This is a genomic window from Streptomyces sp. NPDC053076, assembly GCF_044546845.1.
Taxonomy (GTDB): Bacteria; Actinomycetota; Actinomycetes; order Streptomycetales; family Streptomycetaceae; genus Streptomyces.
In genome coordinates this window covers 1-57671 of sequence record NZ_JBITZL010000001.1, presented here as the reverse complement: position 1 = coordinate 57671, position 57671 = coordinate 1, and the positions used below count along the sequence as shown (strand labels likewise).

The 57671-nt window shown below is 70.5% G+C and carries 38 protein-coding genes and 1 pseudogene (1 of these 39 running past the window's edge); 18 read left to right on the top strand and 21 right to left on the bottom strand.

Going from position 1 to position 57671, the window contains the following annotated elements; genetic code table 11:
• The 3 genes from ACIGYR_RS00195 to ACIGYR_RS00185 all read left to right on the top strand — a co-directional run.
• Nucleotides 1-814, top strand: the 3' portion of a protein-coding gene (locus ACIGYR_RS00195; protein WP_399605651.1) for a ribonuclease D. 476 nt of this gene lie to the left of the window's left edge; the window shows 814 of its 1290 coding nt (coding positions 477-1290); its start codon lies off the left edge, out of view; its stop codon occupies nt 812-814.
• Between the two features lie 391 nt (nt 815-1205).
• Nucleotides 1206-2423 (top strand): thiolase family protein, encoded by a 1218-nt coding sequence (locus tag ACIGYR_RS00190; RefSeq protein WP_391841123.1) that lies wholly within the window; start codon nt 1206-1208, stop codon nt 2421-2423.
• Nucleotides 2420-4549 (top strand): 3-hydroxyacyl-CoA dehydrogenase NAD-binding domain-containing protein, encoded by a 2130-nt coding sequence (locus ACIGYR_RS00185; protein ID WP_391841121.1) that lies wholly within the window; start codon nt 2420-2422, stop codon nt 4547-4549. The genes ACIGYR_RS00190 and ACIGYR_RS00185 overlap by 4 nt, the downstream gene beginning before the upstream one ends.
• Before the next feature lie 81 nt (nt 4550-4630).
• On the opposite strand, the gene ACIGYR_RS00180 is transcribed toward ACIGYR_RS00185, so the two are convergent.
• On the bottom strand, nt 4631-5647 hold the full coding sequence (locus ACIGYR_RS00180) for a hypothetical protein (protein ID WP_399605656.1): 1017 nt from the start codon (nt 5645-5647) through the stop codon (nt 4631-4633).
• Nucleotides 5648-5720: 73 nt separating this feature from the next.
• On the opposite strand from ACIGYR_RS00180, the gene ACIGYR_RS00175 reads away from it, so the two are divergent.
• Entirely contained in the window at nt 5721-6113 is a 393-nt protein-coding gene (locus ACIGYR_RS00175; RefSeq protein ID WP_399605659.1) for an NTP pyrophosphohydrolase, read from the top strand.
• Nucleotides 6114-6123: 10 nt separating this feature from the next.
• On the opposite strand, the gene ACIGYR_RS00170 is transcribed toward ACIGYR_RS00175, so the two are convergent.
• The 10 genes from ACIGYR_RS00170 to ngcE form a co-directional block, all read right to left on the bottom strand.
• Complete coding sequence (locus ACIGYR_RS00170) at nt 6124-7575, bottom strand: ArnT family glycosyltransferase (protein WP_399605662.1); 1452 nt, start codon at nt 7573-7575, stop codon at nt 6124-6126.
• A gap of 71 nt (nt 7576-7646) precedes the next feature.
• The gene (locus tag ACIGYR_RS00165; protein ID WP_399605666.1) at nt 7647-9170 is read right to left on the bottom strand and encodes an amino acid permease; all 1524 of its coding nucleotides are present in this window, start codon (nt 9168-9170) and stop codon (nt 7647-7649) included.
• Between the two features lie 148 nt (nt 9171-9318).
• A complete protein-coding gene (gene dxs / locus ACIGYR_RS00160) occupies nt 9319-11316 on the bottom strand; it encodes a 1-deoxy-D-xylulose-5-phosphate synthase (RefSeq protein WP_391841111.1) in 1998 nt (665 codons plus the stop codon).
• Nucleotides 11317-11521: 205 nt separating this feature from the next.
• Nucleotides 11522-12832, bottom strand: a complete 1311-nt coding sequence (locus ACIGYR_RS00155) for a sugar ABC transporter permease (RefSeq protein ID WP_391841109.1) — start codon at nt 12830-12832, stop codon at nt 11522-11524.
• A complete protein-coding gene (locus tag ACIGYR_RS00150; protein ID WP_391841107.1) occupies nt 12829-13620 on the bottom strand; it encodes an ATP-binding cassette domain-containing protein in 792 nt (263 codons plus the stop codon). Before ACIGYR_RS00150 ends, ACIGYR_RS00155 begins: the two co-directional genes overlap by 4 nt.
• Nucleotides 13621-13807: 187 nt before the next feature.
• Nucleotides 13808-14914, bottom strand: coding sequence for a substrate-binding domain-containing protein (locus ACIGYR_RS00145; RefSeq protein ID WP_399605746.1), 1107 nt, complete (start codon nt 14912-14914; stop codon nt 13808-13810).
• Between the two features lie 133 nt (nt 14915-15047).
• Complete coding sequence (locus tag ACIGYR_RS00140) at nt 15048-16247, bottom strand: ROK family transcriptional regulator (protein WP_391841105.1); 1200 nt, start codon at nt 16245-16247, stop codon at nt 15048-15050.
• 203 nt (nt 16248-16450) lie between these two features.
• Nucleotides 16451-17374, bottom strand: coding sequence for a carbohydrate ABC transporter permease (locus ACIGYR_RS00135; protein ID WP_391841103.1), 924 nt, complete (start codon nt 17372-17374; stop codon nt 16451-16453).
• Between the two features lie 4 nt (nt 17375-17378).
• Nucleotides 17379-18305, bottom strand: a complete 927-nt coding sequence (locus ACIGYR_RS00130; RefSeq protein ID WP_391841101.1) for a carbohydrate ABC transporter permease — start codon at nt 18303-18305, stop codon at nt 17379-17381.
• A 29-nt stretch (nt 18306-18334) separates the two neighbouring features.
• Nucleotides 18335-19780, bottom strand: coding sequence for an N-acetylglucosamine/diacetylchitobiose ABC transporter substrate-binding protein (gene ngcE / locus ACIGYR_RS00125; protein ID WP_391841099.1), 1446 nt, complete (start codon nt 19778-19780; stop codon nt 18335-18337).
• Nucleotides 19781-20132: 352 nt separating this feature from the next.
• Here ngcE and ACIGYR_RS00120 point away from each other — a divergent pair, with 352 nt between their 5' ends.
• Nucleotides 20133-23936: a GH92 family glycosyl hydrolase gene (locus ACIGYR_RS00120; protein ID WP_399605672.1), complete on the top strand. Its 3804-nt coding sequence runs from the start codon at nt 20133-20135 to the stop codon at nt 23934-23936.
• 93 nt (nt 23937-24029) lie between these two features.
• On the opposite strand, the gene ACIGYR_RS00115 is transcribed toward ACIGYR_RS00120, so the two are convergent.
• Nucleotides 24030-27299 (bottom strand): GH92 family glycosyl hydrolase, encoded by a 3270-nt coding sequence (locus tag ACIGYR_RS00115; RefSeq protein ID WP_399605675.1) that lies wholly within the window; start codon nt 27297-27299, stop codon nt 24030-24032.
• A gap of 475 nt (nt 27300-27774) precedes the next feature.
• Here ACIGYR_RS00115 and ACIGYR_RS00110 point away from each other — a divergent pair, with 475 nt between their 5' ends.
• The gene (locus ACIGYR_RS00110; protein ID WP_399605678.1) at nt 27775-30519 is read left to right on the top strand and encodes a SpoIIE family protein phosphatase; all 2745 of its coding nucleotides are present in this window, start codon (nt 27775-27777) and stop codon (nt 30517-30519) included.
• Between the two features lie 478 nt (nt 30520-30997).
• Here the strand turns inward: ACIGYR_RS00110 and acnA are convergent, their stop codons facing one another.
• On the bottom strand, nt 30998-33715 hold the full coding sequence (gene acnA, locus ACIGYR_RS00105) for an aconitate hydratase AcnA (protein ID WP_399605681.1): 2718 nt from the start codon (nt 33713-33715) through the stop codon (nt 30998-31000).
• A gap of 221 nt (nt 33716-33936) precedes the next feature.
• Nucleotides 33937-34638 carry a hypothetical protein gene (locus ACIGYR_RS00100; RefSeq protein WP_399605684.1) on the bottom strand — a complete coding sequence of 234 codons (702 nt, stop codon included), beginning with the start codon at nt 34636-34638 and terminating at the stop codon, nt 33937-33939.
• A gap of 229 nt (nt 34639-34867) precedes the next feature.
• On the opposite strand from ACIGYR_RS00100, the gene ACIGYR_RS00095 reads away from it, so the two are divergent.
• Nucleotides 34868-36397, top strand: a complete 1530-nt coding sequence (locus tag ACIGYR_RS00095; protein ID WP_391841089.1) for a helix-turn-helix domain-containing protein — start codon at nt 34868-34870, stop codon at nt 36395-36397.
• Between the two features lie 275 nt (nt 36398-36672).
• Here ACIGYR_RS00095 and ACIGYR_RS00090 read toward each other — a convergent pair whose 3' ends face one another.
• The 6 genes from ACIGYR_RS00090 to ACIGYR_RS00065 are packed head-to-tail and all read right to left on the bottom strand — an operon-like array spanning nt 36673 to nt 42638.
• Nucleotides 36673-37806, bottom strand: coding sequence for a 2Fe-2S iron-sulfur cluster-binding protein (locus ACIGYR_RS00090; protein ID WP_399605686.1), 1134 nt, complete (start codon nt 37804-37806; stop codon nt 36673-36675).
• A 23-nt stretch (nt 37807-37829) separates the two neighbouring features.
• Entirely contained in the window at nt 37830-38327 is a 498-nt protein-coding gene (gene paaD, locus ACIGYR_RS00085) for a 1,2-phenylacetyl-CoA epoxidase subunit PaaD (protein ID WP_399605688.1), read from the bottom strand.
• Entirely contained in the window at nt 38324-39103 is a 780-nt protein-coding gene (gene paaC / locus ACIGYR_RS00080) for a 1,2-phenylacetyl-CoA epoxidase subunit PaaC (protein ID WP_399605691.1), read from the bottom strand. Before paaC ends, paaD begins: the two co-directional genes overlap by 4 nt.
• On the bottom strand, nt 39093-39395 hold the full coding sequence (gene paaB / locus ACIGYR_RS00075) for a 1,2-phenylacetyl-CoA epoxidase subunit PaaB (RefSeq protein ID WP_391841081.1): 303 nt from the start codon (nt 39393-39395) through the stop codon (nt 39093-39095). Before paaB ends, paaC begins: the two co-directional genes overlap by 11 nt.
• On the bottom strand, nt 39392-40384 hold the full coding sequence (gene paaA / locus ACIGYR_RS00070) for a 1,2-phenylacetyl-CoA epoxidase subunit PaaA (protein WP_391842126.1): 993 nt from the start codon (nt 40382-40384) through the stop codon (nt 39392-39394). Before paaA ends, paaB begins: the two co-directional genes overlap by 4 nt.
• A 43-nt stretch (nt 40385-40427) precedes the next feature.
• A complete protein-coding gene (locus ACIGYR_RS00065; RefSeq protein ID WP_399605695.1) occupies nt 40428-42638 on the bottom strand; it encodes an MMPL family transporter in 2211 nt (736 codons plus the stop codon).
• 374 nt (nt 42639-43012) lie between these two features.
• Between ACIGYR_RS00065 and ACIGYR_RS00060 the strand changes: the two genes are divergently transcribed.
• The 9 genes from ACIGYR_RS00060 to ACIGYR_RS00020 all read left to right on the top strand — a co-directional run bounded on the left by ACIGYR_RS00060 (nt 43013) and on the right by ACIGYR_RS00020 (nt 54046).
• A complete protein-coding gene (locus ACIGYR_RS00060) occupies nt 43013-44074 on the top strand; it encodes a hypothetical protein (RefSeq protein ID WP_399605697.1) in 1062 nt (353 codons plus the stop codon).
• The gene (locus ACIGYR_RS00055) at nt 44071-44319 is read left to right on the top strand and encodes an acyl carrier protein (RefSeq protein WP_391841076.1); all 249 of its coding nucleotides are present in this window, start codon (nt 44071-44073) and stop codon (nt 44317-44319) included. Before ACIGYR_RS00060 ends, ACIGYR_RS00055 begins: the two co-directional genes overlap by 4 nt.
• Nucleotides 44319-45794 carry a class I adenylate-forming enzyme family protein gene (locus ACIGYR_RS00050; RefSeq protein WP_399605700.1) on the top strand — a complete coding sequence of 492 codons (1476 nt, stop codon included), beginning with the start codon at nt 44319-44321 and terminating at the stop codon, nt 45792-45794. Before ACIGYR_RS00055 ends, ACIGYR_RS00050 begins: the two co-directional genes overlap by 1 nt.
• 97 nt (nt 45795-45891) lie before the next feature.
• The gene (locus ACIGYR_RS00045; RefSeq protein ID WP_399605702.1) at nt 45892-47088 is read left to right on the top strand and encodes an alpha/beta fold hydrolase; all 1197 of its coding nucleotides are present in this window, start codon (nt 45892-45894) and stop codon (nt 47086-47088) included.
• Entirely contained in the window at nt 47085-48263 is a 1179-nt protein-coding gene (locus ACIGYR_RS00040) for an SDR family oxidoreductase (protein ID WP_399605705.1), read from the top strand. The genes ACIGYR_RS00045 and ACIGYR_RS00040 overlap by 4 nt, the downstream gene beginning before the upstream one ends.
• 65 nt (nt 48264-48328) lie before the next feature.
• Nucleotides 48329-49930, top strand: coding sequence for an AMP-binding protein (locus ACIGYR_RS00035; RefSeq protein ID WP_399605709.1), 1602 nt, complete (start codon nt 48329-48331; stop codon nt 49928-49930).
• Nucleotides 49927-52170: an anthranilate synthase component I gene (locus ACIGYR_RS00030; protein ID WP_399605711.1), complete on the top strand. Its 2244-nt coding sequence runs from the start codon at nt 49927-49929 to the stop codon at nt 52168-52170. The genes ACIGYR_RS00035 and ACIGYR_RS00030 overlap by 4 nt, the downstream gene beginning before the upstream one ends.
• Before the next feature lie 41 nt (nt 52171-52211).
• Nucleotides 52212-53360, top strand: a complete 1149-nt coding sequence (locus ACIGYR_RS00025) for a hypothetical protein (RefSeq protein ID WP_399605714.1) — start codon at nt 52212-52214, stop codon at nt 53358-53360.
• A complete protein-coding gene (locus tag ACIGYR_RS00020) occupies nt 53354-54046 on the top strand; it encodes a 4'-phosphopantetheinyl transferase superfamily protein (protein WP_391841062.1) in 693 nt (230 codons plus the stop codon). The genes ACIGYR_RS00025 and ACIGYR_RS00020 overlap by 7 nt, the downstream gene beginning before the upstream one ends.
• 68 nt (nt 54047-54114) lie before the next feature.
• Here ACIGYR_RS00020 and ACIGYR_RS00015 read toward each other — a convergent pair whose 3' ends face one another.
• Complete coding sequence (locus ACIGYR_RS00015; RefSeq protein ID WP_391842124.1) at nt 54115-54564, bottom strand: RNA polymerase sigma factor; 450 nt, start codon at nt 54562-54564, stop codon at nt 54115-54117.
• A gap of 783 nt (nt 54565-55347) precedes the next feature.
• Between ACIGYR_RS00015 and ACIGYR_RS00010 the strand changes: the two genes are divergently transcribed.
• Nucleotides 55348-56394 (top strand): LuxR C-terminal-related transcriptional regulator, encoded by a 1047-nt coding sequence (locus tag ACIGYR_RS00010; RefSeq protein ID WP_399605717.1) that lies wholly within the window; start codon nt 55348-55350, stop codon nt 56392-56394.
• Nucleotides 56395-56484: 90 nt separating this feature from the next.
• A pseudogene (locus ACIGYR_RS00005) lies at nt 56485-57671 on the top strand (Fe-S oxidoreductase); the annotation flags it as partial.

Sequence of the window (57671 nt, the reverse complement as noted above, 5' to 3'; positions counted from 1 at the left end):
GGTGGAGGGCGTCCTCGGCTACGTCCTGGAGAAGGGCCACTCCGCCGTCGACTGGTCGACCCGGCCGCTGCCCGAGCCCTGGCTGCGGTATGCCGCGCTCGACGTCGAGCTCCTCGTCGACCTGCGGGACGCCCTGGAGAAGGAGCTGGACCGGCAGGGCAAGCTGGAGTGGGCGCTCCAGGAGTTCGACGCGATCGCGACGGCGCCGCCGGCCGAGCCGCGCAAGGACCCCTGGCGCCGTACGTCCGGGATGCACAAGGTGCGCCGGCGCCGGCAGCTCGCCGTCGTGCGCGAGCTGTGGCAGACACGGGACCGGATCGCCCAGCGCCGGGATGTGTCGCCGGGGAAGGTGCTGAGCGACGCGGCCATCGTGGAGGCCGCGCTCGCCCTGCCGGGCAACGTGCACGCCCTCGCCGCGCTGAACGGGTTCGGGCACCGGACGGGGCGTCGGCAGCTGGAACAGTGGCAGGCGGCGGTGGACCGGGCCAGGGCCCTGCCGGAGGCCGGGCTGCCGCAGCCGGGACAGCCCGTGACCGGGCCGCCGCCGCCGCGCGCGTGGGCCGACAAGGATCCTGCCGCCGCGGCCCGGTTGTCCGCGGCCCGGGCGGGGGTGTCGGCTCTCGCCGAGCGGCTCGGCATGCCCCAGGAGAACGTGATCTCCCCGGACACCGTCCGGCGGATCTGCTGGGAGCCGCCGAAGGTCGTCGACACCGACTCCGTGGGCGGTGCGCTGGCCGGGTACGGCGCGCGTGGGTGGCAGGTCGACCTGGTGACACCGGTGCTCGTCGACGCGCTGGTGGTCAAGGGTTCCTGACCGCCGTAGGTGCTGATCGCCCATGGCGCCCGCGGGCGGCCTCCGGCCGCTCGCGCGTTCGCCGCGCCCTGGCGAGGCGCCTCACCTGTGGCGCTCCGGATGATGCCGCAGGCGGCGCGGGGGCCGCGGAAGCGGAACAGGGCCGACGAGATCACGCCAAGATCCTGTACGGCACGGGCAACGGAGTGCCGCCGGGGCCGGCCGGTGCGGACACCGAAAGGACGAGGGGCGGGGTCGGGGGTCCCGCCGTGTCCCCAGGGCCGGGCGATGTGACGTTCACCGCTCCAGCCGACGGGGCTGGGCAGTTACGTTACTCATAAGTAGCATGGGTCCTGAGCGCGCGCTCAGCGCATCGCAGCAGTGCCACCCCGCACCCTGGAGGAGAGCCATCGTGCCTCGTACCGTCAGGGACGTCGTCTTCGTCGACGGCGTCCGCACCCCGTTCGGCAAGGCGGGCCCGAAGGGCATCTACCACGAGACCCGCGCCGACGACCTCGTCGTGAAGGCGATCCGGGAGCTGCTGCGCCGCAACCCCGGTCTGGACCCGAAGAAGATCGACGAGGTCGCCATCGCCGCGACCACGCAGATCGGTGACCAGGGCCTGACCCTCGGCCGCACGGCCGGCATCCTCGCCGGTCTGCCGCAGTCCGTCCCGGGCTACTCCATCGACCGCATGTGCGCCGGTGCCCTGACCGCCGTGACGGCCACCGCGGGCTCGATCGCCTTCGGCGCCTACGACGCCGTCATCGCCGGTGGCGTCGAGCACATGGGCCGTCACCCGATGGGCGAGGGCGTCGACCCCAACCCGCGGTTCGTCTCCGAGAAGCTGGTCGACGAGTCCGCCCTGTTCATGGGCATGACCGCGGAGAACCTGCACGACCGCTACCCGCAGATCACCAAGCAGCGCGCCGACGAGTACGCGGTGCGCTCGCAGGAGAAGGCCGCCAAGGCGTACGCCAACGGCAAGATCCAGCAGGACCTGGTGCCGATCTCGGTGCGGCGCACCAACGCCGAGGCCGGCGAGACCGGCTGGGGCCTGGTCACGGCCGACGAGCCGATGCGCCCGGGTACCACCCTGGAGAACCTGTCGGGCCTGAAGACGCCGTTCCGCGTGCACGGCCGGGTCACCGCGGGCAACGCGGCCGGTCTGAACGACGGCGCCACCGCGTCGATCATCGCCAGCGAGGACTTCGCCCGCGAGAACAACCTGCCGGTCAAGATGCGCCTGGTGTCCTACGCCTTCGCCGGCGTCGAGCCGGAGGTCATGGGCTACGGTCCGATCCCGGCCACGGAGAAGGCCCTCGCCCAGGCGGGTCTGTCCATCTCGGACATCGGCCTGTTCGAGATCAACGAAGCCTTCGCCGTCCAGGTCCTGGCCTTCCTCGAGCACTACGGCATCGCGGACGACGACGAGCGCGTCAACCAGTACGGTGGCGCCATCGCCTTCGGTCACCCGCTGGCCTCCTCCGGCGTCCGTCTGATGACGCAGCTGGCCCGCCAGTTCGAGGAGCAGCCCGAGGTCCGCTACGGCCTCACCACCATGTGCGTCGGCTTCGGCATGGGCGCGACGGTCATCTGGGAGAACCCGCACTTCGGAGGCGACAAGTGAGCACCACCGCTGAACTCCTGAAGGGCGCGGCCGAGCTGTTCCCGGACGAGGTCGTCACGCAGGCGCACGTGCGCCACTTCGACCTGCCGTTCGGTGCCGGGCGCTTCGCCCTGGTCACCCTGGACAACGGCCTGGACCACACCAAGCCGACCACCTTCGGACCGCAGTCGCTGGCGAACCTGAACGCCGCCGTCGACCAGGTCGAGAAGGAGGCGGCCGAGGGCACGATCGTCGGCGCCGGTGTCACCGGCAAGCCGTTCATCTTCGCGGTCGGCGCCGACCTCAAGGGCGTCGAGCTGCTGACGAGGCACGAGGACGCGCTCGCCATCGGCAAGGGCGGCCACGAGGTCTTCAAGCGCCTCGCGGGCCTCGCGGTCCCGACCTTCGCCTACTACAACGGCGCCGCGATGGGCGGCGGCGTCGAGGTCGGCCTGCACTGCACCTACCGGACCGTCTCCAAGGCGATCCCGGCGTTCTCGCTGCCCGAGGTCTTCCTCGGCCTGGTCCCCGGCTGGGGCGGCTGCACCCTGCTGCCGAACCTGATCGGCGCGGAGAAGGCCGTCTCGGTCATCATCGAGAACTCGCTGAACCAGAACAAGCAGCTCAAGGGCCAGCAGGTCTTCGACCTGGGCATCGCCGACGCCATCTTCGAGGGCGCCGACTTCCTGGAGCAGTCACTGATCTGGACCGCCCAGGTACTCAAGGGCGAGATCACCGTCGAGCGCCCGGCGATCGACCGCGGCGAGGGCTGGGACCAGGCCGTCGCCAAGGGCCGGTTCATCGCGGACTCCAAGGTGCACGGCGCGGCCCCGGCCGCCTACCGCGCCCTGGACATCATCGCCGCCGCGAAGAACGCCGACCTCCAGCAGGGTTACGACGCCGAGGACCAGGCCCTCGCCGACCTGATCATGGGCGGCGAACTGCGCTCCGGCATCTACGCGTTCAACCTCGTCCAGAAGCGCGGCAAGCGTCCCGCCGGCGCCCCGGACAAGAACCTGGCCCGCCCGGTCACCAAGGTCGGTGTCGTCGGCGCCGGTCTGATGGCCAGCCAGCTCGCGCTGCTGTTCCTGCGCCGCCTCGAGGTGCCCGTCGTCCTGACGGACATCGACCAGGAGCGCGTCGACAAGGGTGTGGGCTACGTCCACGCCGAGATCGACAAACTGCTCGGCAAGGGCCGCGTCAACCAGGACAAGGCCAACCGCCTCAAGGCGCTGGTGACCGGTGTCCTGGACAAGGCGGAGGGCTTCTCGGACGCGGACTTCGTCATCGAGGCCGTGTTCGAGGAGATCGGCGTCAAGCAGCAGGTGTTCGCGGAGGTCGAGGCGGTCGCCCCGGCGCACGCGATCCTCGCCACCAACACCTCGTCCCTGTCGGTGTCGGAGATGGCGTCGAAGCTCAAGCACCCCGAGCGGGTCGTCGGCTTCCACTTCTTCAACCCGGTCGCCGTCCTGCCGCTGCTGGAGATCGTCCGCGGCGAGAAGACCGACGACGCGTCCCTCGCGACCGCGTTCGCCGTCGCCAAGAAGCTGAAGAAGACCGCGGTCCTCACCAAGGACGCCCCGGCGTTCGTCGTGAACCGCATCCTGACCCGCTTCATGGGCGAGATCCAGAACGTCATCGACGAGGGCACCCCGGTCGAGGTCGCCGAGAAGGCGATCGAGCCGCTCGGTCTGCCGATGTCCCCGCTGGTCCTCCTGGAGCTGGTGGGCCCGGCGATCGGCCTGCACGTCTCGGAGACCCTCAACCGGGCCTTCCCGGACCGCTTCACGGTCTCCCCGAACCTCAAGGCGGTCGTCGAGGCGGGCAAGCGCGGCTTCTACGTCTACGACAGCGGCAAGCCGGAGCTGGACCCCGAGGTCGCGGCTCTGCTCAAGCAGGGCGACTCCGTGCTCACCGAGGAGCAGGTGCGGGCGCGGGTGCTGGACGCGGTGGCGCAGGAGATCGGGCTCATGCTCGACGAGGGCGTCGTCGCCGAGGCCCAGGACATCGACCTGTGCCTCATCACGGGCGCCGGCTGGCCCTTCCACCTGGGCGGCATCACGCCGTACCTGGACCGCGAGGGCGTCTCGGAGCGCGTGAACGGCAAGAAGTTCCTGGCCCCGGGCGTGGCGAGCGTCCCGGCGTAAGGCACCGCGCAGGACCGTACGATGCCCGGCACACCCTGGGGTGTGCCGGGCATCGGCGTTGCCGCCGGGCCCGTCGTCGGCTCAGAGCTCCCGCCACGCCTCCAGCGCCAGCCCCGGCTCGTCCTTGCGCCGGGTCAGCTGGAGTCGCCCGGTCGACGGGGACAACGTTGCCGCCACCACGCGGCCCGTCTCGTCCGTCGCCAGGGACACCAGTGCGTCCAGCGGCAGTTCGGGGCCCGACTCGGTCCACCAGGCCCCCGCCGACTCCTGCTCGGTCGGGTACGCGGCGAACGCCACCCGGCGGCTCGCCGACCGCTGGACCAGCAGCGTGCAGTCGTGGCCGTCCAGTTCGCAGCGGATCGCGGACACCGGGCCGGGTCCCGCGGCGGGCAGCACGGTGACCGGCTTGCCGCCCGGGCGCCAGGCGCACAGGTCGCCGGAGGTGTCGGTGTAGAAGACGGTCGTGCTGTCCGGGGAGGTGGCCAGGGCGCGCAGGGTGCCCGGGCGGACCGGGGCCTGGAGGGCCTCCTGGAGCACGGGCTGGGCGCCCGGCTTCTCCTGACGCCAGTACAGCAGGCCCTGCGGAACGGCCGCGTACAGCTCGACCCTGCCGGACTCCCCGGTGACCGCGGCCAGTCCGTCCCGCACCTCGCGGCCCTTCAGGTCCCGCCAGGGGTCCCAGCCGCCCTTCTCCTTCTGCATGACCATGCTCACCCCGCCGCCCCTGTTCGGGACGAAGACATGGGCGCGGCCCTGTGCGTCCACCGCGACGGCGGGCGTGCCGGTGCGGTCGCCCTTCTTGTTCGGGTGGCCGATCGGATGCCAGTCCAGGGCCGCCAGGTGCGGGCGGAAGTGCGTGGAGTGCACCAGCCCGGCCTCGCCCTTGACGGTGGGCCGCCAGGAGATCAGGTGGGCATAGCCGTCGGCGCCCTGCCCGGAAGCCAGGACGGGGTGCAGTCGCTGCTCGCCGCCCACCTTGCGGGGTGCGGACCAGGGGCCTTGGGGGCCGCGCTCAGCCCGGCACAGGACGGCGTCGCCCGACAGCTGGTAGACACTGAGCCGGCCGTCTCGGCCGCGAAGGAGCCAGTCGCCGTTCACCGGTTCACTTTAAGCCGCTCGGCACCTGCCGCGGGGCCCGGCCCCCGGTCCTGGGCCGTGGGACCCTGGCCGCATGAGCGACCCCGTGCCCGCCGCGCCCTCCCCCGCCCCGCCGCTCGTCATCGTGGACGGCGCGAACGTCGTCGGCTCGCGGCCCGACGGCTGGTGGCGGGACCGCAGGGGGGCGGCCGAGCGGCTGCGGGACCGGCTGGCGGGCGAGGGCCTGCCCGGGCGTGCGGGACCGGTGGAGATCGTGCTCGTGGTCGAGGGCGCGGCCCGTGGCGTGGCGTCGGTGCCGGGCGTGCGGGTGGAGCCGGCCCCGGGCAGCGGGGACGACCGGATCGTGGAGCTGGCCGCCGAGCACGCCGGCCGGACCCGCCTGGTGGTGACCGCCGACCGCGAGCTGCGGCGCCGGGTCACGGCGCTGGGCGCGGAGGTGACCGGGCCGCGCACGGTCTGGGGCTGAGCCGCGGCCGCTACGGCCCCGGCACCCGTGCGTACAGCACCGCGCCGTCCACCCGGTCCACCTCCTCGTAGCCCGCCGTGAGCAGGCGGCGCAGCGTCGGGAGGCGGTCGGGGGCGTACGGCTCGCCCCGGGAGTCGTCGACGACCAGGACGGGGGCGTGCGCGGACATCTCCCGGCGGAAGACCGGCCAGGCGCCCGCGACGGCGTACTTCTCCCCGACCTGCGGGCCGTCCCGGCCGCCGCTGTAGTTGGTGAGCAGGCCCGCGGTCAGGTACCGGGTGGCGGGGGTGCGGCCGGCCAGCCAGTAGGTCTCCGGGTGTATGCCCCACACGAGGACCCGGTCGGCGGGTGCCGTGCGCTGCGCGAGGGCCGCCGCCAGCCGCTCGGTGTGGGTGAGTTCCGGGCGCGGGGCGAGCAGGCCCCAGCCGACGAAGAGGGCGCAGGAGCAGACCGAGGTGAGGACCGCGGCGGTGTGCCGTTCCCCGGGCAGGACGTGCAGCGCGGCGGTGGCCAGCAGGGCCAGCGGCGGGATGAGTTGCAGGTAGTAGTGGCCGAAGAAGTGGCAGCCGAGGGTCACCGCGGCGGCCGAGGAGGCCAGCCACAGCCACAGCTCGGGCGCTCCGGTGCGGGCGCCCCGCAGGGCCCGCACCACCGGCGGGAGCAGTCCCGCCGCGGCACCCGCCAGGATCGCCGCGTTGGTCAGCGCCCGGACCAGCACGTGGAGTTCGGAGCCGGTGACGGAGGCGTACGCGGCGGAGCCGGTCACCGTCCAGAACAGGAAGCCGGCCGGATCCGTCGCCAGGGCCACGCCGAGCACGGGCACGGCGAACCCGGCCGCGAGCCGCGGCAGGCCGGCGCGGAGGCCGCCGCCCTGCCGGTGCAGCAGCCAGGCCACCGGCAACAGCACCGCTCCCCCGGTCTGCTTGGTCAGGAAGGCGGCGGCGACGGCGGCCCCGGCCGCGGTCCAGCGCCCGCGGTCCGCGCACCACAGGGCGGCGGCCGTGCCGGGCAGCATGAACACCTCGAAGGTGGCCGCCTGCGCGTCCTCCGGGTTGAGCCCGATCGAGATCAGCAGGTAGAGCACCCCGGCGGTGCGGCCGGCCCGGTCACCCCAGCGGCGGCGGGCCAGGGAGGCCAGCAGGGCGGCGGTGAGCAGCTGGGCGAGGACGGCGAGCACCCGCAGCGGGGTCAGGGAACCGGAGCCGAAGAGCGCGAACGCGGCCTGGTACAGCCAGGGCAGCAGCGGCGGCTTGCGGTCCACCACCGTCTCGTACAGCCGGCCGCCCTGGGCGAGCAGCCGCGCCTGTACGGCGAGGAAGCCCTCGTCCGGGTTCCACAGCGGCTGGACGAAGGAGGGGATCCGGGTGACGCAGGCCAGCGCGGCCAGGAGGGGCACGAGCCGCGCCCAGTACGCCGTCCGGGTGACCGCGGTCCGTGCGGAGGCGAGCGGGGCGGCGAGCATGGTCAGCACGCTATCCGGCCCCGCGGTCCCAGTCGAAGCGGGACATACGGGGCCGGGGCGGGAGTCTGCGGCTACTCGGCGGTTCCGTGCGGCCGGCGCGCGGCCTCGTCGGCCGCGGCGGCCTCGCGCAGCCCCAGGCGGCTGTGCGAGCGGCCGTAGAGGAAGTAGACGACGAAGCCGATGACCATCCAGATGGCGAACCGCAGCCACGTCTCGGCGGGCAGGTTGAGCATCAGCCACAGCGAGGCGCCCACGGACAGGATCGGGACGACCGGGACCCACGGGGTGCGGAAGGCGCGGGGCAGGTCCGGGCGGGACCTGCGCAGGATGATGACGCTGAGGGCGACGACGATGAACGCGAACAGTGTGCCGATGTTCACCAGTTCGGCCAGTTCGCTCAGGCTCGTGAAGCCGGCCACGATCGCGATGACCACACCGAGCAGGACGGTGGACCGGTACGGGGTGCGGAACCGCGGGTGGGTGTGCGAGAAGAACCGGGGCAGCAGCCCGTCGCGGCTCATGGCGAAGAAGACCCGGGACTGGCCGAGCAGCAGGATCATGCACACCGTGGTGAGTCCGATGGCGGCGCCGAAGCTGATCAGGCCCGCGTACCAGGGGTGTCCCGTGGCCTTGAACGCGTCGGCGAGCGGCGCCTCGATGGACAGCGCGCTGTACTTCTGCATGCCGGTCACGACGATCGACACCGCGACGTACAGGGCGGTGCAGATGATCAGGGAGCCCAGGATGCCGCGCGGGACGTCGCGCTGCGGGTTGCGGGTCTCCTCGGCGGCGGTGGCGACGACGTCGAAGCCGATGAACGCGAAGAACACCACGGACGCCGCGGTGAAGATGCCCATGACGCCGAAGTCGGAGGGCGCCCAGCCGAACATCAGCTGGATCAGGGGCGCCTTGAGGTTCCCGCCCGTCTCCGCGGGCCGGGCCTTCGGGATGAACGGGTCGTAGTTCCCGCTCTTGACGAAGAAGGCCCCCGCGATGATCACGACGAGGACCACGGCCACCTTGATCGCGACGACGACGGAGGTGACCCGCGCGGACAGCTTCATGCCGATGACGAGGATGGCGGTGAGGACCAGGACGAGGGCCGCGGCGAGGATGTCGAAACCGAAGCCCGTGGCGCCGTCCCGGCCGGAGAGCGCCGCGGGCAGGTCCCAGCCCGCGTTGTCGAGCAGTGAGTGGATGTAACCGGACCATCCGACCGCGACCACCGCCGTGCCGAGCGCCAGTTCCAGGATCAGGTCCCAGCCGATGGTCCAGGCGGGGAGTTCGCCGAGTGAGGCGTAGGAGAAGGTGTACGCGGAGCCCGCGACGGGGACCGAGGAGGCGAACTCGGCGTAGCACAGTGCGGCGAGCGCGCAGACGACACCGGCCACGACGAAGGACAGGGAAACGGCGGGGCCGGCGGTGTTCTTGGCCGCCGTGCCGGTGAGGACGAAAATGCCGGTGCCGATGATGACACCGACGCCGAAGACGGTCAGGTCGAGGGCGGTCAGCGACTTCTTGAGGGAATGCTCGGGTTCCTCGGTGTCCTGGATGGACTGCTCGACGTTCTTCGTCCGGAACAGCGCGTTGCTCACGTACCTGCCTCCCACGCTTGTCGTCCTCGACATGATCGAGAGGGTCGGGGAGCGTATTCCCCGGCACAGGCAGGTTCACGCAAACGGGCCGGTTCCGCCACCTGGAGGTGAGCGGAACCGGCCCGCGGGGGCGGTTTCCGGTCGCGTTCTAGTCGCGGGCGGGCTCCACGGAGTCCACGGCACCGGCCGTGCTGCCGGTGGGGGTCCCCCCGCTCGAGCGGAGCCGGGAGTGGGGGATGCCGTCGAGCCGGGCGACGAGCCCGGTGACCTGGCGGGCGATGTCGGGCGCGGTCAGCCCGATCTCGGTGAGCACCTCGGCGCGGGAGGCGTGGTCGAGGAAGCGCGGCGGGATGCCGAAGTCACGCAGCGGTACGTCCACACCCGCGTCCCGCAGGGCCTGGGCGATCGCGGAGCCGACGCCGCCGACCCGGCTGTTGTCCTCGACGGTGACGACGACCCGGTGCCGGTCGGCCAACGGGGCCATGGCCTCGTCGACGGGCTTGACCCAGCGCGGGTCGACGACGGTGGTGGAGATGCCCTGCCTGTCCAGCAGCTCGGCGATCTCCAGGCACATCGGGGCGAGGGCGCCCACGGAGACCAGCAGCACGTCCGTGGGGGCGTCTCCCGTGCCGTTCAGGCCCCGGGTGAGGCCGGTGCCGGGCTCGCGCAGCACGTCCATGCCGCCGACGCGGCCCACGGCGGGCACGGCGGGGCCGACGGCACCCTTGGAGAAGCGCACCACGGTCGGCGCGTCGTCGACGGCGACGGCCTCGCGCAGCTGCGCCCGCACCTGGTCGGCGTCGCGCGGGGCGGCGAGCCGGAGCCCGGGTACGACCTGCAGGATCGACATGTCCCACATGCCGTTGTGCGAGGCGCCGTCGGTGCCGGTGACGCCGGCCCGGTCCAGTACGAAGGTCACCCCGCACCGGTGCAGGGCCACGTCCATGAGGACCTGGTCGAAGGCGCGGTTGAGGAAGGTGGCGTAGACGGCGAAGACCGGGTGCAGCCCGCCGTACGCGAGGCCCGCGGCGGAGACGGCGCCGTGCTGCTCGGCGATGCCGACGTCGTACACGCGGTCGGGGAAGCGCTTGGCGAACTTGTCCAGGCCGACCGGCTGGAGCATGGCCGCGGTGATCGCGACGATGTCCTCGCGCTCCTCGCCGAGCCGGACCATCTCCTCACCGAACACCGAGGTCCAGTCGGCGCCGGATGAGGTGATCGGCAGCCCGGTGTCCGGGTGGATCTTGCCGACGGCATGGAACCGGTCGGCCTCGTCCTGGAGGGCGGGCTGGTAGCCGCGGCCCTTCTCGGTCAGGCAGTGCACGATGACCGGCCCGCCGAACCGCTTGGCCCGCGCCAGCGCCGACTCCAGCGCCTCGATGTCGTGGCCGTCGATCGGGCCGACGTACTTGAGGCCCAGGTCCTCGAACATGCCCTGCGGGGCGATGAAGTCCTTCAGGCCCTTCTTGGCGCCGTGCAGGGTCTCGTACAGCGGCTTGCCGACGACCGGGGTGCGGTCGAGGATGTCCTTCGTCCGGGCGAGGAAGCGCTCGTAGCCGTCGGTCGTGCGCAGGGTCGCCAGATGGTTGGCGAGGCCGCCGATGGTCGGGGCGTAGGAGCGCTCGTTGTCGTTGACGACGATGACGAGCGGGCGGTCCTTGGCCTCGGCGATGTTGTTCAGCGCCTCCCAGGCCATACCGCCGGTCAGGGCCCCGTCACCGATCACGGCGACGACATGGCTGTCGCGTTCGCGCAGCTGGTTGGCCTTGGCGATGCCGTCGGCCCAGCCGAGCACGGTCGAGGCGTGGCTGTTCTCGATGACGTCGTGCTCGGACTCGCTCTGCGCGGGGTAGCCCGACAGGCCGCCCTTCATCTTCAGCTTCGAGAAGTCCTGCCGGCCGGTCAGCAGCTTGTGCACGTAGGACTGGTGGCCGGTGTCCCACAGCACCTTGTCCTTCGGGGAGTCGAAGACCCGGTGCAGGGCGATGGTCAGCTCCACCACACCGAGGTTCGGGCCGAGGTGGCCGCCGGTCTTGGAGACGGCGTCGACGAGGAAGGTGCGGATCTCCCCTGCCAGCTGGTCCAGCTCCTCCGGGCTGAGCCGGTCCAGATCGCGCGGTCCCCTGATGCGGGTCAGCAGCGGCACCCGTGCCTCCTTGTCAATAGAGCTGATCGAGCTTTCGCCGGGCTCGCCCGAGTCTAATGTTCCGGCTTGTCGTGACACGACAGCGCCCGGCGCCTTTCAGGCACCGGGCGCTGCCGGGAAACCATGCGGGGCGCGGGAACCGCGCGTGCCGGCCACGGCGGACCGGCACGCGCGATCGGAACCCGCGCCCCGACGGGGAGCGGTGCTACGCGCGACCCGCCGTCTTCTGCGTCTTGCGCGTGATGGAGTCGATCACGACGGTGGTCAGCAGCACGGCGGCGGTGATCATGTACTTCACCGGCTCCGCGATGGACTGGAGCTGCAGGCCGTACTGGATGGAGACGATGACCAGCACACCCAGCAGCGCGTTCCAGGTGCGGCCACGCCCGCCGAACAGCGACGTACCGCCGATCACGGCCGCGGCGATCGCGTTCATCAGCAGGTCACCGGTGCCGGCGCTCTGGTTCGCCGAGGCGATCTTCGAGGCCAGGAACAGACCGCCGATGGCCGCGAACCCGCCGGAGATCGCGAAGACGGAGATCCGCACCGCGGTCACGTTGATACCGGCACGCCGCGATGCCTCCACGCTGCCGCCGAGCGCGAAGATCTTGCGCCCGTACGGGGTGCGCCGCAGCACGAAGTCGGTCGCGATCAGGAACACCATGAAGATCACGGTGGCCAGCGGCAGACCCTTGTACTGGTTGTACATGTAGGCCGCGGCGAAGGCGACCACGGCGAGCAGAGCCGTCCGCAGGACGGTGTCGCTGAGCGGCCGGAACGGGACGCCCGCGGCCTCCCGGCGCCGGTTGCCGAGGAACGAGGTGAGGAAGAACACCGCGACCACGGCCACGGCGAGCCCGTAGGCGGCCGCGACGTCCGAGAAGTAGTACGTGGTCAGCTTGGCGACCAGTCCGTCGCCGTCGAGGTTGATCGTGCCGTCCTCGCCCAGCACCTTCAGCATGAAGCCGAGCCAGAACAGCAGGCCGGCCAGGGTGACGGCGAAGGCGGGGGCGCCGAGCACCGCGAAGAAGAAGCCGTGCAGCGCGCCGATGGCGACACCGGCACCGACGGCGAGGAGGACGGCCGCCCACTCGGGCCAGCCCTGGTTGACCGCGAGCACGGCCATGAGGGCGCTGGCCGCACCGCTCACCGAGCCGACCGACAGGTCGATCTCGCCGAGCAGCAGCACGAAGACGATGCCGACCGAGATCATGCCCGTGCCGACCATGGTGATCGTCACGTCGTTGATGTTCTGCGCGGACAGGAAGTTCGAGTTCAGGAGCTGGAAGATGACGCAGATGATCGCGAGGCCCACGATGACCGGCAGGGAGCCCAGCTCACCGGCCTTCATCTTGCGCTTGAACTCGTACCAGTAGCCGAGCAGGCCCTCTTCCTGCACCAGCAGGCGCGGGTCGACGGCGGTGACCGCGGCGGCCGCGGCCTCGGGATTCTCGACCGCGTGCTCGTCGTGCGAGGGCGTCTTGCCGAGGTTCGCGGAGGTCTTGTCGATGCTCACTTGGAAACCTCCCCGTTCGTGCGCGCCGCACGGCGGGTCACGGCGTTGTCGGTGGCGCCGGTGATGGCGGAGATGATCTCCTCCTGCGAGGTCGTCTTGACCTCGAAGACGCCGTTGTTGCGGCCGAGGCGCAGGACGGCGACCTTGTCGGCCACCGCCTTCACGTCCGCCATGTTGTGGCTGATGAGGATGACGGCGTGGCCGCGCTCGCGCAGACGCTCCACCAGGTCGAGCACCTGGGCGGTCTGCTCGACGCCGAGGGCCGCGGTGGGCTCGTCGAGGATGACCAGCTTGGGCTCGCCGAGCATGGAGCGGGCGATGGCCACGGTCTGGCGCTGACCGCCGGAGAGCGAGGCGATCGGGATGCGCACGCTGGGAATGCGGATCGACAGCGTGGTGAGCAGCTCGCGGGCGCGGCGCTCCATCTCGACCTCGTCCAGGACGCCCCACTTCCTCAGCTCACGGCCGAGGAACAGGTTGCCGACGACGTCGATGTTGTCGCACAGCGCGAGGTCCTGGTAGACCGTCGCGATGCCCAGCGCCTGGGCGTCGTGCGGCCGGCTGATCGACACGGGCTTGCCATCCCACTCGATGGCACCCTCGTCGATGGGGTGGACGCCGGCGATCGTCTTGACCAGCGTGGACTTTCCGGCGCCGTTGTCGCCGACCAGGGCGACCACCTCACCGGCGTGGACCTCAAGCTCTACGTCGGTGAGCGCCTGAACGGCACCGAAACGCTTGGAGACCCCGCGCAACGCCAGCACGGGCGTAGCGGACACGTGAACCATCTCCTTCGCCGCCTGACCCGGCGGGAGGTTGTGCAGAAAGATTGGGGGGAGTTCCGTCCGGCGCCCCGGGGCCGAGCTTGCGGGGCATCTGGTTGCGCCGGGGCGCCGGAGGATCTGGGGGGCCGGTCGCTTCACCGCGGGCGTTCACGGGGGGAACGCCCGCGGCGGGGAAGGGACCGCGAGCCGCTTACTTGCTGAGGCCGAGCTTGTCGCAGGCGGACTTGTACTTGCCGGCGCAGATCTCGTCCACGGTGTAGATGCCGTCCTTGACGACGGTGTCCTTGATGTTGTCCTTCGTCAGGGACACGACCGGGACCAGGACGGACGGGACGTCCTTGGCGCTGCCGCTGGAGACCTTGTCCTTGGCGATGGAGTCCAGGCTCTGGCCCTTGGCCAGCGCGACCGCCATCTGGGCGGCGATGTCCGCCTCCTGCGGGTACGACTTGTAGACGCTCATGTACTGGTCACCGGTGACGATGCGCTGCACACCGGCGAGTTCGGCGTCCTGGCCGGTGACCGGGACCTTCAGGCCCGCGGCCTTGAGGGCGGTGATGATACCGCCGGCCATGCCGTCGTTGGCGGAGTAGACGCCCGCGATCTTGCCCTTGCCGACCGCGGAGATCGCCGCCTCCATCTCGGAGTTGGCGTTGTCCGGCGACCACTCCTTGGTGTCGTACTCCTTGGCGATGGTGACCTTGCTGTCGAGGACGGAGTGCGCGCCCTCCTTGAACTGCTTGGCGTTCGGGTCGGTGACCGAGCCGTTGATCATGACGATCTTGGAGGACTTGGCCGCCTTGCCGCCCAGCGCCTTCAGCAGGGCCTCGCCCTGGGTCTTGCCGACCTGGGTGTTGTCGAACGAGGTGTAGGCGCTGATCGGGCCCTCGGCGAGACGGTCGTAGGCGACGACCTTGATGCCCTGGTCCACGGCCTTCTGGACGGAGTTCTGGATGGCCTTGGCGTCCACCGCGTCCACGATCAGGACGTCCACCTTGTTGGTGATCATGGTGTCGACCTGCTGCGCCTGCAGGTTCGCGTCCTGGCGGGCGTTGTTGTACTCGACCTTGGCCTTGCCGTTCGTCAGCTCGCTGATCTTCTTCTCGATCAGCGGCCGGTCGAACTTCTCGTACCGCGCGGTCTTGTTCTCCGGAAGGAGCAGACCGACCTTGATGTCGTCGCCCTTCTTGGCCGAGGCGGAGGAAGAGTCGTCGCTGCCCTTCGACTCCTTGGCGCTGCCACAGGCGGCCAGCGAGACGGCCATCGCACCGGCGGCTACGACAACGGCGGCACGACGCATACGTGCGTTCACTTCAGAAACCTCCCTGACGAGGCCGCGTCGTTGCGGCCGAGGTGGCTGGAAGTCAACTCGGCCACACGTGCGACGTCAAGAAGTAAATCCTTAACGAGATGGCAACGGTGCCATCCGTTCTCTAAGTGAAGACAGGGGCCGCCACCGGCAGCGCACCCTCCAAAAGGGTCGAATCGCCCATCTCGCTGAGGGCGAGGGCGAGCGCTCCGAGCACCTCCGCACGGCCCCCAAGGGCCCCCGGAAGCACGGACAGTTGGCGCGCCGCACTGGGGATGGCATAGCGGCCGACGGACTCCCTGATCGGCCCGAGCACCAGCTCGCCGGCCTCGGCGAGATCACCGCCCAGGACCACCCGGCTCGGGTTCAGCAGATTGCAGAGATTGGCCACCCCACTGCCGATGTGACGGCCGACGTCGGCGATCACCCGACGGCAGCCCGGGTCACCGTCCCTGGCCAGCCGTACGACGCCTTCCATCGTCAGATCGGGGCCGTGGCTGGGCTGGAGCAGCGGGAGCACGTAGCGCGCCGCCGCGAACGTCTCCAGGCAACCGCGGTTCCCGCAACGGCAGACCGGACCGGATTCATCGAGTGTAATATGCCCGATTTCGCCCGCTGTGCCGCCTGGGCCGCGGTAGATCTTCCCGTCGATCACCAGACCTGCGCCGACACCGCTCGCGACCTTGATGTACGCCAGGTCGCGCACGCCCTTGCCACTGCCCCAGACCAGCTCGCCGAGGGCGCCGAGGTTGGCGTCGTTGTCCACGTGCACGGGCACGCCGAGCCGCTCGCGCAGTTCCTCGGCGGGCTTCGTGCCGCCCCAGCCGGGCAGGATCGCGGTGGATCCCAGGGTCCCGGACTCGACGTCGATCGGACCCGGCACGCCGAGCCCCACGCCGGCCACCTTGGTCCGGTCCACGCCGGTGGCCGCGATCAGGCGGTTGACCAGCTGTTCGGCCCGGTCGAAGCCCTGGTCCGCGGAGGCGTCGACGTCCAGCGGCTCGGCCTCCTCGGCCAGCACCTGATGGGCGAGGTTGCCGATCGCGACGCGCAGATGGGTGTGCCCGAAGTCCACGCCGATCACGATGCCGGCGTCCCCGCTCAGGCTGACGCTGCGGGCCCGCCGCCCGCCCGCCGAGGTGGGCGTGACCTCGACGGTCCCACCGTCCTTCAGCTCCCGCACGATGTTCGAGACGGTGGCCGCGGACAGACCGGTCGTCCGCGCGATTTCCGCCTGCGTGAGGGACCCGGCCAGGCGTACGGCCCGGACGACCCGCTCCAGGTTGGCCCGGTGCAGTGACGACTGCGACCCTGGAGTCTCCACGACGACCTCCTGAGCGCGGGGCCGCTTCGGCGAGGCCCCGTGTATGTCCAACTAGTGAACTCTAAGCTGAGCCGTTCGGGGCGACTTCCGTCAAGAGGTTGAACCGTTTCCGGGTGCTGCGACACACGCGTACGCCGCCCCGGCGCTCCGGGGCGGCGTGTACACGGACAGTGACGGGAGCTTTCCCGCCAAGGGGTGTCGCGCTACTTCAGCGCCCCCGCGGTCAGGCCCTGGACGACCTGTCGCTGGAAGACGATGTACGCCGCCAGCACCGGGAGCATCGCCATCACCAGGCCGGCGAAGAGCCCGGACCAGTCGCCCTTGTAGCCCTGGCTGACCGCGAGCTGGACCAGACCCTGGGTGAGGACCTTCTTGTCGGGGTCGGTGTTCAGGACCGTGGGCAGCATGTACTGGTTCCACTGGCCCAGGAAGTTGAAGATGCCGACGCTGATCAGGCCCGGCTTCGCCATGGGCAGCATGATCTGGAAAAACGTACGCGAGTGCGAAGCACCGTCCACGAAGGCAGCCTCTGCCACCGAGGTGGGAAGGGTGCGGAAGAAGGCCGTGAGGAAGAAGACCGTGAACGGCAGCGAATACGCGATGTAGACCAGGATCAGGCCGTGGATGGTGTTCAGCATGCCCATGTTGTTCACGACGTAGAACAGCGGGACCAGCGCCAGCATGATCGGAAAGCTCATGCCGCCGACGAACAGGTAGTAGATGAAGCGGTTGCCGGGGAAGTCGAAGCGGGCCAGGACGTAGGCCGCCATGGAGCCGAGCACCAGGGTGCCGATGAGAGAGCCCCCGACCACCAGGACGGTGTTGAGGAAGTAGTCGCTCATGTTGGCCTGGGTCCAGGCGCGCGACCAGTTGTCGAAGTGCAGTCTGTCCGGCAGGGACCAGGGCGAGCCGAAGATGGAGCTGTCGTCCTTGAAGGACGTCATCACCGCCCACAGCAGCGGCATGACCACCATGATCGCCCAGATGATCAGGACGCCGTGGGAGAAGACGTTGAGGACGCCGCCCTCCCTCTTCTTCCGTGCGGGACCCGGGGCCCGCACGTCGATCTTGGAGACGGTGGGGCCGGACTCCGCCGGCAGCGGAGCGGGGGTCTCGGTCGTCTTCATCGCTTCAGAACTCCAGCCGCTCGCGACGGCCCAGCCGCAGCACGATCGCCGCGAAGGCGAGCGTGACGACGAGCAGGGCGACGCCGATGGTGGTGGCGTAGGCGGCCTGACCGTCCCGGAACGCCTTCTGGTACACGTACAGGACCATCACCGTGGTCGAGTAGTCGGGCCCGCCCGGTCCGGTCGTCATGATCTGCACGACCGCGAACGACTCGGCGCCGAGCGCGAGGATTCCCATGTACACCCAGCCGGACTGCACGGTGTCCCACAGCAGCGGCAGGGTGATGCGGAAGAAGGTGGTGAAGCGGCTGGCGCCGTCGAGCAGCGCCGCCTCGTACAGCTCGGCCGGGATGGAGGCCATGCCCGCCGAGAACAGGACCACGAAGAAGCCGACCGTGGACCAGACCAGGACCGCCATCACGCACCACAACGCGAGGTCCGGGTCGCCCAGCCACAGGGGCTGGACGCCGTCCAGGCCGACACCGCGCAGGAGCGAGTTGATCGCGCCGCTGTCCGGGTTGTACGCGAAGGCGAACAGCAGCGAGACGATCGCGATCGACAGCACCTGCGGGAAGAAATAGACGATCTTGTAGAAGGACGAGCCCCGGACCCCTGAGATCACGGGGCCGCCCCTTCTCCGGCGCCCGCCTACATTGATCATGAAGGCGAAGAACAGCGCCAGACTGATCGTCACCAGTGGGAGCACCAGGGCGAACAGCAGACTGTGCTGCAACGACTTCCAGAAGATGTCGTCGTCGAGCATCCTCTTGTAGTTGTCGAAGCCGACCATCTTGAATTCGGGGCTCAGGCCGGTCCAGTCCGTGAACGAGTAGTAGATGGACTGGATGAACGGCCACACCACGAAGAGCGCGTACAGTCCCAGGGGCAGAACCAGAAACCCCACGATGAACCGGTACTTGCCGTGCTGCATCGCCACTCCGGTGCGTTGGAAGGTGCTGGTTACTGGTGCTTGTAGTGCTTGATCGAGGTGTCCTTGGCCGCCTCGTCGGCGAAGCCCTGGATCTTCTTGATGGCCTCGGCCGGAGTGAGCCGGCCGGCCATCATCTCGCCCAGGCCGGAGACACCGATCTTCTCCTTCTGAAGCTGCACGTACCAGTCCTGAAGCCGCGGGTTCACCACGTTGGAACCCGCCAGCTTCAGCGCCGCCACACCCGACTTCAGACCGGGGGTGAGGGCGATACCGGTGGTGCCGCCGTTGTAGGCGGTCAGTGACTTGACCTTGGCGGTGAAGTTCTTCGAGGACGCCTCGGAGAGCATGATGCGCAGCTGCTCCATGCCGCCCTCGGTGTTCGCGGCCTTGGCCGGCACGACGAACGGCTCACCGCCGGAGGCCCAGATGGTGCCGAAGGGCATCTTGTCGCCGCTGTCGATACCGGTCGGCGCGGAGACGGCCAGGTCGAAGTCCTTCGGGATGACGTTGGCCGACTCGTTCTCCACCCACGAGCCGTTCGGGATGAACAACGCCTTGCCCTTGGCCCAGGCGGTCTGCGACTGGATGTGGTCCAGACCCGGGGTCCCTTTGAGGACGTACCCCTTCTTGTACAGCTCGTAGTACGCCTCGAAGCAGGTCTTGACGGCCGGGTGCTTCCAGGCGTTCGGCTCCAGGTTGTCGATGGCGTCGAGGACCTCGCGCCCGCCGACCTTGCCGATCATCGGGTAGAGCGAGAAGGGGAGGTAGTACGGGTACTTGCCGGCGTACGTCCAGCCGGCCATGCCCTTCTTCTTGGCCTTCGCACAGACCTGGAGCATCTCGTCCCAGGTCTGGGGGTACTCCGCGTCGAGCGAGTCCAGGGCCTTCTGCGAGTACCAGACGCCGTACACCGTGTAGGCGTAGTACAGGATCCAGACGGGGGCGCCGTCGAACTGGCCCATCTCCACGATGCCGGGGCGCAGCGTGTCGCGGACCTTCTTGTTCGGATCGTCGTACGACGGCGCGTCCAGCAGCGGGGTGAGGTCGGCCAGCTGGTTCTTGCCGACCAGCACGCCCATGTCCATCTGCTCGGCGCCGGAGTTGTCGATGAGGTCCGGCGGGTTGCCCTGGTTGAAGCGGGGCTGGAGGGTGGACTGGATCTTCTGGGTGGCGGCGAACTTCACCGTGGCCTTGGGGAAGTCCTTCTGGTAGATCTTCACCGCGTCCTCGGCGTACTCCTTGCCGAAGCCGCCGTCGAAGAGGACGAACTCCATCTTGGCGGTGTCGTTGACGCCGAGCGGGTTCTTGGCGGTCTTCTTCCCCGCCTTCTCCTTCTTCTGGCCGTCCCCGCCGCTGCTCGCGCAGGCGGACAGCAGGCCCATCGCCGGGGTGGCGACCAGGCCGAGCGCCGCGGACCGCTTGATCAGATCACGTCGGCCGACGCCTTCGGCACCGTGGTTCGAGGTGGATCCCATGCTCAAGTCCTCGCCCTCTCCAGGACTCAGGCGGTGAACCGGATCCTCCCCGGCACCGCTGTCGGGTAGTGCTGGGTCGTGCACGGTCATGCTGGAAGTGCCGACAGGTATAGTCCACTTTCCGGCGGCTGAGCAAGATCGAATGCAGGGTTGGGGATGGGTCTTTTCCGAGTTGAGACCTCGCGGAAATATGAAGGCCCCGAGAGCGGCCCGACGGAAAAAGTCGCGACATAACTCCCTGAATGCCCTAGCCAACACCCTTGACATCACGGGTCACTTGACCACCTACTGGTTCTTGCGCCCAGCAGTTGACAACGTTGTCCGAAGGGGGCGCAGGAGGGGACATCCGTAGATGCAGCGGAGAACTCGGCACAGATGGGGTCCGGCGGCCGTCCTCACGGCCGCCTTTGTCACGGCCGTCGGCGCGCAGGGCGCGGCGGTCGCCCTGCCGGCCCGGGCTCCGGCGGCCGACCGGGAGTTCGCTTCCTCGTTCGAGGCGGGCGAGCCGGCGCCGGACTGGCTGAACACCGTCGACAGCGGCCCGGACGGCGGCAAGCGCGCCTCGGGCGTCGACGGCGGCTACAGCACCGGCATTCCGGGCAATGTGACCGACCATGTCACCGAGGTCCGGGCGAGCGCCGACAACCCGGGCGCGGGCGAGGTCGAGGAGAACCTCGTCGACGGCGAGCCCGGGACCAAGTGGCTGGCGTTCGAGACCACCGGCTGGGTGGAGTTCGACCTGGACAAGCCCGTCAAGATAGCGGCGTACGCGCTCACCTCGGCCAACGACTACGACGAGCGCGACCCCAGGGACTGGACCCTCGAGGGCTCCACCGACGGCAAGGACTGGAAGACGGTCGACAGCCGCTCGGGCGAGAACTTCTCCGAGCGCTTCCAGACGAAAGCGTACGACCTCACCGAACCGGTCGAATTCCAGCATTTCCGGCTGGAGGTGACGAAGAACAACGGCGCCCCGGACATTTTGCAGCTCGCCGATGTGCAGTTCTCCACCGGAGGCGGTGGCGGGCCGGTGCCGCAGGACATGCTGACCCTGGTCGACAAGGGCCCGAGCGGCTCCCCGACCGCCAAGGCGCGTGCCGGATTCACCGGCAAGCGTGCGCTGCGCTATGCCGGCCGGCACACGGCGGACGGCCGCGCGTACTCCTTCAACAAGATCTTCGACGTGAACGTGCAGGTCGGCCGCGACACCGCGCTGTCGTACCGCGTCTTCCCGTCGATGGCCGACGGCGACCGCGACTACGACGCGAGTTACGTCTCCGTCGACCTGGCCTTCACCGACGGCACCTATCTGAGCGACCTGGGCGCACTGGACCAGCACGGCTTCCCGCTGTCCCCGCGCGGACAGGGCGCGTCGAAGGCCCTGTACGTCAACCAGTGGAACAACGTGGCGGCGCGCATCGGCTCGGTGGCGGCAGGCCGGACCGTCGACCGGATCCTGGTGGCCTACGACTCCCCCGACGGTCCGGCGAAGTTCCGCGGCTGGCTCGACGACGTGTCCCTGAAGCCGGTGGCACCGGAGAAGCCCAAGGCACATCTGGCGGACTACGCGCTGACCACCCGCGGCACCAACTCCAGCGGCAGCTTCTCGCGCGGCAACGACTTTCCGGCGACGGCCCTGCCGCACGGCTTCAACTTCTGGACGCCGGTGACCAACGCGTCCTCGCTGAGCTGGCTGTACGAGTATGCACGTGCGAACAACGCCGACAACCTGCCGACGATCCAGGCGTTCAGCGCGAGCCACGAACCGAGCCCGTGGATGGGCGACCGGCAGACCTTCCAGGTGATGCCGTCGGCCGCGTCCGGCACCCCGGACACCGCCCGTGAGGCGCGGGAGCTCGCCTTCCGGCACGAGAACGAGACCGCGCGGCCCTACTACTACGGCGTGCGGTTCGAGAACGGCCTCAAGGCCGAGATGACCCCGACCGACCACGCCGCCGTGCTGCGCTTCACCTTCCCCGGCGACGACGCGAGCGTGCTGTTCGACAACGTCACCGAGCAGGCCGGCCTGACGCTCGACAAGGAGCACGGGATCGTCACCGGCTACTCGGACGTGAAGTCGGGCCTGTCCACGGGCGCCACCCGGCTGTTCGTGTACGGCCAGTTCGACAAGCCGGTCACGGACGGCGCGTCGAGCGGTGTGAAGGGCTTCCTGCGCTTCGACGCCGGCGCCGACCGCACCGTCTCCCTGCGCCTGGCCACCTCGCTCATCGGCGTGGACCAGGCGAAGGACAACCTGCGCCAGGAGATCCCGGACGGCGCGTCCTTCGGCTCGGTGAAGGCTCGGGCTCAGCGGACGTGGGACGAACTGCTCGGCAAGGTCGAGGTGGAAGGTGCGACCCCGGACCAGCTGACCACGCTGTACTCCGGCCTGTACCGGCTGTACCTGTACCCCAACTCGGGCTTCGAGAAGGCCGACGGCGAGGACCGGTACGCCTCGCCGTTCTCCCCCATGCCGGGCCCGGACACCCCGACCCACACCGGCGCGAAGATCGTCGACGGCAAGGTGTACGTCAACAACGGCTTCTGGGACACCTATCGGACCACGTGGCCGGCGTACTCGTTCCTGACCCCGTCCCAGGCGGGTGAGATGGTCGACGGGTTCGTGCAGCAGTACAAGGACGGCGGCTGGACCTCCCGCTGGTCCTCCCCCGGTTACGCCGACCTGATGACCGGCACCTCCTCGGACGTGGCGTTCGCCGACGCCTACGTCAAGGGCGTGAAGTTCGACGCGAAGGCGGCGTACGACGCGGCCCTGAAGAACGCGACCGTCGTCCCGCCGACGTCCGGCGTGGGCCGCAAGGGGATGGCCACCTCGCCCTTCCTCGGCTACACCGCCACCGACACGCACGAGGGCCTGTCGTGGGCGATGGAGGGGTACGTCAACGACTACGGCATCGCGAAGATGGGCCAGGCGCTCTACCGGAAGACGGGCGAGAAGCGCTACCGGGAGGAGTCGGCGTACTTCCTCAACCGGGCGCAGGACTACGTGCGGCTCTTCGACGCCGGGGCCGGCTTCTTCCAGGGGCGGGACGCCGGCGGAGACTGGCGCGTGGAGTCCTCGAAGTACGATCCGCGGGTGTGGGGTTACGACTACACGGAGACCAACGGCTGGGGCTACGCCTTCAGCGCCCCGCAGGACAGCCGGGGCCTGGCCAACCTGTACGGCGGCCGGCAGGGCCTCGCCGACAAGCTCGACGAGTACTTCGCGACCCCGGAGACGGCCTCCCCCGACTATGTGGGCTCCTACGGCGGTGTCATCCACGAGATGACCGAGGCCCGGGACGTCCGGATGGGCATGTACGGCCACTCCAACCAGGTGGCGCACCACGTCATCTACATGTACGACGCGGCCGGCGAGCCCTGGAAGGCGCAGGCGTACGTGCGGGAGGCGCTCTCCCGGCTCTACACCGGCAGCGAGATCGGGCAGGGCTACCACGGCGACGAGGACAACGGCGAGCAGTCGGCCTGGTACCTCTTCTCCGCACTCGGCTTCTACCCGCTGGTCATGGGCAGCGGTGAGTACTCCATCGGCTCCCCGCTGTTCAAGAAGGTGACCGTGCACCTGGAGAACGGCCGGGACCTGGTGGTGCGGGCGCCGCGCAACAGCGCGAAGAACGTCTACGTCCAGGGCGTGATGGTCGACGGACGTCCGTGGACGTCGACCTCGCTGCCCCACTCACTGCTGTCCAAGGGCGGGGTGCTGGACTTCTTCATGGGCTCCAGGCCGTCGGCCTGGGGCACGGGCAGGAACGCGGCGCCGGTCTCCGTCACCCAGGACGACGAGGTGCCGACGCCCCGCGCGGACGTCCTGAAGGGTGACGGCGCGCTCTTCGACGACACCTCGGCGACGAGCGCGGCGGTCACCTCGGCCGACCTGCCCGCGGCGGGCGCCGTGCGGCCCCTCCAGTACACCCTGACCTCGGGGGCGGACCACACCCGGGCGCCGACCGGCTGGACCCTTCAGGGCTCCACCGACGGCACGGCCTGGCACACCCTGGACCACCGCTCCGGCGAGACGTTCACCTGGGACCGCCAGACCCGGGCCTTCACCATCGCCGCGCCGGGTACGTACACGAAGTACCGCCTGCTCCTGGACGGCGAGTCGACCCTGGCGGAGGTGGAACTGCTGGCCTGACCGTCAGGAGAGGTGCGACGGTCGGCCCGGATCGAGCGCCGACGACGCGGCCCGCACCCGGATCCCGGGTGCGGGCCGCCCGGTGTTCCGGGTTCAGCCGGTGGCGAGGGTGAACACGTGCAGGTCCGCGTTGCGTGGGAGCGTGACGCTCTCGATCCGCTTGCCGGCCGGGGCCCGGTACGGCTCGGTGGCGAAGACGTACGTCGCCACCGGGTCCTTGTCCGCGCCGGCGACATTGCGGTACGCGGTCCTGGCGACGACCGCGTTGCCGTACTGGACGGTGCCGCCTGTGCCGCCCACGGTCCAGTCCGTGAAGGACAGGTCGACGGTGCCCGTGGTGCCGTCGGTGTAGGTGACGGTCGCCTTGCCCGGCTGGTTGCCGTTGACCGCGCTGCCGATGAAGGACAACGCGGCTGCCGGGGTGTCCAGTCGGACGGTCTGGCCGGCGGCGGAGGCGTTGTCGGGGCGGCCGGCGGGTGAGCCGGGCCAGGTGAAGGCGAGTCCGTCGGCCGTGGACCGCTCGCCAGGGGTGAGGCCGGCCGCCGCGAGGGCCTGCCGGGAGTAGCTCCAGCCACCGCCGTCGTAGTCGGCCTCGTCGTGTTCGCCGTCGTCGTCGGAGACGCCCGTGTTGTCGTAGGCGGCGAGCAGGGTGCCCGGGGCGGCCACGGTGAGCGACACCGGCTGGGAGTAGGCCAGGTCGCCCGAGGTCACGGTGACCTTGACGTCGGCGAAGCCCTGTGGGGCGTCCCGCGCCGCCGTGAGCGTGATCTCCTGGGCGCCGTCGGTGACGGTGCCCTCGGCGGGCACGGCGGTGACGCCGGCCGGGGTCTCCACCCGGAAGCGCACCCCGGGGCCGGCGCCGCCGGTCAGCGACCGTGCGCGGATGCCGACCTTCGTGCTGTCACCGGGGGCGAGGGTGGCCGTGGTGGGGCCGACACCGATCTGGTACGGCTGCTCGCCGTCGCGGAAGGACGGCGGCGGGCTGTCCGCGCCCCACCCGCGGTCCGGGACGGAGGACAGGGTGTAGTCGAGCCGGCCGCCGTCCCGGACGAAGGAGGCGGGCAGCCAGGGGCGGTCGCCGGCACGGCCGTTCACCTTCAGGGACCGGATGTACGGGGCGTCGGCCGCCGCTCCGGTGGCGCGGATGGAGATGTCGTTGCCGTGCGGCCGGTCGATCTCGATCCGGTCGAACAGCGGTGACGCCAGGACCAGTTCGGCGCGGGACGGCACCTGCGGGTACATGCCGAGGGCGGAGAAGACGTACCAGGCGGACATCGCGCCGAGGTCGTCGTTGCCCGGGATGCCGCCGGGCCGGGTGGTCCACAGCCGGCGCATCGCCGCGCGGACGGTCTCCTGCGCCTTGTAAGGGGCGCCCGCATAGTCGTACAGGTAGGGCACGTTGATCGACGGCTCGTTGTCCAGCTCGGACTTGGTGCCGCCGCTGCCCGTGAAGGCCCAGCCGCCGTCGGCGTCGTGGAAGAAGTCGTCCAGCCGGGCCAGTGCCTCGTCCCGGCCGCCCATCGCGGCGAAGAGCCCCGCGGGGTCGTGCGGGACCATCCAGGTGTACTGGGCGGCCGTGCCCTCGACGAAACCGCTGCCGGTGGCCGGGGTGAACCCGGTGACCCAGCTGCCGTCCGCCGTGCGGCCCGCGATGTAGCCGCCGCCCGGGTCGGCCGCGATGTTGAAGGTGTTCTGCCACCACTGGGCGCGGTGGGCGAAGGACGTCGCCGTGTCCTTCTTCCCTGCCGCGCGGGCGAGCTGGGACAGCGCGAAGTCCGCGGTGGACATCTCCAGCGTCTCGGCGGCCCCGCCCCAGGCGTTGGAGACGGACGGCATGTAGTGCAGCTTCAGGTACTTGTCGAGGGAGGGCCGCTGCCCCACCGACAGCACGGGCTTGCCGGCGGAGGACAGATCCCCTTCCGTGGGCACGGTCGCCGCCCGGGTGAGCGAGGCGAGGGCGCCGCGCAGGTCGAAGTCGGTACCGCCGAAGGCGCGGATACCGGCCAGCGCGGTCGGCGAGGGGTCGCCGTTCATGACGTGGGTGCCGCTCGCGCCGTGCAGCCAGCGGTCCCAGACACCGCCGTTCTGCCGGGCGAGTTCATACAGGGACTGTGCGATGTCCGAGCCCGTGCGCGGGTTCAGCAGGGTCAGCAGCTGCACCTGGTCCCGGTAGACGTCCCAGCCGGAGAAGGTGCCGTACTGGGCCTGGTGCCCCCGGCCGACGGTGTGCACCCGGCCGTCGGCGCCGCGGTACCGGCCGTCGGCGTCGCTGATGACGTTCGGATGGAGCAGCGCGTGGTAGAGGGCGGTGTAGAAGGTGGTGCGCTCGGCGTCCGTGCCGCCGCCGACCCGGATGGCCCCCAGGCGCTCCCGCCAGGCCCGGCGGGCGGCGGCCCGGACCGCGTCGAAGGTCCGCCCCGGCGGGTTCTCCGCGGCCAGGTTGGCCTCGGCGGCCTCCCGCCCGACGTAGGAGATGCCGACCTTGACGTTCACCGGACCGTCGCCGGGCGCGAACTCCACATAGCCGCCCGCGCCCTTCCCGGCGACCGGCCGCCCGCCGTGCGAGAAGCCGCCGGTGCCGCCGGACGTCCGCCGGGATCCGGGCTCCAGCCTGTCGTCGTGCCAGGTGCCGACGGACGTGAAGGCGCGGTCGAAGCGGGCCGTGAAGTAGACGGTGTAGTAGGCGCGTTGCCCCTCGGGGTCGAGGTATCCGCAGAAGTTGCCGGAGGTGACCGAGCCGGAGATCGTCCGGGTGTCCGGGTCGATCGTGACCGTCGAGTCCTGCGAGCCCACCTCCGAGTTGGCGGTGCGCACGAGCAGCGACGCGGGCTTGCCGGCCGGGAAGGTGAAGCGGGCCGAGCCGGTGTGCGCGGTGGCGGTGAGGTCAGCGGTGACGCCGGAGGCCAGGCCCACCGCGTAGTGGCCGGGCTCGGCGGTCTCGTCGGCGTGGCTGAAGCCGGAGGCGTAGACGGCGTCCTTGGTGTCGCTCGCCGGTGAGGAGGTGACCTCGCCGGCGTACGGGAAGAACGGGATGTCCCCGCTGCCGCCCGCGCAGCCGGTGCCGGACATGTGGGTGAGGCTGAAGCCGCGGATGCGGGTGGCGTCGTACTGGTAGCCGCCCGGGGCGGCGGTTCTGGTCGCGTCCCCGCGCGTGTTCTCGGGGCTCCAGGAGAGCATGCCGAACGGCACGACGGCGCCCGGGAAGACGTCACCGCCGCCGCTGGTGCCGATCAGCGGGTCGACGTACCCGGTGGGGTCCTCGACGAGGCCGGGCGGAGCGGTGGTCGCCGCGAGGGCGGGGGTCGCGGTGCCGGCGGTCGCGAGAAGCGCGGCCAGCACCAGGGACGTGGGTCGGAAACGCATGACGCGGCCCTTCCTAACGGACGGGTCGCGCACCACAGGTCGCACAAGCCGCAGGGACAGTAGCGTGCGTCACCGGTACCACGGAAGACCGCGTACGCCGCGGCAGGCGCGCCACAGGGTTCACCCGGTCGGGTGGGCCAAGTGGGTTGACATCGTTGTCGGTTGAGGCGGTAGAGTCATGTCAGGACCATATGACAACGATGTCGCGCGGCCCGGCCGTCGCACAAGCCACGCTGTTCCAGACCATCCCCCTCCGGGCAGGTACACCCACCCCCCTCACCTGCCCGGCTCGCGGACCCGGTGCGCTCGCCACCGGGTCCGCCCGAGCGACTCGGCACACCGTCCCGGTCGAGCGGTGTGGCGCATGATGTCCCGCGCCGCCGCCCGGCCGGACGGACCCGAGGGGCGGGCGTGCCGTGTCCACCTCGTGGACGGACCATAGCCACCTGGAAAACACCGGTGCTACAAATACGACATGTCGGATGCGCGTGCCCGATTCAGACGCCTCGCATGGCGCACTGTGATCGGCAAGAGTCCCCGGAGCGTCGCCGGGCAGGTTTTCCTGCTTCAGGTGGTGCTGGTGGTGCTGCTCGTGCTCGGCGCCGTCCTCGCTCTCGTCCTGCAGTCGAGACGGGACACGACCAGCGAGGCCATACGCCGGTCCACCGCCGTCGCGGAGACCTTCGCCCACGGTCCGGGGATCCTCCAGGCGCTGCGGCTCCCCGACCCCTCCAAGACCCTCCAGCCGCTGACCGAGGCCGCGCGCAGGACCGCGGGTGTCGACTTCATCGTGGTCATGGACACCCACGGCATCCGCTACACGCATCCGATACCCGGCCGGATCGGCGAGCGGTTCGTGGGGAACATCGGGCCGTCCCTGGCCGGGAAGGTCTACACCGAGAGCGTGCACGGCCCCCTGGGTCACGAGGTGCAGGCCACCGTGCCCGTCGACGACGCTCGCGGCAAGGTGGTCGCCCTCGTCTCCGCCGGGCTGAAGGTCAAGAACGTCACGAGCGCGCTGGACCGGCAGCTGCCGATCATCCTGGGCGCCGGGGCCGTCGCGCTCGTGGTCTCGACCGGCGGTACGGCCCTGGTGGGCAGGAGGCTGCGGCGGCAGACCCACAGCCTGGCTCCGGACGAGATGTCCCGCATGTACGAGCATCACGACACGGTCCTGCACTCGGTGCGGGAGGGCGTGCTCATCATCGATGCCGCCGGCCGGCTGCTGCTCGCCAACGACGAGGCCAGGCGCCTGCTGGAGCTGCCCGCCGACGTCGAGGGGAGCGTGGTGCGGGAGCTGCCGGGTCTCGACCCCGCGACGCTGGAACTGCTCGACTCCGGCCGGGAGGCCAGCGACGAGGTGCATTTCGCCATGGGGCGTCTGCTCGCGGTCAACCAGCGGCCCACGGACCACGCCGGATGCCCCGGGGGAACCGTCGTCACGCTCCGCGACTCCACCGAGCTCCAGGCGGTGTCCGGCCGCGCCGAGGCCGCCCGGGAACGGCTGGAGCTGCTGTACGACGCGGGACTGTCCATCGGCACCACCCTGGACGTGGTCCGCACGGCCGACGAGCTGGCACAGGTCGCGGTGCCCCGCTTCGCCGACTTCGTCACCGTCGACCTGGCCGACCCGGTGCTGCACGGGGACGAACCGGCTCCGACGGCGACGGACATGCGGCGGGTCGCCGTGAGCGGCATCCGGGACGACCATCCCCTCTACGAACAGGGCCGGCTCATCGACTTCCTGCCCTCCACCCCGCAGGCACGCGGCTACGGCGCGGGACACGCCGAGCTGGTGACCGACCTGACGACGGCCGACGGCTGGCACGCGCAGGACCCGAAGCGGACCCGGCAGATCATGGACTACGGCATCCACTCGATGATCGCCGCTCCGATCCGGGCCCGCGGTGTCGTCCTGGGCATCGCCAACTTCTGGCGTGCCAAACAGGAGCCCTTCGACGCGGAGGAGCTGTCCCTGGCGGAGGAGCTGGTGGCCCGGGCCGCCGTCAGCATCGACAACGCCCGCCGGTACACCCGTGAGCACACCCTCGCCGTCACCCTGCAGCGCAGTCTGCTGCCGCGGGCCCTGCCCCAGCAGAGCGCCCTCGAGGTCGCCTACCGCTATCTGCCGGCCCAGTCGGGGGTGAGCGGCGACTGGTTCGACGTGATCCCGCTGCCGGGAAGCCGGGTGGCGCTGGTGGTCGGTGACGTGGTCGGGCACGGTCTGCACGCCGCCGCCACGATGGGCCGGCTGCGGACCGCGGTGCACAACTTCTCCACGCTCGACCTGCCGCCCGACGAGCTGCTCCAGCATCTGGACGACCTGGTCGGGCGCATCGACCAGGACGAGGCATGCCCGGACCGGCCCGGGGAGATCATGGGCGCCACCTGCCTGTACGCGATCTACGACCCGGTGACGCGGCGCTGCGTCATGGCCCGGGCCGGGCATCTGGCGCCCGCGCTGGTCCAGCCCGACGGCAGCGTCACCTTCCCCGACCTGCCGGCCGGGCCCCCGCTGGGCCTGGGCGGCATGCCGTTCCTGACGGCGGAGCTGGAGCTGGCCGAGGGCAGCCAGCTCGTGCTGTACACCGACGGTCTCATCGAGGACCGCGCGCGGGACCTGGACGAGGGCATGGAGCTGTTGCGCGGGGCGCTGGCCGGGCACCCCGGCCGGGCACCGGAGGAGAGCTGCCGGGCGGTGCTGGAGGAGCTGCTGCCCGAGCGCCCCGGCGACGACGTCGCCCTGCTCGTCGCCCGCACCCGGCCGCTGCCGGCCGACCGGGTCGCCGACTGGGACGTGCCGCGCGACCCGGCCGCCGTGTCGGGGATGCGCGCCGCCGTCTCGGCCACACTGGAGGAGTGGGGCCTGTCGGAGCTCGGCTTCGGCATGGAACTCGTACTGAGCGAGCTGATCACCAACGCGATCCGCTACGGCTCCGATCCGGTGCATGTGCGGCTGATCCACGACCGCACGCTGGTCTGCGAGGTGGCCGACGGCAGCAGTACCTCGCCGCATCTGCGGTACGCCGCGACGACCGACGAGGGGGGCCGGGGTCTGTTCCTGGTCTCCCAGCTGGCCGAGCGCTGGGGCACCCGGTACACCCCGCACGGCAAGGTGATCTGGGCCGAACTGACGCTGCCGGACGCGGACGTCCAGGACGTCGCGGACTTCCCGGATCTCGCGGACTTCCCGGACCTGAACGAGTTCCCGGACCTCTGAGCGGGGGGACGTTCCCGGGCCGCTGAGTGCGACGCGAGTTCCCGGACTCCTGAACGGGGGCGCGCACCCGGACCTCCAGCGGGAGGCACCTTCCCGGGCCGCTGAGTGCGACGCGAGTTCCCGGACCTCTGAGCGGGGGGACGTGCCCGGACCTCTGAGCGGGGCCTGACGCCCCGCCCCGCGCCGCTTCGGGCCCACACCCTCGCACGGGGCGCGTTGCCCGCCCTGCGCCCCTTTCCGCGCCCTCTCGCCCCCCCGTGAGCCGAACCCGGGGGGCCGTTTGGGATCGCCGCGCCTTCCCGTGCGTCGAGGGAGGCACAGGGGGAGCCCCGTCGGTCCGCCGCCATGACGATGTCCACGCGCGGCCGGCCTCACCGCACCGCCCCGAGCCACCCACGGAACGTCCGTGCGCCGGCCACGGGGAAGGGCCGCACCCCCGGTGCCGGGGGCGCGGCCCTGTACCGCTTGCCTGGGCCGCTTACTTGCGGATCAGGTTGCGCAGCACGTACTGCATGATGCCGCCGTTGCGGTAGTAGTCGGCCTCGCCGGGGGTGTCGATGCGGACGACCGCGTCGAACTCGACACCGGTGTCGGTGGTGACCTTGACCGTGCGCGGGGTGGTGCCGTTGTTGAGCTCCTCGACGCCGGTGAAGGAGAAGGTCTCCTCGCCGGTCAGGCCGAGGGACGCGGCGGAGGCACCCTCCGGGAACTGCAGCGGCAGGACACCCATGCCGATCAGGTTCGAGCGGTGGATGCGCTCGTACGACTCGGCGATGACGGCCTTGACGCCGAGCAGCGCGGTGCCCTTGGCCGCCCAGTCGCGGGACGAACCGGAGCCGTACTCCTTGCCGGCCAGGACGACCAGCGGGATGCCCCGCTCGATGTAGTTGCGCGAGGCGTCGTAGATGAAGGAGACCGGGCCGCCGTCCTGCGTGAAGTCGCGGGTGTAGCCGCCCTCGGTGCCCGGCGCGATCTGGTTGCGCAGGCGGATGTTGGCGAACGTACCGCGGATCATGACCTCGTGGTTGCCTCGGCGGGAGCCGTAGGAGTTGAAGTCACGACGCTCCACACCGTGCTCGGTGAGGTACTGGCCGGCCGGGGTGTCGGCCTTGATCGCACCGGCCGGGGAGATGTGGTCGGTGGTGACCGAGTCGCCCAGCTTGGCGAGCACGCGGGCACCGGCGATGTCCTCGACCGGGGCCGGCTCCATGCCCATGCCCTCGAAGTACGGGGGCTTGCGGACGTAGGTCGACTCGGCGTCCCACTCGAAGGTGTTGCCGGTCGGGATCGGCAGCGCCTGCCACTGGGCGTCGCCCGCGAAGACGTCCTGGTAGGACTTGTTGAACATGTCCTCGCCGATGGCGTTCGCCACGACGTCGTTGACCTCGGCCTCGGAGGGCCAGATGTCCTTCAGGAAGACCGGGTTGCCGTCCTGGTCGGTGCCCAGGGCGTCGCGGGTGATGTCCACCTTCATGGAGCCCGCGAGGGCGTACGCGACGACCAGCGGCGGGGACGCCAGGTAGTTCATCTTGACGTCGGGGTTGATACGGCCCTCGAAGTTCCGGTTGCCGGAGAGGACCGAGGTGACCGCGAGGTCGTGGTCGTTGACGGCCTTGGAGACCTCCTCCGGCAGCGGGCCGGAGTTGCCGATGCAGGTGGTGCAGCCGTAGCCGACGAGGTTGAAGCCGACCTTGTCGAGGTACGGCGTCAGACCGGCCTTGTCGAAGTAGTCCGTGACGACCTTCGAACCCGGGGCGAGGGTGGTCTTGACCCACGGCTTGCGGGTCAGGCCCTTCTCCACGGCCTTCTTCGCCACGAGCGCGGCGGCGACCATGACGTACGGGTTGGAGGTGTTGGTGCAGGAGGTGATGGCCGCGACCGTCACCGCACCGTGGTCCAGCTCGTAGGTGGTGCCGTCCGGGGCGGTGACCGGAACCGGGTTGGACGGCGCACCGTTGGGGTGGATGGCCGGGGCGTCGGAGGCCGGGAAGGACTCCTGGCCCGCCTCGTCGACGTCGTCGACGTAGTTGCGGACGTCCTGCTTGAACTGCTCGGCGGCGTTCGCGAGGACGATGCGGTCCTGCGGGCGCTTCGGGCCGGCGATGGACGGGACGACCGTGGACAGGTCCAGCTCGAGCTTCTCGGAGAAGTCCGGCTCGGCCTTCGGGTCCAGCCAGAGGCCCTGCTCCTTGGCGTACGCCTCGACGAGCGCGACCTGCTGGTCGGAGCGGCCGGTCAGGCGCAGGTACTTCAGGGTCTCGTCGTCGATCGGGAAGATCGCGGCGGTGGAGCCGAACTCCGGCGACATGTTGCCGATGGTGGCGCGGTTGGCGAGCGAGGTGGCGGCGACGCCCTCGCCGTAGAACTCGACGAACTTGCCGACGACGCCGTGCTTGCGCAGCATCTCGGTGATCGTGAGCACCAGGTCGGTGGCGGTGGTGCCGGTGGGCAGCTCGCCGGTGAGCTTGAAGCCGACGACGCGCGGGATGAGCATGGAGACCGGCTGGCCGAGCATCGCGGCCTCGGCCTCGATGCCGCCGACGCCCCAGCCGAGGACGCCCAGGCCGTTGACCATGGTGGTGTGCGAGTCGGTGCCGACGAGGGTGTCGGGGTACGCCTGCCCGTTGCGGACCATGACGGTCCGGGCCAGGTGCTCGATGTTCACCTGGTGGACGATGCCGGTGCCCGGCGGGACGACCTTGAAGTCGTCGAAGGCGGTCTGGCCCCAGCGCAGGAACTGGTAGCGCTCCTTGTTGCGGCCGTACTCCAGCTCGACGTTCTGCGCGAAGGCCTCGTTCGTGCCGAACTTGTCCGCGATGACGGAGTGGTCGATGACCAGCTCGGCCGGGGAGAGCGGGTTGACCTTCGCCGGATCGCCGCCGAGCTCCTTCACGGCCTCACGCATGGTCGCGAGGTCCACGACACAGGGCACGCCGGTGAAGTCCTGCATGATCACGCGGGCCGGCGTGAACTGGATCTCCTGGCTGGGCTGGGCCTGGGAGTCCCAGCCGCCGAGGGCGCGGATGTGGTCGGCGGTGATGTTCGCGCCGTCCTCCGTGCGGAGCAGGTTCTCCAGCAGGACCTTGAGGCTGTACGGCAGGCGGGCCGAGCCCTCCACCTTGTCCAGCCGGAAGATCTCGTACGACTCGTCGCCCACCTGCAGCGTGCTGCGGGCGTCGAAGCTGTTCGCCGACACGACAGTCTCCTTCATTGATGTGCGCGTACCACCGTCAATCGTGCCGCCACGCCGGCTTGGCCGAACCAGTAAGGTCAGGCTAAGTTAGGGTCGCCTTACTGGCGTGGCGACCACGGGGCGCCTCGGCAGATATCTCGATGTCGAGATAACACTAGTACATGGGCGCGGCCTGGTCATGCCCGACCCGTCCTCTCGCGCGCCCGACCGGCCCGGCCGCCCGGCTACCAGTCACGCTCCGCGACGGTCTTGGCCGGGCCCAGCACCTCCACGTGGCCGTGATCGCCGTACACCGAGGCCCGCCAGCCGGCGAACGCCCCGGCCGTGCGGTCCGCGTCCTCCTGCTCCCCCACGCCGTAGTCGACCCGGACCACGGACTCGGTACGGCCGCCGGCCACCGAGGCGCGGACGCGGACACTCTCCACATGGGGGGCGATGGCGGCGTCCGTCTTCCTGCCGTCCGCCGTCAGATACGCACGGAACTCGCGCCGCATGGGGAACCAGCACGAAGAGCCCGCGTCCGCCGGATCGTCGCCGGTGGTGTCGGCAAGCCCCGACCCGTCGTCGGTGGTGCTGTCCGGCAGCCCCTGGTCGTCCGTCGTCGCGTCCGGCAGCTCCTGGTAGTCGTCGTCGGAGGTCGTGTCCGGCAGCTCCTGGTAGTCGTCGTCGGTCGTCGTGTCCGGCAACTCCTGGTACTCGTCGTCGGTCGTCGTGTCCGGCAACTCCCGGTAGTCGTCGTCCGAAGTCGTGTCCGGGAGCCCCGGGCAGCCGTCGGCCGTCCGGCCGGCCGCGGACGTGCCGGCCCGGTCCGCCGCCGAGCCGTCCGCGTGTCGCGTGCCGCAAGAGGTCAGCGAGCAGCACAGAGCGAGCGCGGCGACCACGGGGAGGTGGCGCATCCTGACGGCCCCGATGATCCTGATGGTCATGTGCGTCCCCCTTCGGAGGGGGAGAGGGGTGCACACGGGCCCGGGTTCCGCAGCCCGGGACAGGTGTTGCACCGCCATGACCGTTGTTGTAGGAAATCAGCCGATTTGAACGGATCTTCCGGACAGCCCAGGATGCGTTGCGGCAGGGGCCGCTGACAGCCCGTCACCACTGTCACCCGGATGGACCCCTTGACGGGCGCCATCTCATATCTGAGATAGCCTCAACCTCATGTCAGACGACTACCTCGTACGCATCGGCAAGCTCATTCGTGACGCCCGGCAGCACCGCGGCTGGACTCAGGCGCAACTCGCGGAGGCGCTCGGTACCAGCCAGAGCGCGGTCAACCGCATCGAGCGCGGCAACCAGAACATCAGCCTTGAGATGATCGCCCGAATCGGTGAAGCCCTGGACAGCGAGATCGTGTCGCTGGGCTATGCCGGTCCGATGCATCTGCGCGTGGTCGGTGGTCGCCGTCTGTCCGGCGGCATCGACGTGAAGACCAGCAAGAACGCGTGTGTGGCCCTGCTGTGTGCCTCGCTGCTGAACAAGGGGCGTACGGTGCTGCGCCGCGTGGCGCGCATCGAGGAGGTGTACCGCCTGCTGGAGGTGCTCAACTCCATCGGCGTGCGCACCCGCTGGATCAACGACGGTGTGGACCTGGAACTGGTCCCGCCCGCCGAGCTGGAGTTGGCGGCGATCGACGCGGAGGCCGCCGTGCGCACCCGCTCGATCATCATGTTCCTCGGCCCGCTGCTGCACCGCATGGACCACTTCAAGCTGCCGTACGCCGGCGGCTGCGACCTCGGCACGCGGACCATCGAGCCGCACATGATCGCGTTGCGCCGGTTCGGTCTGGACGTCGCGGCGACCGAGGGCCAGTACCACGCCCAGGTGGACCGCTCGGTCCGCCCCGACCGCCCGATCGTCCTGACCGAGCGCGGCGACACGGTGACCGAGAACGCGTTGCTGGCCGCCGCCCGGCACGACGGTGTGACCGTCATCCGCAACGCCTCCTCCAACTACATGGTCCAGGACCTGTGTTTCTTCCTGGAGGCGCTGGGTGTGCGGATGGAGGGCATCGGCACCACCACGCTCACCGTGCACGGTGTGCCGAACATCGACGTCGACGTGGACTACTCGCCCTCCGAGGACCCGGTCGAGGCGATGAGCCTGCTGGCCGCCGCCGTGGTCACCGAGTCGGAGCTGACCGTGCGCCGGGTGCCGATCGAGTTCCTGGAGATCGAGCTGGCGGTCCTGGAGGAGATGGGCCTCGACCACGACCGGTCCCCGGAGTACTTCGCGGACAACGGCCGCACCCGCCTGGTGGACCTCACCGTCCGCCCCTCCAAACTCGAAGCCCCGATCGACAAGATCCACCCCATGCCCTTCCCGGGCCTGAACATCGACAACGTCCCGTTCTTCGCGGCGATCGCGGCGGTCGCCTCGGGCCAGACGCTGATCCACGACTGGGTCTACGACAACCGCGCGATCTACCTCACCGACCTCAACCGCCTCGGCGGCCGGCTCCAGCTGCTGGATCCGCACCGGGTGCTGGTCGAGGGCCCCACCCGCTGGCGAGCGGCCGAGATGATGTGCCCGCCGGCCCTGCGGCCCGCGGTGGTCGTCCTGCTGGCGATGATGGCCGCCGAGGGCACGTCGGTCCTGCGCAACGTCTACGTCATCAACCGCGGTTACGAGGACCTCGCCGAGCGCCTGAACTCGATCGGGGCGCAGATCGAGATCTTCCGGGACATCTGAAGGGTCTGAGGCCCCCCTCACCCCCTCCTGAACTGCACCAATGCCAGGCGAGAGGGGGCGTGGCGGCGTCTTTGGGACCGGTGTGGGTGCGCGGCCCGGTGCGCGGCAGCACCTTCACCGCCGGCACGGGGCACAAGAGCCGCCGCACCGACACCGTGGCCGAGGGGCTGAGCCCGGGCGGCGGTCGGCCGGCTCGGCGCCGGCCGTGCACACACGGGTGCGGGCCGCCGGACCCGGAAGGTCCGGCGGCCCGCACCGGTTCGGCCGTCGCGTGGTCAGGCGTCGAAGTCGAGTTCGACCTCCGCCGACACGGCCCGCGCCCGGCAGGCCAGCGCGTAACCGCGGTCGAGCTCGTCCGGGCCGAGCGCGTACTGCCGGTCCATCCGCACGCTGCCGCGCACGACCTTGGCGCGGCAGGTTCCGCACAGGCCGTCCCGGCAGGAGTACGGCGTCTCGGGCCGGGCCCGCAGGACGGCGTCGAGGACCACGTCGTCCTCCGGCTCCATGGGGAACACGGTGGTCCGGCCGGCGAGCCGGGCGGTGACCCGGGCGCGGGCGGCCGGGGCGCTCCGGTCGACGGGCTCGGGGGGCGGCCCGGCGGGTTCACCGCCGGTCGTGAAGAGTTCCGTGCGGATCCGCGAGGGGTCGGCTCCCCATTCCGTCAGGGTGGCGCGGACGGCCGCGACGAGGCCCCAGGGCCCGCACAGATAGAAGTGGGTGCTGTCGTCGGGTTCGGCGTCGAGGAGTTCCAGCAGTCTCGGCAGCCGCGCGGTGTCGATGCGGCCCGAGAGCAGCGTGACCCCCTGTGTCTCCTGGGAGAGGACGTTCAGGAGGAAGAACCGGTCGACGTAGGCGTCCTTGAGGTCGGCCAGTTCGTCCGCCAGCAGGACCGACATCGAGGTCTGATTGGCGTACACCATCGAGACGCGGCAGGTGGGGTCCTCGCGCAGCGCCGCCGCCGCCATGCTGAGCAGCGGGGTGATGCCGCTGCCGCCCGCGACGAGGACGTGGTGCGCGCCGGGCTGCTCGGCCAGCCGGAAACCGCCGGTCGGCGGCCCGACCACGAGGGTGTCACCCGCACCGAGCAGGGTCAGCGCGTACTCCCCGAAGCCGCCGTCGCCCAGGCGCTTGACCACGATGCGCAGACCGCAGGCGGGATCCTGCGACCGGTTCGGCGGAGTGCAGATCGAGTAGCTGCGGCGGATCTCCTTCCCGTCGGGGCGGCCGGGGAAGTGCCGGACCGTCAGGTGCTGGCCCGCCCGGTGGGTGAACGCGTCCGCCAGGTGGTCCGGCACGTCCAGGGTGATCGCGACGGCGTCGTCGGTGAGCTTGTCCACCGCCGCGACCCGCAGGGGGTGGAATTCCGTCGCACGGCGTGAGGTGGTCGGTGTTGCGTCGCTGTCCTTCAATCGCCTGTCTCCATGCCGTGTCGTCACGTCGCTCTCATGTGCGCGAAGGTCTCGTGGCAGGCCGTGCACACCACGATCGACTGGCAGCGGGTCGCGCCGAACGGACTCTGCGGACGGGTGGCCGCGGAGCCGCAGTGGGGGCAGGGCACGCCGATGCCGATGCGGACAGGGAGGGGCGCGCTGACGGGACCCGGTGGCGCGATGCGGTTGTCAGCCAGTTTGCGCAGGCCGTCGGCGCTGATCCAGTCGGTGGTCCAGGCGGGCGAGAGAATCTGCCGCACCCGCCCGTCCGGATGCCCGCACTCGGACAGCACGGCATGGATCGAGGCTCGGATGGTCTCCATCGCCGGGCAGCCGGTGTAGGTCGGTGTGATGGTGACCTCCATGACGCCGTCGTCCGCCTGTGCCACCTGACGGATCACTCCCAGGTCGCCCAGCGAGATCACCGGGAGTTCCGGGTCGGGAAGCGCCTCGACGAGCCTTCTGACCTCGGCCGCCGCGCCGCGCGTACCTGTGGTCACCAGCCGGCTCCCGGGTACTGGCGGTGCACCGACTGCAGTTCGGCGACCATCGGGGCGAACGCTTCGGTGTGCAGTCCCTCCCGGCCGCCGCCCGCCCTCCAGCGGGGGGCGGGCACCGTCAGCTTCCCCTCGCTGAGGACGGCGGTCACGGACTCGTCCCACTCGGCGCGCAGCCACGCCGGGTCGACGCCGGTGCCGTCTCGGTCGAGCCGCCGTACCAGCTCGTCGCTGTCGAACAGTTCGGCCACGTACGGCCAGATCCGGTCCACTCCCTCCTGCATCCGGCGGTGGCTCTCCTCGGTGCCGGCGCCCAGGCGGACGGTCCACTGCGCGGCGTGCAGACAGTGGTAGGCCACTTCCTTGGACGCCTTGGCCGCCAGTCCGGCGAGCACGGCGTCGGCCGACTCCGCCAGCGCGGTGTACAGCAGCCGGCTGTAGTGGGCGAAGGCCAGCTGCCGGGCGATGGTCAGCGCGAAGTCACCGTTCGGGAGCTCCACCAACAGGCAGTTGCGGAACTGGCGTTCGGTCCGGGTGTAGGCGAGGTCGTCCTCGCTGCGGCCCGTGCCGTCCAGTTCGCCCGCGTAGCCGAGCAGGACGCGGGCCTGCCCGAGGAGGTCCAGGGCGATGTTGGCCATCGCCAGGTCCTCCTCGATGGTGGGTGCTCTGGTCACCCACTCGCACAGCCGCTGGCTGAGGACGAGCGCGTCGTCCCCGAGCCGCAGCGCGTACGCGGCGACATCCGTCGACGGCACCGTCTCCACGGCGTCAACCCGCATGGCCCCTCGCTCTGTTCAAGGCCACGTAGTGGTCCGGGTACCGGTACGGCTTGCCGGCCGCGTTGCTGAACAACGGGTCCTTCTCGTCCGGCGAGGAGGCGCGTACGTCCTCGGAGCGCACCACCCAGATGGACACCAGGTCGCCGCGGCGCGTGTAGAGGTCGCGGGCGTTGGCGAGCGCCATGTCGGCGTCGGCGCCGTGCACGGAACCCACATGTTGATGGGACAGGCCGCGACGCAGACGGATGAACACCTCCCACGGAGCCTGTGACCTGGCCACCTGTCCGTTCATGCGGTGTGCCTCCCGATTTCCTCTTGGTCCTGGCGGAGCTCTTCGTCCCGGCGCAGGGAGTACGCCTCGAGGGCCTCCCGCACCCAGGCGCCGTTCTCGTGCGCCGCCACCCGGTGGGCCAGCCGTTGCCTGGCGCAGTGCGAGTCGTCGGCGAGCACGTCCCGGAACTGCTGCCAGTCGATGGGGCTGAAGTCGAAGTGCCCGCGCTCCTCGTTCCAGCGGATCGCCGGATCGGGCAGCGTCAGCCCCAGTTCCTCCGCCTGCGGCACGGCGTTGTCGACGAAGCGCTGGCGCAGCTCGTCGTTGGTGTGGCGCTTGATGCCCCAGGCGATCGATCGCCGGCTGACCTGGGCGCCCATGGCCGCGGCGCGGGAGTCCCCGGCGGCGCCCGCCACGGTGTCCGGTGGACCGAACATCAGCGCCACCGCCGGCAGCCACCAGCGGTTGACGGCGTCCTGGGCCATCTGCTTCTGCTCGGGTGTGCCGCGGCACAGCGACCACAGGACGTCGTAGCCCTGCCGTACGTGGAACGCCTCCTCCTGGCAGACGCGTTGCATGGCGCGCGCGTACGGCCCGTAGGAGGTGCGGCACAGCGGCACCTGGTTGACGACGGCGGCGCCATCCGTCAGCCAGGCGATCGCCCCGGTGTCGGCCCAGGTCAGGGCCGGGTGGTTGAAGGTCGCGGCATACCGCTGACGTCCGGAGTGCAGGGCGTCGAGCAGCTCGGCGCGGGTGACGCCGAGGGTCTCGACGGCCGAGTACAGGTAGAGCCCGTGGCCGGCCTCGTCCTGCACCTTGGCCAGCAGGCCGGCCTTGCGGTGCAGCGAGGGAGCCCGGGTGAGCCAGGCGCCCTCCGGCTGCATGCCGATGATCTCGGAGTGTGCGTGCTGGGCGACCTGGCGGATGAGCATCCGCCGGTATCCGTCGGGCATCCAGTCGCGGGGTTCGACGCGCTCGTCGGCGGCGAGGAGCGCCTCGAAGTGCTCCATCAGGTGCGCCTCGTCGTCCGCTGCCGAGGTGGCCGCGGCCTGCTCAACGCTCACCGACGGTCTCCGCTTCGGCGGCGGCGGTGCGGGTGCTCGGCAGGGGGGCCGCCGGGGTCTCCTGGAAGCCGCCGAGGAACCGCGCGTGCAAGCGCCGCAGCGGGCCGGGGGACCACCAGTTGGCCGAGCCGAAGAGCGCCATCAAAGACGGTACGAGCAGGGCGCGCACCAGGGTGGCGTCGATGATCACGGCGAGGGCGGTGCCGAGGCCGAGCTGCTTGATGAAGACCAGGCGGGAGAGCGTCAGGGCGCCGACGGGGATGCAGAACAGGACGGCCGCCAGGGTGGTGATGCGGCCGACCTTCTGCAGGCCGGTGGCGACGGCTTCGCGGTTGGGGACGCCGTGGTCCACGCCCTCCTTGATCCGGGAGAACAGGAAGACGGTGTAGTCGGTCGACACGCCCAGCGTCAGCGCGAGCAGGATGATCAGCATCGTCGGCTGGAGCGCGCCCTGGCCGCGGAAGTCCAGCAGCCCCTCCAGGTGCCCGTCCTGGAAGACGAGGACCAGGATGCCGAAGGTGGCGCTGAGCGTGAGCAGGTTGGTGATGACCGCCTTGACCGGCAGGACCACCGAACCGGTCATGGCGAACAGGATGAGCAGCGTGGTCAGCGCCATCACGGCGATCGCGAGCGGCAGGTGACTGCCGAGGCTGTCCTGCATGGCGCGGAAGAGCGCGGTGTTGCCGGTCGCCTCGGTCGGGTACGGCGCGGGGACGCCCTTGATCTTCTTGAGGGTGTCCTGGGCGTCGAGGGAGAGGGGCGCCTTCTCGAGGGAGACGTCGGTCTGCCACAGACCGCCGCCGAGCCTGCGGGGCGGGGCTACGGCGGCCACGCCGTCGATCTGCTCCAGCTTGCCGGCGTACGCGGCGAGTTTGGGCCCGGCGTTGTCGGGCGCCTCCTGGATCAGGTTGACCGGGGACTGGAGCGAGCCGGGGAAGTCCCGGTCCAGGGTCTGGTAGACCTTGCCCGCGTGCGAGTCGCGGGGCATGGACGCGGAGTCGATACCGGTGAACTTGATGCCGGCGAACGGCGCTCCCAGCACCAGCAGGACGGCGCCCGCGCCGACGGCGACGATGACGGGCCGCTTCATGACGCCGCGCGAGAAGCGGTACCAGCGGCCCCGGTCCTCCGGCGCCTCGGAGGCACGCTGCCAGCGCCTCGGCGCCCACTTGTCGATGCGCGTCCCGAGAACGGCGAGCAGGGCGGGCAGGCCGAGCAGGGCGAAGACCAGGGCGCCGACCACCGTGGCGATTCCGGTGACGCCCATGGTGTAGAGGAAGCGCTGCGGGAACACCAGCAGGGAGGCCAGCGCCGCGGCCACGGTCAGACCGCTGAAGAAGACGGTGCGGCCGGCGGTGAACAAGGTGGTGCGCACGGCCTCGACGGGGGTCTGGCCGCGGTGCAGTTCCTCGCGGTAGCGGGAGATGATCAACAGGCTGAAGTCGATGGACAGCCCGATGCCCAGCGCGAAGAGCAGGTTGAGGGCGAAGATCGACAGGTGCACGGTGGTCATGACCAGGCCCATGCCGCCCAGCGCGAGTGCGATGGTGCAGATCGCCCCGCCCAGCGGGATCAGGGCGGCGATCACGCCACGGAAGATGAACAGCAGCAGGATCAGCAGGATGGGGAAGCCGATCGTCTCGGCCTTGCCCAGGTCCTCGCTGGAGATGGTGCTGCCCTCGACGTTGGAGGCGGTGGGGCCGCCGAGGCTGACGTGGTCGCGCAGCAGGGGGTCCGCGTCGATCTTGTCCTGGAGCCCGGTGACCGCCTTCTTCACGGCGTCACCGGGTGCGAAGCTGCCCACCGCGGCGACGAGATAGGTCTGCTCGCGGTCGGCGGAGACCATCCGCGGGTTGTGCGTCGAGGCGTAGTCCCACACCGCCTTGACCTCGGGGCGGCTCTTCAGCACGTCGATGGCGCGGCTGACCACCTCGGGACGCCGGGGGGACCGCGGGTCGATCGGCCGGTCGGACTTCACCAGGACCACATAGCCCTGCTCGAGGTCGGAGCCGCCGGCCTTCTCGACCTTGTCCAGCACCTCGACCGCGGCCGAACGGGAGTCGTCGTAGTCGTCCACGCCCATCGTCATCTTGGTGAGGGAGCTCCCTCCGACGCCCAGCCCCACGAGAATGAGGAGGCCGACGAGCAGCAACAGACGCCCCGGTCTCCTCTCCATGAGGCCGTTGATCCTGGTGAACACCTCGACCACTCCTTTGTCTTCTTCTGGGCGGCAATGGCTGCCGGGCGGTGGTTCCAGAGAGGTAGGAGTCAGCCAGGAGGCAGATCAATCCCCGACCTGGTGATCGGAGTTCGGCGCGTGGCCGTCGTCGGGAGTTTTTGAAGGAAGTTTCGAACGCGGGGAGTGCGGGGGCGCTCTCGTGCCTCTCTTCTTACTGCGCATCTCATCCGCCGGGTACGGAGCGTGCGCCGGCGGGACCGGCCGGCGGCCGTGTCCGGCGCGTCCGCCAGGAGCGGTCCCTGCACACCCCTCTCGCAGTGATCCGGGCTGCCCGCACACCCTCGGCCCCCGCGCGACGACAGCGACGACAGCAACGAGGAAGGAACGACGATCCCGTGGCTCCACAGGTGGGTACCGCCACCGACGCGGGGACCGCAGTCCCCGCCGCGGCCGAAGCGGCCGTGCGGCCCTGGCTGCAGGCACTGCACGACCTGGTGCCGATGCCGGAGAAGTACCGCCGGTTCCAGGTGGACCGGGCCGGTGCCCTCGCGCTGCTCGGCTGCCGGGACCTCGTGCTCGACGCTCTCGTGGCGGCGGGGATCCCGCACGCGGGCAGCGGCGAGGCGGTCCTGTTCGACTACAACGACCTTGCCAACGTGGCCCTCTACTCCGGCGCCGTCACCAGTGTCCCGTTCGCCGGGCAGCGCATGATGATCCGCTACGCCTCGGCCGCCCCGGACACCTGGACCGCGCCCCGCGGCTGGGACGTCGAGTGGCGGCTCAGCTGCCGGGACAAGGAGTGCCCCGGCGGTCAGTGGCGGATCGCGCTGCCGACACCGCAGGTCTTCGGCGGGCGGGTCGACGAGCTGGACTGCGACCAGGAGTCGGTGACGGTCGACGGCGTGCTGACCGTGACGGACAGCCCGTCGGTGCGCCTGACCGGCCGGGTCTCCACCGCCGGCCGGCACACCCCGCTCAGGTCGGCGGTGGCCCGCCGGCTCTTCGACGACACGCTGGCGGAACTGCTCGACGGGCGTTCGCGGTTCCAGTGGATGCATCCGCTCCTGCGCCTCGACCGTGCCGCGGTCGAGGAGATCCGGATCATGGACTGCACGGTGTGCTCGCTGCGCATGCAGCGGCAGGCCCTCGCCGAGGGGCTCACGGTCCGCACCCGGCGCGGGCGGTTCCTGGGCGTCCTGGACGCCGAGCACTCCTGGCTCGAGGTGCTGGACGAGGACGACGTCTGGAAGCCCGTCGACCCGATCTTCGCCCTGCTCTCCATCCGGCACGGGCGGGCGCGGGAAGGCTTCGTCGACTTCTGCGCGGGCTCCGTACCCAGCCGGTTCCTGCCCTGGACGGTGGCCGCGGGCGAACCGCTCGCCGAGCACCGCTGCCCGGTCGGGGACGGGGCCTGGGACAACACCTTCAGTGGCACAGCAGCGAAAGGCAACTCATGAGCACCGTAAGGGAAATGCTCGTCGAACTGACCGGTATGTCGGAGTTCGCGGAGAGCATCGGAGACGACGTCGACCTCAGCGCCAGCGGGATCGACTCCGGTGACCTGGTGCGCCTGGTCCTGCTCATCGAGCAGCGCACCGGCGTCGAGGTCACCGCCGAGGACATGGACGGCCTCGCCACGATCGCCGACTACGAGCGGTTCGTCGCCGAGCGCGGCAGTGCGGCGCAGGCGGGCGGCGCCTGATGTGGCTCTCCCAGCTGCTGGAGCGCAACCGGCAGTGCTTCCCGGACCGTACGGCGCTGATCGACGACCGCCGCTCGGTCACCTGGGCCGAACTGCACGACCGTACGGCCCGGCTCGCGCGGGGGCTGGCCGGGCTCGGCATCCGGTCCGGCGATCGCGTCGCGGTGCTCTCGCTCGACCGGATCGAGGTGCTGGAGAGCTACTTCGCGCTGGCCCGCGTCGGCGCGGTGTTCGTGCCGGTCAACCACAGCCTGGTCGGCTCGGAGGTGGCCGGTATCGCGGAGCGCACCGGCGCGAGCGCGGTCATCGGGGAGGCCGCCCTGCTCGACCGGCACTCCGACCTTCCGGTCGGGCTGCGCATCGCTTTCGAGAGCGAGGAGTTCGCCCGTCTGGCCGACACCCCGGACCCGACGGCACTGCCCGTGGTGCCCGACGACGCGGTGGCGGCGATCCTCCACACCTCGGCCACCACCGGCCAGGCCAAGGGCGTCACCGTCGACCACGCCTCGTTCCGGGCCATCGCGCTCGGCTGGCTCGCCTCGGCCGCGCCCGCCGACGACATGGTGATGGTCAACTGCTGCCCGCTGTACCACGGCAGCATGGTGGTCTCGCTGACGTACATGGCGGCCGGCGCCACCGTGGTGCTGATGCCGGGCTTCAAGCCGCAGAAGGCGCTGACCGCGATCGAGGAGAACCGCGCCACGCACGTCTGGCTCGTCCCGCAGATGCTCCGTTTCATGCTGCAGGCCAGGACCCTGGAGAGCGCCGACCTGTCGAGTCTGCGGGAGGTGCTGTACGGCGCCGCGCCGATGCCCCCGGAGGTGTACGCGCAGGCGGCGGCGCGGCTCGGCTGCGGCTTCCGCCATGTGTACGGCATGACCGAGGTGGGCGGCCCCTTCGTCACCCTCGGCCCCGCCGAACACCCCGATCCGCGGGACCGGTTGCCCGAGGTGATGCCCGCGGGACGGGTGATCCCCGGCATGTCCGTGCGCGTCCTGGACACCGACGACACCGAGCTGGGACCGGACGCCATCGGTGAGGTCGTCGTCCGCGGCCCGGGCGTCATGCACGGCTACTGGAACGACGACGCCGCCACAGCGGAGGTCACCGTCGACGGCTGGATCCGCACCGGCGACCTCGGCTTCGTCGACGGCGCCGGCCGGGTCCACCTGGTCGACCGGCGCAAGGACCTGATCATCCGCGCCGGGCAGAACGTCTACCCCGCGGAGATCGAGCGTGCGCTGCGCGCCCATCCCGCGGTGCGTGACGCGGCGGTCGTCGGTATCCCGGACGCCGACTACGGCGAGGTGCCGCTCGCCTACGCCGTGGCAGCGGAGGGGACGCGGCCGGCCGAGCTGATGAGCCACCTGGCCGGGCAGCTGGCCCCGTACAAGCGCCCGCGCCGCATCGAACTCATCGACGAGGTGCCGCGGAACCCCGCCGGAAAGATCCTCAAGAAGCTGCTGCGGGCCTGACCGACGGCCGTCCCGCGACATCCCGCCACCCGCCACCCGCCACCCGCCACCCGCCACCCGCCACCCGGCGGCATCGTGCCCCACCGGAAGGAAACAGATGGACAGGCCACTCGGGGTCGACATCCGATACACCTCGGAAAAGACCCTCAAGGTCTCCGACGACATCGAGCTGTACTACGAGCTTCAGGGCGATGAGGGACCGCACATCACGCTCGTCAACAACTTCTTCATCATCGCCCCGATCTGGCGCAACTACACCGCCCGGCTCGCCACGAGCAACCGGGTCCTCACCTACGACCTGCGCAACCAGGGCGCCTCGTCGCTGAAGGCCGACCTCGACTGGGAGGACCACGTCACCGACCTGCTCGCGCTGCTGGACGGCCTCGGTGTCGAGAAGACGTACCTGGTCGGCACCTCCACCTCGGCGTTCATCTGCCGGGACTTCGCCGTCAGGTACCCCGAGCGGGTCTCCGGGCTGATCATGGTGGGCCCCTCGTGCACCCCGTCGGACGGCCTCAAGCGCCGCGCCACCGAACGGGCCTGCATCAACTCCCTCGCCAACGGCGGCACCACGGCCCTGTGGGACCACCTGTACTCGGTCGTCTTCGCCGAGGACGCCATGCGCGAGATGGGTGCGGCAGGCTATCTCGGGCTGCGGGAGGCGTTCACCGCCGTCCACCCCGCGGAGCCGATGCTCGCCAACCTCAAGGCCGCCCTCCAGGCGGCCGACGGCCCCGAACTGCTCTCCCGGATCAAGGTGCCCACGCTGCTGCTCCTCGGCGACCAGGACCCGTTGTGGGAGGAGGGCAACGCCGCGGAGGCCGGACGTCTCATCGAGGACTCCCTCACCGTCTGGCTGCACGGCGTGGGCCATCTGCCGTACATGGAGGACGGCGACGGCTTCCAGGCCGCCATCCAGGACTTCCTCGACCGGCTCGCCCGGCGCGACGCGGAGCTCGCCCCCCGGTCCCGGGCGACGACGGCGTCCCTGGCCGGCGCCGGAAACGGTGCGGACCCGGTGCTCGACAAGCTCTGCGAGCTGCTGCGGGTCGTCGTCGCCGACCGCACCGACCTGCCCGAGAAGGGGCTGGCGGACACCCCGCTGTCCTCCATCGGCCTGGAGTCCTGGGCCTTCACCCAGCTCCTCGGACACATCGAGGAGACCTTCGCCGTCGAGTGGGACATGGACGTGCCCACCGAGGTGTTCGACAGCCTCGCCACCATCGCCGACCACCTGCGCAAGCACCACGACGCCGCCGTGACCGCGGCGGTCTCCAAGGGGGAGAACCAGTGAGGGCCTCGACCGCCACCCAGCACTTCGTCACCGGTGCCACCGGCTTCGTCGGCGGCGCCATCGCCCTGGAACTGCTGGCCCGCACCGACGTCGACGTCGTCTGCCTCGTTCGCGGCCAGGACGACCGGGCCGCGACCAAGCGCCTGCACGACGCCCTGGCCCACGCCGCCGAGGTCTACGGCATGGAGGACCTCGTGCCCGCCGTGCTCGAGCGCACCCGAGCGGTGGCCGGGGACATGACCGACGTCGACGTGGCGGCGACGGCCGAGCGGATCGGCACCGTCGAGGCGGTCTGGCACGTGGCCGCCTCGCTGAAGTACGAGGACCGGCACGCCGACGAGATCCAGCTGATGAACGTGACGGGCGTGCACAACGTCCTCGCCCTCGCCAAGGCCCTCGGCGAGCCGGTGTTCAACCAGGTGAGCACCGCCTACGTGGCGGGCAGGCGCACCGGCCCGCAGACGGAGTCGTTCCCCGAGGACACCGCCTGGGCCAACAACGTCTACGAGGCGACCAAGACCGTCGGCGAGCAGGCCGTGCGGGACTCCGGGCTGCCGTGGCGCATCCTGCGGCCCTCCATCGTGATCGGCCACAGCGCGACCCGGGCCGCCACCAGCTTCACCGGCATGTACGGGTTCGTGTCCTCCGTGCTGCGCTTCAAGCGCTCCGTGGAGGCCGAGCTGGGCAACCTGCTGAGCCACCGCCGCGTCCCGATCATCTCCGACCCGGGCATCGAGTGCGACCTGGTCCCGGTCGACTTCGTGGCCCGCAACGCGGTGCGGATCGGCATCTCCGGCGAGCTCGGCCGGATCTACCACCTGAACAACTCCGCCTCCCCCGAGGTCGGCCAGGTGATCGAGGAGGTCTTCGACCTGGCGGGGCTGCGCCGGCCGCGGTTCGTGGACAGCCAGGGCATGCTGACGGACGTCGACAGGAAGCTCGACGACGGCATCCAGTTCTACGCCTCGTACATGATCAACGGTAAGCACTTCGACCAGACGAACACCGCCGGTGTGTGCGGCGCCGAGGCGTCCGCCTTCCCCATGGGGCGCGAAGTGATCCGCGACTTCGTCCAGTGGTACCTGGACCGCATCCGGCAGGACGGCCGGGGCTCCGCCCCCAAGCGCGCCGACTTCGCCTACAAGAAGGCCCGCGCACCGCAGCCCGTCGGCTGACGGCGGCCGCACCCGCCCGCACCCGCCGTACCCAGACGTCCACGCCCTGACAGGAGAACCCAACGGTGCCGGTCCCAGCTGATCTGCCGAAGCCCGGAAAGCTGTTCTCGCTGGGACTGATGACCCAGCAGGCGGCCCTCCGCCACCCCGACTCACTGTTCTACCTGGACAAGCCGTTCGACCTGGCACCGGAGTTGGGCATGCGGCCCACCTATGTGCAGGTCGCGGACCTCGTCGAGGACACCGCCGCACGGCTGTACGCCCAGGGGGTGCGCGCCGGGGACGTGGTGGGCGTCTACAAGACCCACAACGCCGATCTCCTCTTCCTCGCCTGCGCGCTGGCCCGGATCGGCGCGGTGCCCGCCATGCTCGCGCCGTTCCTGGAGTGGGAGACCGTGACGGTCATGATGGACCGGCTGAGGCCGGCCCACTTCGTCACCGACGCCGCCAAGATCGCGGAGTCCGGGGAGCACGGCGACCGCCTGCGCGTCATCGTGCCGTCCACGGTGCTGACGCACGGCCGGGCCGCCGGGCTGCCCTCGCTGGCGGACGCCCCGGCGGACCGGCGCCCCCCGTACCACGACATCCCCGCCGACGACCCCGCCCTGATCACGCACACCTCCGGCACCACCGGCGTGCCGAAGATGGTCGCGGCGGCACGGCGCGGCACCCAGCTGCCCATCAACATGCAGGCGCGGCTCGCCCGCTGGCTGCGCTACAGCGAGACGTACGCGATGTGCATCTCCTTCGTGCACTCGCGGACCTTCGCGGCACTGGCCACCGCTCTGGACCTGGGCATCGGCATCGCCGCCCTCACCGACGCGGACGTGGACAACGTCCGCAAGATCTTCCTGGAGTGCAAGCCGGGCGGCGTGGAAGCGCACCCGAACATGTACACCCACTGGGAGGAGCTCGCGGACGACCCGGAAGGGCCGCTGAGCAGCGTGCGCATCTTCATGAGCACGTTCGACGCCATCCACCCGCGCAGCATCCGCGTCATGCTGGGCGCCAGCAAGCGGCGCTGGCCGATCTTCCTGCAGTCCTACGGCCAGACGGAAACCGGCCCGGTCACCATGCGCCTGTACACGCGCCGCAACATCCGCCGTGCCGACGGGCGTTGTGTGGGCCATCCCTTCATCGGCATGACGAAGGCCCGCATCCGGCCCCGGCCGGGCATCGACGACGGCACCCGGCACGGCTTCATCGAGGCCACCTCCACCGGTCTGGGCATCGCCTACATCGGCCAGCAGGAGCTGTACGACGAACGGCGCGACGGCGACTGGTGGAACCTCCAGGACATCGGCTACAAGTCACGCTGGGGCTGTCTGCACCTGCTGGACCGCGAGTTCGACCAGACGCCCGAACTGGCCAGCATGCTGGCGGCCGAGGACACCATCCTCGACCAGCTCCCCACGCTCACCGAGGCGGTCTTCGTCACCCTGCCCGGCGGCATCCAGCCGGTGGTCTGCACCCGGCGCGACAAGCCCTTGGACCGCACCGCCTGGGCGGCCGCGGTCACCGGTCTGCCCGAGGTCGCGGATCCCGTGCACATCGCCTGGGAGCAGATGCCGCACACGGCCACCTGGAAGGTGAAGCGCAATGTGCTCGCCGAACGGCTGGCGGACGGCACCATCCCGACTCTGGACGAGGTGAAGCCACTCACATGACCGGCAACGGAACGGGGGCCCGGCCCGACGCGTGGGTGACGGACGGGGGCATCCTGGTCGAGCGGCGCCGCGTCCCGCTCGACGCGGAGACCGCCGCGCACCGGCTGGAGACCGCGCTCGACCAGCGCCGCGGAGCGCTGTTCACCTCGGACTACGAGTATCCGGGCCGCTACCGGCGGCACGGCGTCGGCTACACCGACCCCGCGATCGAGATCGTGCTGCGCGGACTCGGCCGCGTGGAGATCCGCGCGCTGAACGCGCGCGGCGAGGTGCTGCTGCCCGTGCTGTGCCGCGCCGCGGAGAAGTCCCTGGACGGCGTGGTGCGGCTCGCCGACGACGCCGGGACGGGCTTCGCGGGGACCATCGGCGACGCGCCGGGCCAGGACCTCCTCAGCGAGGAGGACCGAACCCGGCGACGCAACGCCTTCGACTTCCTGCGCGCCGTGCAGGACCTGTTCGCCGGTCCCCCGGATCCCTGTCTCGGCCTGTACGGCGCCTTCGGCTACGACCTGGTGCTGGCCTTCGAACCGGTCCCGCTGCGGCAGCGGCGTGACGGGCACGACCGCGACCTGGTGCTGCACATCCCTGACTCGGTGACCGTCCTCGACCCGGTGGCCGGCACGGCCTTCCGCCACGACTACGAGTTCGAGGTCGAGGGCCGTCGCACGGCCGGGCTCGACCGGAGCACCCCACCGGCACCCTTCACCGGCCCCGCCTCCGGGACCGCGGACTGCGACCACGCGCCCGGGGAGTACGCCGAGCTGGTGCGCACCGCCCAGGAACGGTTCCGGGTGGGCGACCTGTTCGAGGTGGTGCCCAGCCGCACTTTCCGGCGCCCCTGCCGCACCACCCCCTCGGAGCTGTTCCGCACCCTGCGCGGACGCAACCCCTCGCCGTACCAGATGCTGATGAACCTGGGTGAGGGGGAGTTCCTGGTGGGCACCTCACCGGAGATGTTCGTCCGGGTACACCCCAGGGAGAGCGCGGACGGCAGGCGCTGGCGGGTCGAGTCCTGCCCCATCAGCGGGACCGCGGCGCGCGGACGGGACGCGCTCGAGGACGCGGAGCGGATCCGGGCTCTGCTCGGCTCGGAGAAGGAGGAGTCCGAGCTGACCATGTGCACCGACGTCGACCGCAACGACAAGGCCCGCGTCTGTGAGCCGGGCAGCGTACGCATCGTCGGCCGCCGTCAACTGGAGACGTACTCCACGCTGATCCACACCGTGGACCACGTCGAAGGGACCCTGCGGCCGGACCGGGACGCGCTGGACGCGTTCTTGACGCACATGTGGGCGGTCACCGTCACCGGCGCGCCCAAGCGCGCCGCGATCGCCTTCATCGAGGAGCACGAGCGCTCCCCGCGCCGCTGGTACGGCGGGGCGTTCGGCCGCATCGGTTTCGACGGCACCCTGGACACCGGGCTGACCATTCGTACCGTGCAGATCCGCGACGCGGAGGCGGTGGTGCGCACCGGAGCCACCCTCCTGCACGACTCGGACCCCGCGGCCGAGGAGAGCGAGACGGAGCTCAAGGCGCTCGCTCCCCTGGACGCGCTGGAACGACCGGCCCGGAAGGCCGGCCGGGCGGAGGGCCTTCGCCGTCCGTCGCCCCCGGCACCGGCGCGGCCGGACGTGCGCGTGCTGCTCGTCGACCACCAGGACTCCTTCGTCCACACGCTGGCTTCCTACTTCCGGCAGGCCGGTGCCCGGGTCTCGACCTACCGCAGCGGCTTCGACGCCGACCTGGTGGACGCGCTCGACCCCGATCTGCTGGTGCTGTCCCCGGGCCCGGGGCGCCCCGCGGACTTCGGCACCGCGCGCACGCTGCGGATGGCGGAGGAGCGGCACATCCCGGTGTTCGGCGTCTGCCTCGGACTGCAGGCCATCGTCGAGTATCTGGGCGGGCGGCTGGACGTGCTGGACCGCCCGTTCCACGGCAAGCCGTCGACGATGTCCGTCCTCGGCGACGGCGGCACGGTGCTGGCCGGACTGCCCGAGCGGATCACGGTCGGCCGCTACCACTCCCTGTACGCCGACCGGGCGTCCCTGCCGGCGGACCTGCGCGTCACGGCGGAGACCGCCGACGGGGTGGTGATGGCCGTCGAGCACCGCAGCAGGCCGCTGGCGGCCGTGCAGTTCCACCCCGAGTCCCTGATGACCCAGTTCGACGACCACGGTCTCGCCATGATCGACAACGTGGTGGCCGGGCTCGCCCGGCGGTCGCGGCTCGACCGCGTGTGACCGGCCGGCAAGAGGCGAGGAAGAAGAGAGGCTATCCGACGATGGCGGCAACAGTTACCGATGTCCAGCGGCTCTGGACGGCGCCCGGCGAACTCGCCGACGACAACCGGCGCGAGTTCACGGCGATGCTCCGCTACTGCGTCACCGAGGCCACCAGCCACCGGCTGCTGCTCGACGATGTGCCCCGGGTGGAGTTCTCGGCCGCCGACGCCGAGCGGGCCGACCGGATCGAGCGGATGATCGGGGAGGCGTACCGGCGGTTCGGCGGCCCGGTCAAGCGCCGCAGCAGCAGCAAGCTGGACCAGTGGGACCTGCCCGCGACGCCGGGCGGAACAGACGGGGAGGAAGGCCGCATCGGGCCGGGGCTGTACGTCGGTGGTCCGAAGACCGCCCGGCTCATCCGGGTCCTGGACCGGCTCTTCGGCGAGTTGGCCACCCGTCTGGGCGCCGACGAGTACACCGTGCCCGCGATGGTCCCGTGGTCCACTCTGGAGAAGGCGGACTACACCCACAACTTCCCGCAGCACGTGACCGCGACCTCGGTGGTACGCCCGGACCTGGACGCCCTGGACCGGTTCTCCGCCGCCAAGGACCGGCAGGCGCGGGAGGCGGAATTGGAGGTCTCCCCCGTCGTGCTCGCCCCGGCCGTGTGCCTGAGCCTGTTCGAGCGGTTCGGCGGCACCCGGCTGACCGAGCCGCTCACGCTCACGGCGACGGGCCGGTGCAGCCGGTACGAGGGACAGACCGACACCTCGCCGACCCGCCTGTGGTCCTTCGGCATGCGTGAGATCGTCTTCCTCGGTGACCGGCCCGCCGCCCGCGCGTTCCGCGAGACCGTGATCGAGGAGCTGATCCGGCTGGCCACCGAACTGGCGCTGCCCTGCCGGGTCGCGCCCGCCGGTGATCCGTTCTTCACCAAGGAGCGTCCGGAGCTGGCCAATTTCCAGGCGGCCATGGACGTCAAGTACGAACTGGTGGGGCGCATGGCCCACAACGGTTCGGCCGTCGCGGTCTCCTCGCTCAACTACCACAACCAGCACTTCGGCAAGGGCTTCGAGATCGGCTTCGGCGACCAGCCGGCCTTCTCCGTCTGCCTGGGCTTCGGCCTGGAACGCTGGGCCGAGTGGCTGTCGGGCTACCTGGACGACGACCCGGCCACATGGCCCGCGCTGCTGCGCGACCGATGCTGACCACCCTCGACGGGGCGCGGGCCGGGCAACTGCTGCTCGGCCTGCGCCCCGTCGTCGAGGAGCACGGCCTCGCTCTCGGTGTGGCCGTGGCCGGTGATCCGGACGCCGTACCGGCCGGACCCGGCGAGGAGCGCCTCCTGCGGGACATGTTCCCCGTGCGCCGCCGGGAGTTCACCGCCGGACGGTGCGCGGCGCGCCGTGCGCTGGCCCGCGCGGGTCTCCCGGCCGGGGAGATCCTGAGCGAGGGCCGGCGGCCGAGGATGCCGGCGGGCAGCGTCGGCTCGATCACCCACTGCGCGGGCACGGCCGTCGCCATCGTCACCTCCCGGCAGCGGTACCGGGCGCTGGGGATCGACCTGGAGCTGCGTCCCCTCCCCGGGGAGGCGGCCCGCCTGGTGCTCTCCGCGGACGAACGGGCCTGGCTGAACGACTCCGGGGGAGACGGAAGCGAGGCCGAGTGGCGGCTGCTGGCCGCCTTTTCGGCGAAGGAGGCCGCCTTCAAGGCGTTCTCCTCGCTGCTGGCGCCGGTGGAGGCGCCCACGATGCTGCGGGGAGTCGCTCTCCGGCCCGTGCCCGACGGCTTCCGCGCCCGGCCGCGGCGTCTGCCCGGACCCGTGCTGCACGTCGCGGTCCGCCCGGTCGGGCCCGGAGTACTCACCTGGACCACCGCGCCGCACAGCGTCTAGTGCCGTCAGGCCCGGGTGCCGGCCGACATCGCCTGAGGCGTCGGCCGGCCCCCGCGCGGTCCCCCGCCTCAGGCGGAACGCTGATGCCAGGCGTTCTGGAAGTTCCGCCGGGCCCTGAACAACCGCGAGCGGACGGTGCCGACCGGCAGCTCCAGGATGGTGGCCATCTCCTGTTCGTCCATGCCGTAGTAGGCGCGCAGGGTGAGCACTTCCCGGTGGTAGTCGGGCAGCCGGCCCAGTACGTCGGAGACGTCGATGGAGACGAACGGGTCGGCGCCGTGGGGCGTCTCCGACAGTTCGTCCGTCGTGCGCCGGCCGATCCGCTTCACGGTGCGCACGGCCTCTCGTGTGGTGACCGCCCTGACCCAGCCGTAGAAGGCCGAGGGCTCCCTCAGGCCGGGGACCCCCCGGTATATCGCCAACAGGGCCTCCTGCATGGCATCGGCGCTGTGTGCCTGGGCGAGAGGCAGACAGAGCCTTCTGACGAACGGGGTGATGTGGAGGAGCAGGTCCTCCATGGCCCGCTCGTCCCCGTCCTGCGCGCGCTTCAGCAGAATGGTGACGTCACTGACAACCTGATCTTTCTGGCGACTCACTTCGAGCATGCTCCTGAATTCAGTGCCTATTGCAGTTTTTTGGCATGCGGACGGCAGCCGACGGCGAGACACGGTTTCCAGCCGGAAAGCAGACACGGCTTTGCACCGGAAAAGTACGGGCACCCGAGTGCCCAGACAGACGTGACGCGAAATGCCCGAAATGCATAGGATGCCAAAGGGAATTCGCGCGACGAATCACACCGGGAAGGTCAACCGCCCGCAACAATGACGAGTACGGGCGGCGCCTTCACGCCCGCAATCCGCGGCTCACTCGACAGATCGACGATTCACGCTCTACCCCCGTAACACGCATCGTCACACACGGACAACGGCACCGAGGAGGCACGCGAAAGGCCCTCGGCAAGATCCTTGTCCCGACATCACCCTACGGAGCCGTACCGCTCGGCGTCGCTCTTCCGCCCTGCGAAAACAAGTCATGGCGGATCCACGCCACCCGATCAATACGTCCGTTACGACCCTCTACATCCCGTTCAGGTCGCATAGTCGCCCCCCTCATCACACACCCCCGGCACGGCACGCTCACTCACCGTGACATGCATCTCACTTGCCGACCGCCCGCCGTCGATCGCCACACTGACTGCAAGGTTCATGCCAAATTAAGCACCTGAGCAGCCATCAACTCAGCTGTGACGCGTCTAGGGGGCAACTGTGGCGAGGGGTGGAGATACCGCCGTCAAGAGCGAGATGTCCGAGGCTTCCAAGCTCATCGTCTATCTCGAACTGCTCGCCCGGGGCGAGGTCCGATCAGCCGTCCTGGCCCGCGACTTGGGGATATCCGACCAGGAGGCCGAGCACACCTGGTCCGCGCTGGAGGACCTCGGCCTGATCGGGCGGAGCGAGCGGGAGAGCGAGCACATCGTCCCGATCTCGCCGGAGGCCGCCCTGCTGCGCGTACTGCGCCGGCAGCGGACCCTCACCGAGAAGCGGGTCCAGGAGTTCCAGCGCCTGGAGGAGGCCGTCGCGTCCCTGGTCGACGTCTACATCCCCGCGGTCGCGGCGGAACGGTCGGAGATCCAGGTGAGCATCGTCTCGGGCCGCAACGAACTGCTCCAGGCCCTGAACGACCTCTCGGTCAGCGCCCAGGAGGTCGTGTCCTTCGTGTACTCCCGCCCGATGCCGCCCCTGCTCGAACTTCGCCGGACCCTCAGCCTCGACCGGCACCTCATCGAGCGCGGCATCACCGTCCGCCGTCTCCACCTCCAGCGGCACACCGCCGCACCGGACGCCGCCGCCTACTTCGAGGCCCTCGCCGACATCGGCGTCGAACTGCGACTGGCCCCGTTGGTGCCCATGGACATGTTCATCGCGGACACCAACCTGGCGCTGCTCCCACTGGACCCGGAGGACCCCGACGAGGGCATGACCATGCTGCGCGGAGCCCGGCTGGTCCGCTCTTTCGCGACCATGTTCGAGCACATCTGGCAGGGAGCGACGCCGTACACCGCCGGCCGGCCGGAGAAGGACGGCGTCAGACTGACCGACGAGCAGACCGCCATCGTCCGCATGCTGGCGGAAGGCATAAAGGACGAGAAGATCGCCCGTAATCTCGGTGTCTCTCCGCGCACCATCAGCCGCTACATCGCGGAGTTCATGCAGCGGCTGGGAGTCACCAGCCGTTTCGCGGCAGGAGCCCGCGCCGCCCAGCTGGGCCTGCTCGACCCGGAGCCGTCCGGAGCCGCCCAGTACGCCGGCTACCGAGCGGCGGAAATACCTTCCGGAAACCGGGTGTGACTCACCCCACCTGACACCCGGTCGCACCGTCCAGTAAGTTACCGATCAGTATTCTCTGTAATAGGACCGCAGATAAGGAGCAGGGAGCCGATGCAGATCGCCGCGACAGTGGTCTCACTGGTTGTCAGCGTGGCCGGTGTCGCACTGTTGACCCGCGCCGCGATGTACGTCTACCGGTTCGTCGGACTGGGGCAGCCGGTCCCCGCCGGATCCCGCACGAACGACCCCGGCCGCCGATCGGCCACGCTGGTCAGGGAGTTCCTGGGACACACTCGGATGACGCAGTGGCGACTGATCGGTTTCGCCCACTGGTTCGTCGCGATCGGCTTCTACACCCTGCTGCTGAGTCTCGTGTCGGCGTACGGGGAGTTGTTCGATGCGCACTTCACGCTGCCGGTCGTCGGGCACTGGGTGGTCTACGAGGTCTACACCGAGGTACTGGGCCTGCTGTTGGTACTGGGCTGCGGGACCCTGCTGACGATCCGGCTGCTGAGCCGGCCGACGAAGCCGGGCCGCAAGTCGCGGTTCGCGGGCTCCACGGCCTGGCAGGGCTACTACGTCTCGTGCACCATCATCGCCATCGGCGTGTGCATCGTGATGCTGCGCGCCCTCGACGGTGCTCTGGACCCCTCCGGCTATGACGTCGGCCACCTGGTCTCGCACCCGATCTCGCTCGCCCTGAAGGGACTGGGCACGGGCACGCTGGAGAACCTGATCTACCTGTTCGCCGGGCTGAAGGTCACGGTCTCGCTGGCGTGGGCGTGCGTCATCGGCCTCAACCCCAGCATGGGTGTGGCCTGGCACCGTTTCCTGGGTTTCCCGAACATCTGGTTCAAGCGCAACGCGGACGGTTCCACCGCCCTCGGCCCCCTGCTGCCGATGACGTCCGGCGGTAAGCCGATCGACTTCACCGATCCCGGTGAGGACGACGTCTTCGGTGTCTCCCAGGTCGAGCAGTTCTCCTGGAAGGGCCTGCTGGACTTCTCCACCTGCACCGAGTGCGGCCGCTGCCAGTCGCAGTGCCCCGCCTGGAACACGGGCAAGCCGCTCTCCCCGAAGCTGCTGATCATGTCCCTGCGGGACCACGCCCACGCCAAGGCCCCCTACCTGCTGGCCGGCGGCGGCAAGACCATGGAGGGCGAGGAGAAGGCGTCCGAGGAGCAGCTGAAGGACGTCCCCGCCGCCGCCCTCGCGGAGGCCGAACGGCCGCTGATCGGCACCGCCGAGGAGAACGGCGTCATCGACCCGGACGTGCTGTGGTCCTGCACCACCTGCGG

Coding starts and splice junctions, on each gene's coding strand:
- ACIGYR_RS00175 (WP_399605659.1), top strand. CDS start 5,721: ATGAGCGACCCCGTGCCCGCCGCGCCCTCCCCCGCCCCGCCGCTCGTC.
- ACIGYR_RS00170 (WP_399605662.1), bottom strand. CDS start 7,575: ATGCTCGCCGCCCCGCTCGCCTCCGCACGGACCGCGGTCACCCGGACG.
- ACIGYR_RS00150 (WP_391841107.1), bottom strand. CDS start 13,620: ATGGTTCACGTGTCCGCTACGCCCGTGCTGGCGTTGCGCGGGGTCTCC.
- ACIGYR_RS00145 (WP_399605746.1), bottom strand. CDS start 14,914: ATGCGTCGTGCCGCCGTTGTCGTAGCCGCCGGTGCGATGGCCGTCTCG.
- ACIGYR_RS00135 (WP_391841103.1), bottom strand. CDS start 17,374: ATGAAGACGACCGAGACCCCCGCTCCGCTGCCGGCGGAGTCCGGCCCC.
- ACIGYR_RS00130 (WP_391841101.1), bottom strand. CDS start 18,305: ATGCAGCACGGCAAGTACCGGTTCATCGTGGGGTTTCTGGTTCTGCCC.
- ngcE (WP_391841099.1), bottom strand. CDS start 19,780: ATGGGATCCACCTCGAACCACGGTGCCGAAGGCGTCGGCCGACGTGAT.
- ACIGYR_RS00120 (WP_399605672.1), top strand. CDS start 20,133: ATGCAGCGGAGAACTCGGCACAGATGGGGTCCGGCGGCCGTCCTCACG.
- ACIGYR_RS00115 (WP_399605675.1), bottom strand. CDS start 27,299: ATGCGTTTCCGACCCACGTCCCTGGTGCTGGCCGCGCTTCTCGCGACC.
- ACIGYR_RS00110 (WP_399605678.1), top strand. CDS start 27,775: ATGTCGGATGCGCGTGCCCGATTCAGACGCCTCGCATGGCGCACTGTG.
- ACIGYR_RS00100 (WP_399605684.1), bottom strand. CDS start 34,638: ATGACCATCAGGATCATCGGGGCCGTCAGGATGCGCCACCTCCCCGTG.
- ACIGYR_RS00095 (WP_391841089.1), top strand. CDS start 34,868: ATGTCAGACGACTACCTCGTACGCATCGGCAAGCTCATTCGTGACGCC.
- paaC (WP_399605691.1), bottom strand. CDS start 39,103: ATGCGGGTTGACGCCGTGGAGACGGTGCCGTCGACGGATGTCGCCGCG.
- paaB (WP_391841081.1), bottom strand. CDS start 39,395: ATGAACGGACAGGTGGCCAGGTCACAGGCTCCGTGGGAGGTGTTCATC.
- paaA (WP_391842126.1), bottom strand. CDS start 40,384: ATGGAGCACTTCGAGGCGCTCCTCGCCGCCGACGAGCGCGTCGAACCC.
- ACIGYR_RS00055 (WP_391841076.1), top strand. CDS start 44,071: ATGAGCACCGTAAGGGAAATGCTCGTCGAACTGACCGGTATGTCGGAG.
- ACIGYR_RS00050 (WP_399605700.1), top strand. CDS start 44,319: ATGTGGCTCTCCCAGCTGCTGGAGCGCAACCGGCAGTGCTTCCCGGAC.
- ACIGYR_RS00045 (WP_399605702.1), top strand. CDS start 45,892: ATGGACAGGCCACTCGGGGTCGACATCCGATACACCTCGGAAAAGACC.
- ACIGYR_RS00030 (WP_399605711.1), top strand. CDS start 49,927: ATGACCGGCAACGGAACGGGGGCCCGGCCCGACGCGTGGGTGACGGAC.
- ACIGYR_RS00025 (WP_399605714.1), top strand. CDS start 52,212: ATGGCGGCAACAGTTACCGATGTCCAGCGGCTCTGGACGGCGCCCGGC.
- ACIGYR_RS00020 (WP_391841062.1), top strand. CDS start 53,354: ATGCTGACCACCCTCGACGGGGCGCGGGCCGGGCAACTGCTGCTCGGC.
- ACIGYR_RS00015 (WP_391842124.1), bottom strand. CDS start 54,564: ATGGAGGACCTGCTCCTCCACATCACCCCGTTCGTCAGAAGGCTCTGT.
- ACIGYR_RS00010 (WP_399605717.1), top strand. CDS start 55,348: ATGTCCGAGGCTTCCAAGCTCATCGTCTATCTCGAACTGCTCGCCCGG.